Annotated in this window: 52 protein-coding genes (1 of these 52 running past the window's edge); 21 read left to right on the top strand and 31 right to left on the bottom strand. The window is 75.9% G+C overall.

The features are described 5' to 3' along the window. A protein-coding gene (glnA, locus tag WJX68_RS00275; RefSeq protein WP_340285376.1) for a type I glutamate--ammonia ligase crosses the window boundary here: on the top strand, positions 1 to 1,145 show its 3' portion. It extends 277 nt beyond the left edge of the window; the window shows 1,145 of its 1,422 coding nt (coding positions 278-1,422); the start codon falls outside the window, past its left edge; the stop codon is at positions 1,143 to 1,145. A gap of 74 nt (positions 1,146 to 1,219) precedes the next feature. On the opposite strand, the gene WJX68_RS00270 is transcribed toward glnA (WJX68_RS00275), so the two are convergent. Continuing rightward, positions 1,220 to 2,488, bottom strand: a complete 1,269-nt coding sequence (locus tag WJX68_RS00270) for an oligosaccharide MFS transporter (protein ID WP_340285374.1) — start codon at positions 2,486 to 2,488, stop codon at positions 1,220 to 1,222. Between the two features lie 134 nt (positions 2,489 to 2,622). Here WJX68_RS00270 and WJX68_RS00265 point away from each other — a divergent pair, with 134 nt between their 5' ends. Together WJX68_RS00265 and WJX68_RS00260 are read left to right on the top strand one after the other, a co-directional pair. Next, the gene (locus WJX68_RS00265) at positions 2,623 to 4,056 is read left to right on the top strand and encodes a glycoside hydrolase family 32 protein (protein ID WP_340285372.1); all 1,434 of its coding nucleotides are present in this window, start codon (positions 2,623 to 2,625) and stop codon (positions 4,054 to 4,056) included. A 28-nt stretch (positions 4,057 to 4,084) separates the two neighbouring features. Beyond that, complete coding sequence (locus WJX68_RS00260; protein WP_340285370.1) at positions 4,085 to 5,119, top strand: LacI family DNA-binding transcriptional regulator; 1,035 nt, start codon at positions 4,085 to 4,087, stop codon at positions 5,117 to 5,119. Between the two features lie 9 nt (positions 5,120 to 5,128). Here WJX68_RS00260 and WJX68_RS25190 read toward each other — a convergent pair whose 3' ends face one another. The 7 genes from WJX68_RS25190 to WJX68_RS00210 form a co-directional block, all read right to left on the bottom strand. Then, a complete protein-coding gene (locus WJX68_RS25190; RefSeq protein WP_422785632.1) occupies positions 5,129 to 6,067 on the bottom strand; it encodes a cold-shock protein in 939 nt (312 codons plus the stop codon). A gap of 182 nt (positions 6,068 to 6,249) precedes the next feature. After that, positions 6,250 to 6,531: a GlsB/YeaQ/YmgE family stress response membrane protein gene (locus WJX68_RS00235; RefSeq protein ID WP_340285368.1), complete on the bottom strand. Its 282-nt coding sequence runs from the start codon at positions 6,529 to 6,531 to the stop codon at positions 6,250 to 6,252. A gap of 191 nt (positions 6,532 to 6,722) precedes the next feature. Continuing rightward, complete coding sequence (locus WJX68_RS00230; protein ID WP_340285367.1) at positions 6,723 to 6,989, bottom strand: GlsB/YeaQ/YmgE family stress response membrane protein; 267 nt, start codon at positions 6,987 to 6,989, stop codon at positions 6,723 to 6,725. Between the two features lie 520 nt (positions 6,990 to 7,509). After that, the gene (locus tag WJX68_RS00225) at positions 7,510 to 7,944 is read right to left on the bottom strand and encodes a GlcG/HbpS family heme-binding protein (protein ID WP_340285366.1); all 435 of its coding nucleotides are present in this window, start codon (positions 7,942 to 7,944) and stop codon (positions 7,510 to 7,512) included. A gap of 58 nt (positions 7,945 to 8,002) precedes the next feature. Next, positions 8,003 to 8,425 carry a nitroreductase/quinone reductase family protein gene (locus WJX68_RS00220; protein ID WP_340285365.1) on the bottom strand — a complete coding sequence of 141 codons (423 nt, stop codon included), beginning with the start codon at positions 8,423 to 8,425 and terminating at the stop codon, positions 8,003 to 8,005. A 12-nt stretch (positions 8,426 to 8,437) separates the two neighbouring features. Beyond that, positions 8,438 to 9,148, bottom strand: a complete 711-nt coding sequence (locus WJX68_RS00215) for a M50 family metallopeptidase (protein ID WP_340285363.1) — start codon at positions 9,146 to 9,148, stop codon at positions 8,438 to 8,440. Positions 9,149 to 9,174: 26 nt separating this feature from the next. Next, entirely contained in the window at positions 9,175 to 10,068 is an 894-nt protein-coding gene (locus tag WJX68_RS00210) for a TIGR03619 family F420-dependent LLM class oxidoreductase (RefSeq protein WP_340285361.1), read from the bottom strand. Positions 10,069 to 10,106: 38 nt separating this feature from the next. On the opposite strand from WJX68_RS00210, the gene WJX68_RS00205 reads away from it, so the two are divergent. Further along, complete coding sequence (locus WJX68_RS00205; protein WP_340285358.1) at positions 10,107 to 11,069, top strand: MerR family transcriptional regulator; 963 nt, start codon at positions 10,107 to 10,109, stop codon at positions 11,067 to 11,069. Here WJX68_RS00205 and WJX68_RS00200 read toward each other — a convergent pair. Both WJX68_RS00200 and WJX68_RS00195 read right to left on the bottom strand, forming a co-directional pair. Continuing rightward, positions 11,045 to 14,083: a bifunctional [glutamine synthetase] adenylyltransferase/[glutamine synthetase]-adenylyl-L-tyrosine phosphorylase gene (locus tag WJX68_RS00200; protein ID WP_340285355.1), complete on the bottom strand. Its 3,039-nt coding sequence runs from the start codon at positions 14,081 to 14,083 to the stop codon at positions 11,045 to 11,047. The genes WJX68_RS00205 and WJX68_RS00200 overlap by 25 nt on opposite strands. Positions 14,084 to 14,139: 56 nt before the next feature. After that, a complete protein-coding gene (locus WJX68_RS00195; protein WP_340285353.1) occupies positions 14,140 to 14,568 on the bottom strand; it encodes a Rid family hydrolase in 429 nt (142 codons plus the stop codon). A 44-nt stretch (positions 14,569 to 14,612) separates the two neighbouring features. On the opposite strand from WJX68_RS00195, the gene WJX68_RS00190 reads away from it, so the two are divergent. Both WJX68_RS00190 and WJX68_RS00185 read left to right on the top strand, forming a co-directional pair. Beyond that, entirely contained in the window at positions 14,613 to 15,101 is a 489-nt protein-coding gene (locus WJX68_RS00190; protein WP_340285351.1) for a MarR family winged helix-turn-helix transcriptional regulator, read from the top strand. A 34-nt stretch (positions 15,102 to 15,135) separates the two neighbouring features. Then, entirely contained in the window at positions 15,136 to 16,350 is a 1,215-nt protein-coding gene (locus tag WJX68_RS00185) for an FAD-dependent monooxygenase (RefSeq protein ID WP_340285349.1), read from the top strand. On the opposite strand, the gene WJX68_RS00180 is transcribed toward WJX68_RS00185, so the two are convergent. The 3 genes from WJX68_RS00180 to WJX68_RS00170 all read right to left on the bottom strand — a co-directional run bounded on the left by WJX68_RS00180 (position 16,347) and on the right by WJX68_RS00170 (position 19,858). After that, entirely contained in the window at positions 16,347 to 16,835 is a 489-nt protein-coding gene (locus WJX68_RS00180; protein WP_340285347.1) for a cupin domain-containing protein, read from the bottom strand. The genes WJX68_RS00185 and WJX68_RS00180 overlap by 4 nt on opposite strands. After that, the gene (gene glnA, locus WJX68_RS00175; protein ID WP_340285344.1) at positions 16,832 to 18,175 is read right to left on the bottom strand and encodes a type I glutamate--ammonia ligase; all 1,344 of its coding nucleotides are present in this window, start codon (positions 18,173 to 18,175) and stop codon (positions 16,832 to 16,834) included. Before glnA (WJX68_RS00175) ends, WJX68_RS00180 begins: the two co-directional genes overlap by 4 nt. Before the next feature lie 93 nt (positions 18,176 to 18,268). After that, on the bottom strand, positions 18,269 to 19,858 hold the full coding sequence (locus WJX68_RS00170) for an alpha/beta hydrolase (RefSeq protein ID WP_340285341.1): 1,590 nt from the start codon (positions 19,856 to 19,858) through the stop codon (positions 18,269 to 18,271). 178 nt (positions 19,859 to 20,036) lie between these two features. Here WJX68_RS00170 and panB point away from each other — a divergent pair, with 178 nt between their 5' ends. Then, positions 20,037 to 20,888, top strand: coding sequence for a 3-methyl-2-oxobutanoate hydroxymethyltransferase (panB, locus tag WJX68_RS00165; protein ID WP_340285339.1), 852 nt, complete (start codon positions 20,037 to 20,039; stop codon positions 20,886 to 20,888). Positions 20,889 to 20,956: 68 nt separating this feature from the next. Here the strand turns inward: panB and WJX68_RS00160 are convergent, their stop codons facing one another. After that, the gene (locus WJX68_RS00160; RefSeq protein ID WP_340285336.1) at positions 20,957 to 22,099 is read right to left on the bottom strand and encodes a glutamate-cysteine ligase family protein; all 1,143 of its coding nucleotides are present in this window, start codon (positions 22,097 to 22,099) and stop codon (positions 20,957 to 20,959) included. A gap of 209 nt (positions 22,100 to 22,308) precedes the next feature. Here WJX68_RS00160 and WJX68_RS00155 point away from each other — a divergent pair, with 209 nt between their 5' ends. Both WJX68_RS00155 and WJX68_RS00150 read left to right on the top strand, forming a co-directional pair. Next, positions 22,309 to 22,476 (top strand): hypothetical protein, encoded by a 168-nt coding sequence (locus tag WJX68_RS00155; RefSeq protein WP_340285334.1) that lies wholly within the window; start codon positions 22,309 to 22,311, stop codon positions 22,474 to 22,476. 4 nt (positions 22,477 to 22,480) lie between these two features. Then, the gene (locus WJX68_RS00150) at positions 22,481 to 23,251 is read left to right on the top strand and encodes a hypothetical protein (RefSeq protein WP_340285332.1); all 771 of its coding nucleotides are present in this window, start codon (positions 22,481 to 22,483) and stop codon (positions 23,249 to 23,251) included. On the opposite strand, the gene WJX68_RS00145 is transcribed toward WJX68_RS00150, so the two are convergent. The 3 genes from WJX68_RS00145 to WJX68_RS00135 form a co-directional block, all read right to left on the bottom strand. Continuing rightward, positions 23,234 to 24,013 carry a maleylpyruvate isomerase family mycothiol-dependent enzyme gene (locus tag WJX68_RS00145; protein WP_340285330.1) on the bottom strand — a complete coding sequence of 260 codons (780 nt, stop codon included), beginning with the start codon at positions 24,011 to 24,013 and terminating at the stop codon, positions 23,234 to 23,236. The two genes, WJX68_RS00150 and WJX68_RS00145, sit on opposite strands and share 18 nt — an antisense overlap. Next, positions 24,010 to 24,849, bottom strand: a complete 840-nt coding sequence (locus WJX68_RS00140; RefSeq protein ID WP_340285329.1) for a fumarylacetoacetate hydrolase family protein — start codon at positions 24,847 to 24,849, stop codon at positions 24,010 to 24,012. The genes WJX68_RS00145 and WJX68_RS00140 overlap by 4 nt, the downstream gene beginning before the upstream one ends. Positions 24,850 to 25,131: 282 nt before the next feature. Next, positions 25,132 to 27,492, bottom strand: coding sequence for a xanthine dehydrogenase family protein molybdopterin-binding subunit (locus tag WJX68_RS00135; protein ID WP_340285328.1), 2,361 nt, complete (start codon positions 27,490 to 27,492; stop codon positions 25,132 to 25,134). Between the two features lie 112 nt (positions 27,493 to 27,604). On the opposite strand from WJX68_RS00135, the gene WJX68_RS00130 reads away from it, so the two are divergent. After that, on the top strand, positions 27,605 to 29,254 hold the full coding sequence (locus WJX68_RS00130) for a fumarate hydratase (RefSeq protein ID WP_340285326.1): 1,650 nt from the start codon (positions 27,605 to 27,607) through the stop codon (positions 29,252 to 29,254). A gap of 64 nt (positions 29,255 to 29,318) precedes the next feature. On the opposite strand, the gene WJX68_RS00125 is transcribed toward WJX68_RS00130, so the two are convergent. From WJX68_RS00125 to WJX68_RS00115, 3 genes are read right to left on the bottom strand one after another with little or no spacing between them, the layout of a single operon-like run. Further along, positions 29,319 to 32,240, bottom strand: coding sequence for a bifunctional acetate--CoA ligase family protein/GNAT family N-acetyltransferase (locus WJX68_RS00125; RefSeq protein WP_340285325.1), 2,922 nt, complete (start codon positions 32,238 to 32,240; stop codon positions 29,319 to 29,321). An 8-nt stretch (positions 32,241 to 32,248) separates the two neighbouring features. Further along, positions 32,249 to 33,421 carry an acetoin utilization protein AcuC gene (locus WJX68_RS00120; protein WP_340285324.1) on the bottom strand — a complete coding sequence of 391 codons (1,173 nt, stop codon included), beginning with the start codon at positions 33,419 to 33,421 and terminating at the stop codon, positions 32,249 to 32,251. Between the two features lie 34 nt (positions 33,422 to 33,455). Beyond that, entirely contained in the window at positions 33,456 to 34,394 is a 939-nt protein-coding gene (locus WJX68_RS00115; protein ID WP_422785625.1) for a sulfurtransferase, read from the bottom strand. Positions 34,395 to 34,466: 72 nt separating this feature from the next. Here WJX68_RS00115 and WJX68_RS00110 point away from each other — a divergent pair, with 72 nt between their 5' ends. Together WJX68_RS00110 and galE are read left to right on the top strand one after the other, a co-directional pair. Further along, positions 34,467 to 35,186 carry an iron-dependent transcriptional repressor DtxR gene (locus WJX68_RS00110; RefSeq protein ID WP_340285323.1) on the top strand — a complete coding sequence of 240 codons (720 nt, stop codon included), beginning with the start codon at positions 34,467 to 34,469 and terminating at the stop codon, positions 35,184 to 35,186. 108 nt (positions 35,187 to 35,294) lie between these two features. Further along, positions 35,295 to 36,263, top strand: a complete 969-nt coding sequence (galE, locus tag WJX68_RS00105) for a UDP-glucose 4-epimerase GalE (protein WP_340285322.1) — start codon at positions 35,295 to 35,297, stop codon at positions 36,261 to 36,263. Positions 36,264 to 36,280: 17 nt separating this feature from the next. Here galE and WJX68_RS00100 read toward each other — a convergent pair whose 3' ends face one another. Together WJX68_RS00100 and WJX68_RS00095 are read right to left on the bottom strand one after the other, a co-directional pair. Next, entirely contained in the window at positions 36,281 to 37,438 is a 1,158-nt protein-coding gene (locus WJX68_RS00100) for a DUF4192 domain-containing protein (RefSeq protein ID WP_340285321.1), read from the bottom strand. Between the two features lie 138 nt (positions 37,439 to 37,576). After that, positions 37,577 to 38,797: an FAD-binding domain-containing protein gene (locus tag WJX68_RS00095; protein WP_340285319.1), complete on the bottom strand. Its 1,221-nt coding sequence runs from the start codon at positions 38,795 to 38,797 to the stop codon at positions 37,577 to 37,579. 105 nt (positions 38,798 to 38,902) lie between these two features. Between WJX68_RS00095 and WJX68_RS00090 the strand changes: the two genes are divergently transcribed. Further along, positions 38,903 to 40,393 (top strand): FGGY-family carbohydrate kinase, encoded by a 1,491-nt coding sequence (locus tag WJX68_RS00090; protein WP_340285318.1) that lies wholly within the window; start codon positions 38,903 to 38,905, stop codon positions 40,391 to 40,393. A gap of 57 nt (positions 40,394 to 40,450) precedes the next feature. After that, a complete protein-coding gene (gene sthA, locus WJX68_RS00085) occupies positions 40,451 to 41,884 on the top strand; it encodes a Si-specific NAD(P)(+) transhydrogenase (protein ID WP_340285316.1) in 1,434 nt (477 codons plus the stop codon). On the opposite strand, the gene WJX68_RS00080 is transcribed toward sthA, so the two are convergent. Then, on the bottom strand, positions 41,875 to 42,729 hold the full coding sequence (locus WJX68_RS00080) for a M23 family metallopeptidase (protein ID WP_340285315.1): 855 nt from the start codon (positions 42,727 to 42,729) through the stop codon (positions 41,875 to 41,877). The genes sthA and WJX68_RS00080 overlap by 10 nt on opposite strands. A gap of 621 nt (positions 42,730 to 43,350) precedes the next feature. Here WJX68_RS00080 and WJX68_RS00075 point away from each other — a divergent pair. From WJX68_RS00075 to WJX68_RS00065, 3 genes are all read left to right on the top strand, one after another. Continuing rightward, entirely contained in the window at positions 43,351 to 44,160 is an 810-nt protein-coding gene (locus WJX68_RS00075; protein ID WP_340285313.1) for an SGNH/GDSL hydrolase family protein, read from the top strand. A 146-nt stretch (positions 44,161 to 44,306) separates the two neighbouring features. Next, entirely contained in the window at positions 44,307 to 45,140 is an 834-nt protein-coding gene (locus WJX68_RS00070) for a glycerophosphodiester phosphodiesterase (protein WP_340285312.1), read from the top strand. Between the two features lie 94 nt (positions 45,141 to 45,234). Next, entirely contained in the window at positions 45,235 to 45,705 is a 471-nt protein-coding gene (locus tag WJX68_RS00065) for a hypothetical protein (RefSeq protein WP_340285311.1), read from the top strand. On the opposite strand, the gene WJX68_RS00060 is transcribed toward WJX68_RS00065, so the two are convergent. Further along, complete coding sequence (locus tag WJX68_RS00060) at positions 45,681 to 46,076, bottom strand: YkvA family protein (RefSeq protein WP_340285310.1); 396 nt, start codon at positions 46,074 to 46,076, stop codon at positions 45,681 to 45,683. The two genes, WJX68_RS00065 and WJX68_RS00060, sit on opposite strands and share 25 nt — an antisense overlap. Before the next feature lie 112 nt (positions 46,077 to 46,188). Further along, positions 46,189 to 46,632: a CBS domain-containing protein gene (locus WJX68_RS00055; protein WP_340285309.1), complete on the bottom strand. Its 444-nt coding sequence runs from the start codon at positions 46,630 to 46,632 to the stop codon at positions 46,189 to 46,191. 121 nt (positions 46,633 to 46,753) lie between these two features. On the opposite strand from WJX68_RS00055, the gene WJX68_RS00050 reads away from it, so the two are divergent. Together WJX68_RS00050 and WJX68_RS00045 are read left to right on the top strand one after the other, a co-directional pair. Beyond that, positions 46,754 to 47,233: a MarR family winged helix-turn-helix transcriptional regulator gene (locus WJX68_RS00050; RefSeq protein ID WP_340285307.1), complete on the top strand. Its 480-nt coding sequence runs from the start codon at positions 46,754 to 46,756 to the stop codon at positions 47,231 to 47,233. A 13-nt stretch (positions 47,234 to 47,246) separates the two neighbouring features. Beyond that, a complete protein-coding gene (locus WJX68_RS00045; RefSeq protein WP_340285305.1) occupies positions 47,247 to 47,792 on the top strand; it encodes an NADAR family protein in 546 nt (181 codons plus the stop codon). Here WJX68_RS00045 and WJX68_RS00040 read toward each other — a convergent pair. Then, positions 47,770 to 48,120, bottom strand: coding sequence for a hypothetical protein (locus WJX68_RS00040; RefSeq protein ID WP_340285302.1), 351 nt, complete (start codon positions 48,118 to 48,120; stop codon positions 47,770 to 47,772). The genes WJX68_RS00045 and WJX68_RS00040 overlap by 23 nt on opposite strands. Before the next feature lie 300 nt (positions 48,121 to 48,420). On the opposite strand from WJX68_RS00040, the gene WJX68_RS00035 reads away from it, so the two are divergent. After that, complete coding sequence (locus WJX68_RS00035; RefSeq protein WP_340285301.1) at positions 48,421 to 49,098, top strand: PadR family transcriptional regulator; 678 nt, start codon at positions 48,421 to 48,423, stop codon at positions 49,096 to 49,098. Positions 49,099 to 49,147: 49 nt separating this feature from the next. Here WJX68_RS00035 and WJX68_RS00030 read toward each other — a convergent pair whose 3' ends face one another. Next, positions 49,148 to 50,449 (bottom strand): MFS transporter, encoded by a 1,302-nt coding sequence (locus tag WJX68_RS00030; RefSeq protein WP_340285300.1) that lies wholly within the window; start codon positions 50,447 to 50,449, stop codon positions 49,148 to 49,150. Positions 50,450 to 50,610: 161 nt separating this feature from the next. Here WJX68_RS00030 and WJX68_RS00025 point away from each other — a divergent pair, with 161 nt between their 5' ends. Continuing rightward, on the top strand, positions 50,611 to 51,591 hold the full coding sequence (locus WJX68_RS00025; protein WP_340285299.1) for a proteasome assembly chaperone family protein: 981 nt from the start codon (positions 50,611 to 50,613) through the stop codon (positions 51,589 to 51,591). A 10-nt stretch (positions 51,592 to 51,601) separates the two neighbouring features. Here WJX68_RS00025 and WJX68_RS00020 read toward each other — a convergent pair whose 3' ends face one another. From WJX68_RS00020 to WJX68_RS00005, 4 genes are all read right to left on the bottom strand, one after another. After that, positions 51,602 to 52,573, bottom strand: a complete 972-nt coding sequence (locus WJX68_RS00020; protein ID WP_340285298.1) for a hypothetical protein — start codon at positions 52,571 to 52,573, stop codon at positions 51,602 to 51,604. Continuing rightward, entirely contained in the window at positions 52,570 to 53,934 is a 1,365-nt protein-coding gene (locus tag WJX68_RS00015) for a YcaO-like family protein (protein WP_340285296.1), read from the bottom strand. The genes WJX68_RS00020 and WJX68_RS00015 overlap by 4 nt, the downstream gene beginning before the upstream one ends. Next, positions 53,931 to 55,355, bottom strand: a complete 1,425-nt coding sequence (locus WJX68_RS00010) for a CocE/NonD family hydrolase (RefSeq protein ID WP_340285294.1) — start codon at positions 55,353 to 55,355, stop codon at positions 53,931 to 53,933. The genes WJX68_RS00015 and WJX68_RS00010 overlap by 4 nt, the downstream gene beginning before the upstream one ends. Continuing rightward, a partial coding sequence (locus tag WJX68_RS00005) for a hypothetical protein (protein WP_340285293.1) occupies positions 55,352 to 56,159 on the bottom strand: 808 nt, incomplete at its 5' end. The genes WJX68_RS00005 and WJX68_RS00010, both read right to left, overlap by 4 nt.

The raw sequence follows: 56,159 nt of genomic DNA, 5'->3' as shown, positions 1-56,159 counted from the left end.
TCCACGACCCGATCACCGGTGAGCCCTACTCCCGTGACCCGCGGAACGTGGCCCGCAAGGCGCAGGAGTACCTGAGCGCCTCCGGCATCGCCGACACCGCCTTCATGGCGCCCGAGGCCGAGTTCTACGTCTTCGACTCGATCCGGTTCGGCACCGACCCGCACCAGGCCTACCACCACATCGACTCCGCGGAGGGCTGGTGGAACACCGGCCGCGAGGAGGCCGGCGGCAACCTGGGCTACAAGGTCAACTACAAGGGCGGCTACTTCCCCGTCCCGCCGGTCGACCACTACGCCGACCTGCGTGCCGACATCGTCAGCACCATGCAGGCGTCGGGCTTCGAGGTGGAGCGCGAGCACCACGAGGTCGGCACCGCCGGTCAGGCCGAGATCAACTACAAGTTCGACACGCTGCTGCGTGCGGCCGACGATGTCATGCTCTTCAAGTACCTCGTGAAGAACGTGGCGTGGCAGAACGGCAAGACCGCGACCTTCATGCCGAAGCCGCTGTTCGGCGACAACGGCTCGGGCATGCACGTGCACCAGTCGCTGTGGAAGGACGGCCAGCCGCTGTTCCACGACGAGTCCGGCTACGGCGGCCTGTCCGACACCGCCCGCTACTACATCGGCGGCCTGCTGCACCACGCGCCGTCGCTGCTGGCCTTCACCAACCCGACGGTGAACTCGTTCCACCGCCTGGTGCCGGGCTTCGAGGCGCCGGTCAACCTGGTCTACTCGGCCCGCAACCGCTCGGCCTGCATCCGTATCCCGCTCTCCGGCGACAGCCCGAAGGCCAAGCGCATCGAGTTCCGCTGCCCCGACTCGTCCGGCAACCCGTACCTCGCCTTCTCGGCGATGCTGATGGCCGGCCTCGACGGGATCAAGAACAAGATCGAGCCGCCGGCGCCGATCGACAAGGACCTCTACGAGCTCCCGCCCGAGGAGGCCAAGGACATCGCGCAGGTCCCGTCCTCGCTGGGCGCGGTCATCGACAAGCTCGAGGAGGACCACGACTACCTGCTCGAGGGCGGCGTGTTCACCCCGGACCTGATCGAGACCTGGATCGCCTACAAGCGCGAGAACGAGATCGACCCGCTCCGGCTGCGCCCGCACCCGTACGAGTTCGCGCTCTACTACGACGTGTGATCCGCGCCTGACGCGACACCCACCGAGGCCCGGTACCCCCTGCGGGGTGCCGGGCCTCGGCGCGTGCGCGGGACTCAGACCCGCAGCGGTACCGCCACCCGGTCGGCCCCGTCGCGGCGCAGGGTGAGCACGGAGACGGCGGTGAACACCGCGACGACGGTGCCCATGAGCAGATAGGTGTGGGCGAAGCCGAGCCGGTCGTAGCCCACCCCGGCCAGCGGCGAGATGATCGCGGACCCGAACTGCGTCACCAGCTGGTAGCCGACCAGGTACACCGTGGCCGAGTAGCGCGCCTCGAAGTGCCGGTTCACGTACTTGAACACCGCGATGAGCATGATCGGCAGCTCGACGGCGTGCAGCAGCTTCACCGCCGAGATCGCGAGCGGGTCGACCACGACGCCCGACAGCAGGATGCGCAGCGCCATCACGGCGCCGGCGAGCAGCAGCGCCCGGCGCGGCCCGACCCGGTTGACCAGGAACGGCGCGAGCGCCATCCCGCCCGCCTCGAGGAACACCTGCACCGCGTTGAGCGTCGCGTAGGTCTGCGTCCCCTCGGCGGCGGTGGGGAACAGCGAGGCGAAGTAGGAGGGGAACATCGAGTCGTACACGCCGTAGGTCGCGGTCACCGCGACGACGTAGAGCACCAGCCCGGCGGAGGCGGGGTTGCGCAGCAGGCCGAGCGCCTCGCGCGGGGAGACGGTGGAGGCCGCCGCGTCGACGGCACCGGCCCGGCCGCCGCCGGGGACCCGGATCGCGAGCAGGACCAGCACGAACAGCACCGCGGTCGCCGAGGCCGCCCAGAACGCGATCCGCGGGTCGATGGTGAACAGCCGCCCCGCGACCCAGGTCGCGGCCGCCCAGCCGAGCGAGCCCCACATGCGCACTGGGCCGAACTCGAAGCCCTGCAGGCGGCCGAGCCGCTCGACGTAGCACTCCAGGGTGGCGACGGCGACGGCGAACGCGCTCGCGAGGTAGAGCGCCCCGACCACCAGCCCGGCCAGGAACGCGTGCTGCAGCAGCGGCCCGTAGACGTGGATGTAGAACGGCCCGGCCAGCACCATGAGGCCGCCGACGACCAGCAGCAGGTTGCGCCGCAGCCCGAGCCGGTCCTGCAGGAACCCGTAGACCGGCATGACCAGCAGGCAGCCCACCGAGTTCGCGCCCACCACCAGGGCGCTGCGGCCCGGTGACAGGCCGATCTCGCCGGTCAGCCAGATCGCGAACAGCGACCAGCTCAGCGACCAGGTCATGAAGAACAGCGCCAGCGCCGACGCGGCGAGCACCGCGTTGCGCCGGCGCAGCGGCGCCGGCCCGGCGCCCGTACCGCCCGGTCCGACCGTCACGGATCGAGTGTCCGTCATCGCGCGCTCCCTTGCGCCGAGCCACCGCCGTCGGTGGCTAACTCGTGTTAGGCATCGGAGACTTTGACGTGTTAGCTTCCGTTGCGCAAGCCCCCACGACGCCGTAGGAGCGCCCGATGAGCGACCGGAACCGTCCCCGTCACCACGTCCGACCGGCCGCCGGCGGCTGGTGCAACGACCCCAACGGGCCGCTGTGGCACGCCGGGCGCTACCACCTGTTCCAGCAGCACAACCCCGGGTCGACCGAGTGGGGCGACATCCACTGGTCGCACGCGTCCAGCCCGGACCTGCTGACCTGGACCGACCACGGGATCGCGCTCGCACCCACGCCCGGCGGGCGCGACGCGCTCGGGGCCTGGTCGGGGTGCGCGGTGGTCGAGGACGGCGTCCCGACCGCGGTGTACACCGGCATGGACCGCACCGACGGCATCGGCTCGGTCATGCTCGCGCGGGCCACCGACGACGCCGTCTCGTCGTTCAAGGCCGAGCCCGAGCCGGTCGTCGACGGGCCGCCGCCGGGAACCGACCTCCTCGCCTTCCGCGACCCGTTCCTGCTCGAGGCGGGCGGGGTCCGCTGGGGGATCGTCGGCGCCGGCCACCGCGGCGGGGGCCGGCCCGACGTGCTGGTCCACCGGATCGGCGACGACCTGGGCGACTGGCGTCCGGCCGGGTCGCTGCTCGACCCGGGCGACCCGGTCGCGGCCCGCATCGCCCGCCCCGCCGACGCCTGGGAGTGCCCCGCCCTCGTCCCCGCCGGCGACGGCCGCTGGGTGCTCGTCCTGTCGCTGTGGATCGCCGACGTCACCTACTCCACCGTCGCGCTGACCGGCACACTCGACGCCGGCGGGCACGGGCTGCGCTTCCGGCCCGACGGCGGCGGCCCCCTCGACCACGGCCGCGACCACTACGCGGCGACCGCACTGGCCGAGCCCGGCCGCACGCTGCTGTGGGGCTGGAGCTGGGAGTCCCGCTCCCCCGCGGACTCGGCCACCGCGGGCTGGGCCGGGTGCGCCACCTTCCCCCGCGAGATCGGGGTGCACGACGACGGCGGCCTGCGGGTCGAGCCCGCCCGCGAGCTGACCGGCCTGCGCGGCACCCCGCTGGTGCCCGGCGCGGACCTGCCCGCCGGCTACGAACTGGAGCTGGACGCCGGGATCTCCGTGCCCGGCACCGAGGTCGAGCTCCACCTCGGCGACGCGGTGGTCGTGCGGGCCGCGCCGTCGCACGGCCTGGTCACCGTCGACCGCGGGAGCGTTCCCGCCGCCACCGCGCACCCGCTGCCCCGGCCCGGCGCCGTCACGGCCGCGGTGCCGCCCGGCACGCGGACCCACCTGCGCGTCCTCGTCGACGGCCCGGTCGTCGAGGTCTACGCCGACGGCCGCGCCGTGGTGACCGAGAAGGTGTACCCGGCGCCGTCCGGCCCCGCCCGGGTCGTGGTGCCGCGCGGCACGGCCGAGACCACCCTGCGCGGGTGGGCCCTCGACCCGGCCCTGGCGGGGACCGGCACCCTCGGCCCGGACGCCGGACCGGGCGCCGCCCCCGCTCAGTAGGGTGGGGGCGTCGGGCACGGTCGGCACGGTGGGGAGGGTGGTCGTGGCGGGGAGCCGGCCGACGTCCAAGGACGTCGCCAAGCGGGCCGGGGTCTCGCACACCGCGGTGAGCTTCGTGTTCAACGGGCGCGCCGAGGGCAACCTGTCCCCCGCCACCCAGGAGCGGATCCGCGCCGCCGCCGCCGAGCTCGGCTACCGCCCCGACGCCGTCGCCCGCGGGCTGCGGCGCCGCCGCACCGCGGTGATCGGGCTGGTCACCGACCACATCGCGTCGTCGCCCTTCGCCGGGGAGCTGCTCACCGGCGCGATGGAGACCGCCTGGGCCGCGGAGCACCTCGTGCTCACCGTCGACTCCGGCGGCGACCCGGTGAAGGAGGCCGCGGCCGTCGACGCGCTGCTCGACCGGCGGGTCGACGGCATCCTCTACGCCGCGATGTCGCCGTACCGGGTCGCGCTGCCCGACGGGCTCGGAGACACCCCCACCGTCCTGGCGAACTGCCTGCCGGCCGGCGACGACCGTGCCGCCGTGCTGCCCGACGACCGCGCCGGCGGCGCCACCGCGACCCGGGCGCTGCTCGACGCCGGGCACCGCCGGATCGCCGTCGTCGGCGGGATCGACGACATCGCCACCGCGGAGCGCCTCGCCGGGCACCGCGACGCCCTCGCCGCGGCCGGCGTCGCCGAGGGCCCGGTGCGCCACGCCGGCGGCGACCTGTCCGACGGCTACGCCGCGGCGCTGCACCTGCTGTCCGGCCCGGACCGGCCGACCGGGGTGACCTGCTACAACGACCGCGTCGCCACGGGTGTGCTGCAGGCCGCGGCACGCCTGGGGCTGTCGGTGCCCGGCGACCTGTCGGTCGTCGGGTTCGACGACCAGCGGATGCTCTCCGAGCACACCGCGCCGCCGCTGACGACCGTGGCGCTGCCGCACCGCGCGATGGGCGAGGCCGCGGTCGGGCTGCTGCTCGCCGCCGTCACCGGGTCGACGGCGCCGCCGCCGGTGGTCCGGCGGCTGGAGTGCCCGCTGGTCGTGCGGGGCTCGGTCGGCCCGGCCCCGCGCTGAGCGACCGCGTCAGAGGCGTTCGACGCGGTCGGCCTGCGGGCCCCGGTCGCTCTGGCGCACCGCGAAGCGGACCCGGTCGCCCTCCGCCAGCGGCTCCGCCCCCGCGATCACCGAGACGTGCACGAACAGGTCGTCGCCGCCGGAGTCCGGGGTGATGAACCCGAAGCCGCGCTCCTCGTCGTAGCGCGCGACGACGCCCTCGCCGCCCCGGGCGGGCACGTCCCGCGACGCCTGCCGCGCCGCGGGCGCCTGCCGCTTCGGCGCCGCCGGGGGCAGCCCGCCCCGGACGAGGTGGACGTCGCGGGCCTGCGGACCCCGGTCGGCCTCGGTCACCTCGAAGTCGACGCGGTCGCCCTCCGCGAGCCAGGTCAGCCCCTCGGCCAGGGCCCGGGCGTGGACGAAGACGTCCTCGCCGCCGGAGTCGGGGGTGATGAAGCCGAAGCCCTTGTCCTCGTCGTACCAGGCGACCGTGCCGTCCGCGTCGTCGGCGGTGTCGTCCGCCGCGGGCGCTCCGGCAGCCGCGCCCAGCGGGATCACGTGCCCGGCCTGCGGGCCGCGCTCGCCCTCGACGACCAGGAAGGCCACCCGCTGCCCCTCGGTGACCACGCCCCCGGTCACGATGGCGGAGCTGTGCACGAAGATGTCGGCGCCGCCGCCGTCGGGCGTCGCGAAGCCGTACCCCTTGCCCGGCTCGTACCAGCTGACGGTGCCGAGCAGGCCCAGGGCGCTGTCGGCCGCCTCGGCGGTGACGCGCACCCGCAGCGCCTGGGGGCCGCGGTCGTTCTCGCCGACCTCGAACTCGACGACCTGGCCCTCGCGGAGCACCGCCGCCCCGTCGCCCCCGACGATCTCGGAGGCGTGCACGAACACGTCCGGCGAGCCGTCCTCGGGGGCGAGGAAGCCGAACCCCCGGTCGGCGTCGAACCAGCGGACGGTTCCGTGCGGCATCGAGAGCTCCAGATCGGGAGGGCGGGTACTCACCCCAGTCTCCCCGACGGCCCCCGCGGCCCGGAGGGCCGGGGCCACCCACCCGCGGTGCGGGGGGGGTCGGGGGGTGGGCGCACACGACGACGCCGCCCCGTCCGGAGGGACGGAGCGGCGTCGTGGACCTGCGGAGGACTACCGCTGCGTCAGCGGCCGACCTTCTTGCGCCCGGTGATCGCGTTGTAGATGACCAGCACGATGATCGCACCGATCACCGAACCGATGATCCCGCCGACGGAGAAGCTCATGAACTGGCCGCTTCCGCCACCGGAGATCAGCGACCACAGCAGGCCACCGACGAGCGAGCCGACGATGCCGAGCACGATCGTCGGCAGGATGCCCATGCTGTCGTTGCCGGGGACGATGGCACGGGCCAGGAAGCCGGCGATGAGACCGACGACGATGGCGATGAGAATGGTCCAGAGCATGACGTGTCTCCTCTGAGCGGCGAACAGATGCAGCGGAGGCCCGGCATGCCGGACCAAGCTGACACCGAGTGACCCGTGCGCATCATCACCAAACGTTCCGAATGGTCACCGTTCGGACCCGATCGGGCCGACGACGCGAGACGGCGCCGCCCGGAAGCTCCGGGCGGCGCCGTCGGTGGCCGGTCGGCAGGTCAGCGGCCGACCTGCTTGCGACCGGTCACCTTGTTGTAGATGACCAGCACGATGATCGCGCCGATGATGGAGCCGATCCAGCTGGCGGGCTGGAAGCTGCTGAAGCCGGTGAACAGGCTCGCGACGAGTCCACCGACGAACGAGCCGACGATGCCGAGCACGATGGTGCGGACGATGCCGATGTCGTCCTTGCCCGGCACGACCGCACGGGCGATGAAGCCCGCGATGAGGCCGAACACGATCCATCCGATGATCGTCCCGATCATGAGTCCTCCCTGGACGGGTCCGCCCCGTGGGCGGGGGCCGCGGTGGCCGGTTCCGACCGTAGTGCCGCACGGCCGCCGGAACATCGCTGACGCGCCCCGGGACCCGATCCGGCGGCCCCGACCACCGGGATCGGGGACGTCCCTGATGCGCTGCGTGCGGGGTGCGGGATGCGACCCCCTCCCACGGCCAGGTCCGGGTGCAGCAACGCGAACGCGGAATCGGTCCAGAGATCATCTCGCCAACCGCGTCCGCGGATCCGTTGACACGGACAGGACGCGACTGCTTGACTCGACATCACCGTGTTCCAGGTCACACGGGGTGACGGCGCCACCTGCCGTGCCCCGGTCGGTGACACCACCGGGTCGTCGGACCGTCGGCGCCCGGCCCACGCGAGACCCTCCGCGCTGCGGCGCGTGACCACGCACGTGCACGGTCCTACCTCGGCGGCAGGACCGTGTCCCCTCCGCGCCCCCGGGCTGACCTCGTCGCCCGGGGGTGCGGCTCGTCCGGGGCCGGGAGCTACTCGGCGCCGGTGACCGCGACGAGACCGGCGGCCTCGATGCCCGCGACGGCGGCGGCCTCGTCGTTGAGCGAGGCGTCGCCGGTGACGCCGACGGCGCCGAGCACGGCCCCGCTCGCGTCCTTCACGAAGACCCCGCCCGGCACCGAGAACATCTTCCCGCCGGCCAGGTTCGCCACCGAGGTGAAGAACTCCGGGGAGTCCGCGGCGCGCGCGGCGATCGCGCGGTTGGTCATGCCCAGCGCCAGCACGCCGTTGGCCTTGCCGACGGCCAGGTCCGGGCGCAGGTAGCCCGAGCCGTCCTGGCGGGCCAGGGCCACGATCGCGCCGCCCGGGTCGAGCACCGCGACGGTGAGCGGGTTGAAGCCCTGCTCGGTGCCGTGGGCCAGCGCCGCGGCGGTGATGGTCTGGGCCTGCTCGAGGGAGATCGTCATGCCGCAGACCCTGCCATCACCGCGGCGCCGACGCCCGCCCCGGGCCCGCCGGGGCGTCTCAGCGCGCGGTGAACGCCACCAGCGGGATCCTCCGGTCGGTCTTGCGCTCGTAGTCGGCGAAACCGCCGTTGGTGTCCTTGATCCAGGTCCAGATGCGCTCGCGCTCGTCGTCGGGCAGCTCGCTCGCGTGCACCCGGCGGGTCTCGACCGCGCCCTCGCCGTCGGAGATCTCGACGGTGACGTCCGGGTTCGCCATCAGGTTGTGGAACCAGGCGGGGTGGCGCGGCGCGCCCGCCGCGGAGGCCACGACGACCCAGCGGTCGCCGTCGGGGAACCAGCGCAGCGGGGCGATGCGCTCGGCGCCGCTCTTCGCGCCGACGTGGTGCACGAGGATCATCGGCAGGCCGGTGAACGGCTCGCCGACCCGGCCGTCGTTCTCCCGGAACTCGCGGATCACCCTGGTGTTGAAGTCCTCAGCCATGCCCCCATGCTGTCAGGCGGGCGCGCCGCCGGGGGCGAACACGACCCAGCCGGCGGCGAGCGTCGCGGCGGCCGCGACGAGGACGAACAGTGCCGCCCACGCCCCGCCGCCGAGCGGGGTGAGCTCGGCGAGCCGGTCGGCGTCGGAGTGGCGCAGCCGCCCGCCGCGCCGCCCGCGGCGCAGCTCCAGGGCCGCCTTCAGCCCGCCGAACAGCAGGAACCAGGTCAGCGCCGCGGCGAACCCGGTGCGCAGGTCCTCCCCCGCCCGCAGCGCGACCGCGACCAGCACCGCCCCGGTCACCACGACGGCGAGCCCGCCGTAGAGGTTGCGGATCTGCAGCAGCGTCGCGGCGAGCAGGACGACCGCGATCCAGAGCATCGCCCCGGACCGGTCGGCCGCGACGAGCACCGCCCCGCCCAGCCCGAGCAGCGGCGGGAAGACGTAGCCGGCGAGGAACATGACCACCACGCCGGGGCCGCGGCCCGCGCCGGTGGAGTAGGTGACGCCGGAGGAGTCCGCGTGCAGCCGGATGCCGGTCAGCCCGCGCCCCACCAGCACCGCGACGAGAGCGTGCCCGCCCTCGTGGGCGATCGTCACCGCGGTGCGGGTCAGCCGCCAGGTCGGGCGCCAGGCGACGACGGCGAGCGCGAGCAGCGCGGCCAGCAGCGAGGCCGGGCGCGCGGCGACCAGCTCGTAGCCGCGGGTGATCACGTCGAGGTCCACCGCCCCAGTGAACCAGCGGGCCGGGGTCACACCGCGGCGAGGACCTCCTCGACCGCCGCCAGCGCGCCGCCGGTGTCGCGGGCCAGGTGCATGAGGTCGACGAAGGCGTGCTCGACGTCGGTGTCCGCCGCGGCCCGGCGCAGCACGGCGGCGGCGTCCGCGGCGCTCTGGCCCGGCCGGGGGTTGACCCGCAGGACCGCGCCGACCGCGTCGGGCGCCCGGCCGGCGGCGACGGCGGCCGCGCGCAGCTGCGCCCACGGCCGGGGCACCGCCGCGTCGAGGTCGGTGGTGTCGGTGGTGGCGACGGGCAGGAAGCCGTCGGCACGCTCGGCGATGCGCCGCCGTGCCCGCGGGGCGAACCCCGCCAGGTAGACCGGCACGCGGCGGGGCTTGGCGTGCACGTGCGACGGGACGACGGTGGCGAACCGGCCGTCGAAGGCGACGGGGTCGGTGTGCCACCAGGCGTCGAACAGGTCGAGGGCCTCGTCCAGGCGGGCGCCGCGCTCGCCCATCGGGACGCCGACGGCGGCGTACTCCTCGGGCGCCCAGCCGGTGCCGAGCCCGAGCAGCAGGCGCCCGCCGGACAGCGCGTCGAGCGTCGCGGCCTGGCGGGCGAGCAGCGCCGCCGGGTACCACGGCGCGTTCAGGGTGCTCGTGCCCAGCTCGACCCGGGTGGTCACGGCGGCCGCGGCGGCGAGCAGGGCGAGCGGGTCGTGCGCGGTCTCGAACTCGGCCGGGACGCTGCCCGGGCCGCCGGGCCCGCCGCCGTAGCCGACGGCCGGGTCGACCGCCACGAGCAGCCGGTCGCCGGTCCAGAGACTGGCCGCCCCGCGCTCCTCGGCCCCGGCCGCGAACTCCGCGGTCCGGTCGACCTCCGCGGCCGCCGCGCCGAACTGCGGCAACGAGAACCCGATACGCACTTGACCTCCAGCCGCTGGAACCCCCGACGCTGTACCCCGTGACCGCACCGCGCCCTGATGATCACCCTGTCACGCTGACGATCGGGCAGCTCGCCCGGCGCAGCGGCGTCGCCGTGCGCACCGTCCGCTTCTGGTCCGACTCCGGGCTCGTGCCCGCGGACCGGGACGCGACGGGACGCCGGGTCTACGGACCGGCCGCGGTCGCGCGGCTCGACCTCGTGCACACCCTGCGCGAGCTCGGGCTGGGCCTGGACGACGTGCGCGCCGTGCTGTCCCGCCGACGGGGGGTCGGCGAGATCGCGGCGGCACACGTCCGGGCCCTGGACGACCGGATCCGGGAGCTGCGGGCGCAGCGCGCGGTGTGCGCGCTGCTCGCCCGCACCCCCGGTGACACCCCACCCGACGAACGGAGCGTGACCCTGATGAACGACCTGGCCCGGCTGTCCGCGGCCCAGCGGCAGCACCTGATCGACGACTTCGTGACCGAGACCTTCGCCGGCGTCGAGGACGACCCGACCGGCGGCCGGCTCGCCGCGGGTATGCGCACGCTGCCCACCGAGCTGCCCGACGAGCCGTCCCCGGAGCAGGTCGGGGCCTGGGTCGAGCTGGCCGAGCTGGTCCGCGACCCCGGTTTCCGCGCCCGCTGCCGGGAGATGGCCGTGGCCGGTGCGACGGCCGACGAGCACCGGCAGCGTCAGGCCGACCCGGCCGCGGTGGCCGAGCACGCCGGCGGCGCGCTCGCGGCGGGCGTCGACCCGGCGAGCCCGCAGGCCGCCGCGGCGCTGGAGCGCATCCCCGGCGTCGCCGGGCTCACCGCCTCCGAGCGCGCGGAGTGGGCGGCGACGGTGGAGCTGTTCACCGACCGCCGCGTCGAGCGCTACTGGGCGCTGCTCGGCGTCCTCAACGGCTGGCCGGCCCGCGAGCCGGTGCTGCCGGCCTTCGAGTGGTTCGCCGCCGCGCTGCGCGGTGCACCGGTTCAGGCGGACTCGGCCCAGCCGTAGAACACCCGCTCGACGACGGCGCGGGCCCGCCGGGTGACGCGCCGGTAGTCGTCGGCGAACTCGCCCGGGTCACCCCCGAGCGGGTACCCGAGTGCGACGGCGACGGCCGCCAGCTCCCGCCCCGAGCGCGGGAGCTGGTCGGCGGGCTTGCCGCGGACCAGCATGATCGCGTTGCGGGCCGCGGTCGCGGTGCGCCAGCCCTCACCCAGCTCACCGGCGTCCTCGGCGCTGATCAGGCCGGCCTCGGCGGCCTCCCGCAGCCCCTCCAGGGTGGAGGTGGTGCGCAGCTCGGGGACGTCGCCCGCGTGCTGCAGCTGCAGCAGCTGCACCGTCCACTCGACGTCGGCGAGCCCGCCCAGGCCCAGCTTGGTGTGGGTGGAGCGGTCGGCGCCGCGGGGCAGCCGCTCGGCGTCGACCCGGGCCTTGATCCGCCGGATCTCGGCCACCGCGGACGACGACAGCCCGTCCGCGGGGTAGCGGATCGGGTCGATCAGCGCGGTGAACTCCCGGCCCAGACCGCGGTCGCCGGCGATCGGGCGGGCGCGCAGCAGCGCCTGGGCCTCCCACACCTCCCCCCAGCGGGCGTAGTACTCGCGGTAGGAGGCCAGGGTGCGCACCATCGGCCCGGAGCGGCCCTCGGGGCGCAGGTCGGCGTCGACCGGCAGCGCCGGGTCGGGGCTGGGCGAGCCGAGCAGCCGCCGTACCCGCTCGACGACCTTCGTCGCCCACCGGACGGCGGTGTGGTCGTCGACGCCCTCGGCCGGGGCGCAGACGAACATGACGTCGGCGTCGCTGCCGTAGCTGGACTCGCCGCCGCCGAGGCGGCCCATCCCGATCACCGCCAGCGTCGCGGCCCGCTCGGGCTCGGCGCGCAGCACCGCGTCCAGGGTCGCGGCGAGCACCGCCTCGTTCACCGAGTTCAGCGCCGCGCACACCGCGTCGACCGGCAGCAGCCCGAGCAGGTCGGCGCAGGCGATGCGCAGCATCTCGTGGCGCCGGTAGGACCGGGCGGAGGCGACCGCGGCCTCCGGGGTGCCCTGGCGCGCCACCGTGGTGCGCAGCGCCATCGACACCTCGGCCGGGTCGCGGGTCAGCTCCGGGCTCTGCACCCCCGACGAGGTCGCCAGCATCCGCAGCACCTCCGGCGCGCGCGCCAGCAGGTCCGGCACCAGCGCGGACGTGCCGAGCAGCGTCATCAGGCGCTGGGCGACCGCGCCCTCGTCGCGCAGCAGCCGCAGGTACCAGGGCGTGTCGGCCAGCGCCTCGGAGACGCGCCGGTAGGCGAGCAGGCCGCGGTCGGGGTCCGGGCTCTGCGACAGCGAGTCCAGCAGGACCGGCAGCAGCGCCCGCTGGATCGACGCGGCCCGCGACACCCCGCCGGTCAGCGCCCGCAGGTGCCCCAGCGCCCCCTCCGGCGACGCCCAGCCCAGCGCCTTCATCCGCGCCGTGGCCGCCGCCGGGGACAGGACGGCGTCGGCCCCGTCGGCGGACAGCCGCGACACCGCTCCGAGCAGCGGGCGGTAGAAGAGCTTCTCGTGCAGCCGGGTCACCCGCCGCGCGTTGCGCTGCCACTCGTCGACGAGCACCCCGACGACGTCGCGGCGCCCGTCCGGGCGGACCCGCGCCGCGCGCGCCAGCCAGCGCAGGCCGTCGGTGTCGTCGGCGGCCGGGAGCAGGTGGGTGCGGCGCAGCTTCTGCAGCTGCAGACGGTGCTCGAGCAGGCGCAGGAAGCGGTAGGACGCGGCGAGGTTCGCGCCGTCGTCGCGGCCGACGTAGCCGCCGTCGGACAGCGCCGCCAGCGCGACGAGGGTGTTGCCGCTGTGCAGGGTGTCGTCGTTGCGGCCGTGGACCAGCTGCAGCAGCTGGACGGCGAACTCGACGTCGCGCAGCCCGCCGCGGCCGAGCTTGAGCTCGCGTTCGCGCTGCTCGGAGGGGATGTTCTCGATGACGCGGGTCCGCATCGCCTGCACGTCGGCGACGAAGTCGTCGCGGGTGCAGGCCTGCCAGACCATCGGGTTGAGCGCGTCGATGTAGAACCGGCCGAGCACCGGGTCCCCGGCGATCGGGCGGGCCTTGAGCAGCGCCTGGAACTCCCAGGTCTTGGCCCACCGCTTGTAGTAGGAGACGTGCCCGTCCAGGGTCCGCACCAGCGCGCCCTGGCGCCCCTCGGGGCGCAGGTTCGCGTCGACCTCGAAGCACGCCTCCCCCGCGATGCGCATGACCCGCGACGCGAGCTTCGTGGCGGGCTGGGTCAGCTCGCCGCCGGGCTCGGCGACGAACACGACGTCGACGTCGGAGACGTAGTTCAGCTCGCGCCCGCCGCACTTGCCGAGCCCGATGACCGCCAGGCGCAGCTCGTCGGGCGGGTCCAGCTCGGCCGCGGCGACCGCCAGCGACGCCGACAGCGCGGCCTCGGCGAGGTCGGCGAGCTGGGCGGCGACGTCGTCGACCTCCATGACCGGCAGCGACGGGTCCCCGACGGCGGCCAGGTCGGCCGAGGCCAGGCCGAGCAGCTCGTCGCGGTAGGCGATGCGCAGCGCGCCGACGGCCTCGGCGCCGGTCAGCGTCGCGCGGGCCCCGCCGACCGTGCCCGGCGGTGGCGCGGACGGGTCGGCGCCGACCGCGCGGAGCAGGTTCGTGGTGCGCCGGGCCAGGTCCGGCGGCGGGTTCTGCCGGTCGGCGGTGTCGGCGAGCAGCGGCCACCGGTCCGGGTGCGCGACGAGGTGGTCCCCCAGCGCCGTCGAGGACCCGAGCGTGGCGAACAGCCGACCGCGCAGGCCGCGGTCGGTGCGCAGCGCCGCGTCGATGTCGGGCCAGGGCGGGGTCTGGGCCAGCCGCTCCACCGTCCGCAGCGCGAGCGCCTGGTCGGGGCTGCGCGCCAGCGCCCACATGATCTCCTCGCAGCCGGCGGTCGGGCCGTCGCCGGCCCACCAGCCCAGCTCGCGCAGGATCGCGTCCGCGCCCTCGCCGGTGAGTCCGAGCCGGGCCAGCGAGGTTCCCGTACGCCGATCCATGACCGGTGATCCTGCCCCATCACGACCCGGTCACGCCGGTCACCGCCGCCACGGGTTCAGGCGACCAGCGCGGTCACCCGGATCTCGACGTGCATCGTCGCGAGCCCGAGCGCGGTCACGCCGGTCTGGGTCCACACCGGCGCCCGCCCGCCCGTGCGGGCGCGGAACTCGCGGGTCATCACGGCGTTGTGGTCCTCGCCGATCGCGGCCCGGCCCGGCTCGACCCGGTGGTAGGAGTTCACGTGCACGACGTCGGCCCAGCTCGCGCCGGCCTCGGCGAGCGTGCGGCCGACGTTGTCGAAGGCCTGCACGATCTCGGCCTCCAGGTCCTCGGGGACGACCAGGTCGTCGTCCCAGCCGCCCTGGCCGGAGGTCTCCACACGGTTGCCGATGCGGACGGCCTGGCTGTAGCCGAGCAGGTCGCGGGCGGTCTCGCCGTAGCCGGGGGTCAGGTGGAAGGTCGCGGTCCCGTTCACTTCACGCATGAATTCAAGCTACAAGTCATCGGGCCGGTTGTACAGTCCCCTCGATGACCGACCGACCCGACGGGCACGCCGAGGACCCGCGGTGGCTCGACGCCGCCGACAAGGCCGCGTGGACCGGCGTCGTCGCGATGGTCATGCTGCTGCCCGGACGCCTGGAGGCCCCGCTGCAGCGCGAGCACGGGCTCACCCTGTTCGAGTACCTGACGCTGAGCCACATGTCCGAGGCGCCGCAGCGCCGGCTGCGGATGAGCGAGCTCGCCTTCCTCGCGAACGGCTCGCTGTCGCGGCTGTCGAACGTGGTCAAGCGCCTGGAGGGACGCGGCTGGGTGCGCCGCTCCCCCGACCCCGCCGACGGCCGCTACACCGTCGCCGCACTGACCGACGACGGGTTCGCCGTCGTGCGGGCGGCCGCGCCCACGCACCTGCGCGCCGTCCGGGAGCTGGTCCTGGACCGGCTCGACGACACCGACCGCGAGGTGCTCGGCCGCATCGCCGGGACCCTCGCGCTGAGCATCCCGCCCACCGGCCGGTGACCGCGGGACGGAGCGACGACCCAGGGGGACCGCGATGGACGTGCTGATCGCCGGCGGCGGCATCGGAGGGCTGACCGCGGCGCTGGCGCTGCACCGGGCCGGGATCGGCGCGACCGTGTACGAGCAGGGCTCCGGCGCGGGTGAGCTCGGGGTCGGGTTCAACCTGCTGCCGCACGCCGTACGGGTGCTCGACGGCCTCGGGCTGGGCGGGCCGCTGGCCGCGACCGGGATCGCGACCACCGACCTGACCTACGCCCACCGGCTCGGGCAGCCGATCCTGCGACGGCCGTGCGGGCTCGCCGCCGGGTTCGCGTTCCCGCAGGTCGCCGGGCACCGCGGGCGGATCCACCGGATGCTCGCCGACGCCGTGCGCGAGCGGCTCGGGCCCGCCGCGATCCGCACCCGGCACCGGGTCGCCGCCGTCGACGCCGCCGGCGACGGGGTGCGGGTCGCCTTCGACGGCGACGGCCTGCCCGACGCGACCGGCGACGTGCTCGTCGCCGCCGACGGCATCCACTCCGCGGTGCGGGCAGGGCTGTTCCCCGCCGAGGGCCCGCCCCGCTGGAACGGGGTGTCGATGTGGCGCGGCGCGACGGACTGGCCGGCCTTCCGCGGGGGCCGCTCGATGGTCGTCGCGGGCGGGAACGCGGCGAAGCTCGTCGTCTACCCGGTCGGTGCCGGGTCCGCACCCGGCACGGTGCTCACCAACTGGGCGGTCTGCATCGCCACCGGTGCGGACGGCGACCCGGCCCCGCAGCGCCAGGACTGGTCGCGGCCCGCGGACCGCGAGGAGACCCTCGCCCACGCCCGCCGCTTCCACCTCGACGACGTCGACCACCTGGCGCTGATCGCGGCCACGCCCGACATCTTCGAGTTCCCGATGTGCGACCGCGACCCGCTGCCGCACTGGTCGCGCGGGCGGGTCACGCTGCTCGGCGACGCCGCGCACCCGATGGTCCCGATGGGCTCCAACGGCGCGGGCCAGGCGATCCTCGACGCCGACGCACTCGCCCGGCACCTGTCGGCCGGACAGGGCCCCGAGGCCGCGCTGGCCGCCTACGAGGCCGAACGGCTCCCGATGACCGCCGACGTGGTGCTGCGCAACCGCGCGGGCGGCCCGGAGCGGGTCATCGACGAGGTCGAGGCGCGCGCCCCCGACGGGTTCGACGACCTGGACGCGGTGATCACCGGCGAGGAGCTCGAGGAGATCTTCGCCGGCTACCACCGCGCCTCGGGCAACACCCGCTAGTCGGCGCCCTCGACGCTGCCCGGCGGGAGGAAGTCGACGTCGTGCAGCGCCGACTGCCGCACGACCTCGGCCGGGTCGGTCAGGTCGTGCAGCCGGTCGAACAGCGACGCGAGCCGCCCGGCCGGGCTCACCCAGAACAGCGCGCGGGCGTCGCCGTCGCCCCTGTTGTAGTACGCGTGCGGGAGCCCCTTGGGCATGAGCACGGTGTCGCCCGGCCCGGCCTTCTCCCACTGCCCGTCGAGGTAGAGGGTGAAGACCCCGTCGAGGACGTGGATGTGCTCGTCCTGGGTGGTGTGCACGTGCGGCGGCACACCGGTGCCCGGCGGGTCGAGGGTCTCGAAGGCGAAGCTGGTCTCGCTGACCGCCTTCGCCCAGTAGGTGTGGCCCAGCACGTTCCACACCCGCTTGTACTGGCCCTCGCCCGCCCGCGTGATGCCCTTCGGCAGCGGGCCGAGGATGATCTCTTCTGCGTCGAAGCCGCTCACAGGACGGGAAGGTACGTGGCGAGCTCGTGCGGTGTCACGTTCCGCCGGTAGGCGTCCCACTCGGCCCGCTTGTTGCGCAGGAAGAAGTCGAACACGTGCTCGCCGAGGTACTCGGCGACGAGCTCGGAGCGCTCCATGACGTCGAGCGCCTCGGTGAGGTTCTGCGGGAGCAGCTCGTAGCCCAGCGCCTTGCGCTCGGTGTCGGTCAGCGCCCACACGTCGTCCTCGGTGGGCGGTGGCAGCTCGTAGCCCTTCTGGATGCCGGTGAGCCCGGCACCCAGGATCACGGCGTAGGCCAGGTAGGGGTTGCAGGCGGAGTCCAGCGTGCGCACCTCGACGCGGCGCGAGGACGACTTGCCCGGGGAGTACATCGGCACCCGCACCAGCGCGGAGCGGTTCGCGTGCCCCCACGACACCGCGGTGGGGGCCTCCCCGCCGGTGATCAGCCGCTTGTAGGAGTTGACCCACTGGTTGGTGACCGCGGTGATCTCCCGGGCGTGCTTGAGCACGCCCGCGACGAACGCCTTGCCGGTCGCGGACAGCTCGTAGGGGTCGTCCGGGTCGTGGAAGGCGTTGTGGTCGCCCTCGAACAGCGAGAAGTGGGTGTGCATCGCCGAGCCGGGGTGCTCGGAGAACGGCTTGGGCATGAACGACGCGCGCACGCCCTGGGTCAGCGCGACCTCCTTCACGACGTAGCGGAACGTCATGAGGTTGTCGGCCATCGTCAGCGCGTCGGCGTAGCGCAGGTCGATCTCCTGCTGGCCCGGGCCGCCCTCGTGGTGGGAGAACTCCACCGAGATGCCCATCGACTCCAGCGTCTCGATGGTGTTGCGCCGGAAGTGCGGGGCGACGTCGTGGCTGGCCTGGTCGAAGTAGCCGCCGGAGTCGGCGGGGATCGGCCGGGTGCCGTCGTCGGGCAGGTTCTTCAGCAGGTAGAACTCGATCTCGGGGTGCACGTAGCAGGTGAACCCGGCCTCGCCGGCCTTGTTCAGCGCCCGGGTCAGGACGTGGCGCGGGTCCGCCCAGGACGGCGAGCCGTCGGGCATCGCGATGTCGCAGAACATCCGCGCCGAGTAGTGCTCGCCCGACGCCGTCTCCCAGGGCAGCACCTGGAACGTCGACGGGTCGGGCTTGGCCACCATGTCCGACTCGTAGACGCGGGCGAAGCCCTCGATCGCCGAGCCGTCGAAGCCGATGCCCTCGGCGAACGCGCCCTCCAGCTCGGCCGGCGCGACCGCCACCGACTTGAGGTACCCGAGCACGTCCGTGAACCAGAGACGGACGAAACGGATGTCGCGTTCCTCGAGCGTGCGGAGCACGAACTCCTGCTGGCGGTCCATGACGGCGGAGCCTAGGAACCCCGTGTTACGCGGATGTTTCCGGGGTGTGCGGGCGACCCGGTCGTGGCCGCCCGCACACCCGCGCGCCGGTGGTCAGCTCGGCGAGAGCGTGCACTCCGCGCCCTGCGGCGGGAGCGTCAGGTTCACCAGGTAGTCCACCGCGAGCTTGTCGGTGCACGGGTCACCCTGCAGCGACGCCGTGTGCTGGTTGCCGTTGACCTTGATCAGGCTGCCCCCGAGCTGCGAGGCCAGGTCCACCCCGGCCTGGTACGGCGTCGCCGGGTCACCGGTGACCGACACCACGACGACCGGCGGGAGCCCGTCGACCTCCGGCGTGTGCGGCTCGGTGGTGGGCGGGACCGGCCAGAACGCGCACGCGTCGCGGGCGCCGACCGGGCCGCGGCCGGTGGAGCGGAACGGGGCGGCCTCGTCGGCCCGCGTCGCGAGCTCCAGCGCCTCGGCCGGGTCCTTGAGCGCCGGCTGGTTGACGCAGCTGATCGACTGGAACGCCTGGATCATGTTCGAGTAGCGGCCCTGCTGGTCGCGCTCGTGGTACAGGTCGGCGAGCAGCATGAGCACGCGGCCCTGGCCCGAGGCGACCTCGGAGATGCCGCGCTCCAGCGCGGGCCACAGCTGGGACACGTAGAGGGCCTGGCTGACGCCGGTCTGCGCGTCGTTGAAGCTGAGGACGCGGCCGTCGCCGACCGGGACGGGCTTGTCGATCAGCGGCTGCATGATCTTCTGGAACGCCGCCGTGGCCTGCTGCGGGTCGGTGCCCAGCGGGCAGTTCGGCCGGTTCGTGCAGTCCTTGGCGAAGTTGTCGAACGCGAGCTGGAACCCGGCGTTCTGCTTGACGGTGGAGTCGATCGTCGACTGGGTCGGGTCGATCGCGCCGTCGAGCAGCAGGGCGCGCACGTTCTGCGGGAACGCCTCGGCGTAGGCGGTGCCGAGCTCGGTGCCGTAGGAGAACCCGGCGTAGGTCATCTTCTCGTCGCCGACCGCGGCCCGCATGACGTCCATGTCCTTGGCGACGTCGCGGGTGCCGACGTTGGCGAGCACGTCGGCACCGGTGCGCTGCGTGCAGCGCTCGGCGAACAGACGGCTGTCGGCCTCGGCGGCGGCGATCCCGGCCGGCGAGGGGTCGGCGAAGACCTTGGTGCGCTCCTCGTCGTTCTCCGCGTCGGTGAGGCAGCTGATCCGCGGCCGGCTGGCGCCGGTGCCGCGCGGGTCGAAGCCGATGAGGTCGAAGCGGTCGCCCAGGCCGTTGGTGGCCCAGTCCGCTGCCTTCCGCGAGACGAACGAGGTGCCCGACGCGCCGGGCCCGCCCGGGTCGGCGAACAGCGAGCCGATCTTCTGGCCGGTGGCCTTCTTGCGCAGCAGCGCGATCTGCATCGTCTTCCCGTCACCGGGCTGCGCGTAGTCCTGCGGGACGTTCACCCGGGTGCAGTCGAACTGCGCGTCGGCGAAGGTCTGCTGGTCGTCGGCGGTCGGGGCGTAGTCGTTGCACGGGCCCCACTGCAGCTGCTGGTCGTAGAACTGCGCGAGCTCGGGCGGGTTCTGCATCGCCTGGGCCGAGGTCCCGCTGCCGGCGTCGGCGCACGCACCGACGAGCACCAGGGCGGCGGCCCCGATGGCGGCCAGCGCTGGTCGGGGGACACGGGGTCGCGACAGCCGAGGGAGCATGACCGTGAGCATGCCACCGACCCCCGACGGTGACCGGGCGCGGGTCGCCCGACGGGTGAGGGTGCCCACACCACGGGGCGGGCGGGGCGGTCGCGCTGCCACCCTGGCGTGCGCCATCGACGGCGAACCCGGGGACCCGCGGCGAGCGCGGGCCTCGAGGCACGGAAGGAGCTCACCGATGAGCACGCAGCACAGCGGCGAGGTCGAGTCGCCGTACCGGGCGGCCCCCGCACCGAAGCGCACCCGCGTCCACCACCTGCTGCAGTGGAAGCAGGAGGGTCGGCGCTGGCCCATGCTGACCGCCTACGACGTCTACTCCGCCGAGATCTTCGACGACGCCGGGATCCCGGTGCTGCTCGTCGGCGACTCGGCGGGCAACAACGTGTTCGGCCACGACAACACCATCCCGGTCACGGTCGACGACCTGCTCCCGCTGACCCGCGCCGTGGTGCGCGGCGCGCGGCACGCGCTCGTCGTCGCCGACCTGCCGTTCGGCAGCTACCAGGTCTCCCCCGCGCAGGCGCAGGAGACGGCGTTCCGGTTCATGAAGGAGGCGGGCGCGCACGCGGTCAAGCTCGAGGGCGGCGCCCGGTTCGCGCCGCAGGTCGAGGCGCTGACGGCGTCCGGGGTGCCGGTCATGGGCCACCTCGGGTTCACCCCGCAGTCCGAGCACGCCCTGGGCGGGTTCCGCATCCAGGGCCGCGGCGACGCCGCCGACCGGCTCGTCGAGGACGCGCTGGCGGTCCAGGAGGCGGGCGCGTTCGCCGTGGTGCTGGAGATGGTGCCCGCCGACGTCGCCAAGCGGGTCACCGGCGAGCTGCGGATCCCGACCGTCGGGATCGGCGCCGGCCCGGACTGCGACGCCCAGGTGCTGGTCTGGTCGGACATGGCCGGGATGAACCGCGGCCGGGTGCCGCGCTTCGTGAAGAAGTACGCCGAGGTCGGCGCGGTGCTGCACGACGCGGCCGCCGCGTTCGCCGCCGACGTCCGCGGCGGCGAGTACCCGGCCGAGGAGCACAGCTACCGCTGAGCGCGGCGCCCGGGCGGCCCCGGCCGCGCGCGGGTACGGCCTCCCCGGCCCGCCGGGGAGGCCGGTGCTCAGCGCGCCGGCGCCAGGCCGGGGATCCCGCCGCCCGCGTGGTGGCGGGCGAGCATCCGCGCCGCCGGGGTGTCGCGCCGGGCCAGGCGCCCGGCGAGGACCTCGAGGCGGGCCCGGTGCCCCGGCTCGCCGGCGAGCGCGGCGGCCGCGGCGTCCAGCACCGCCTGCGACCCCGCCCGGACCGCCGGGTCGGCCCAGCCGCGCAGCGCGCAGCGCCGGTGCGCCGCGGCGTCCGGGGTGCGCCGGCGCCCGGTCAGGGTGTCGTCGCGCAGCAGCCCGGTCAGCAGGCTCAGCAGCGCCCCGAACAGGTCGGTGCCGACGCCGTCGGCGGGCTCCTCCCCGGTGCGGACGGGCACGGCGTCGAACGCCGCGAACTCGATGCGGCCGACCTCGCCGGGGATGCCCGCGTGGCGCACCAGGCTGGGGTCGCCCGCGGGCAGCGGCACGCCGGGCGCCACGTAGGCCAGCGCGGCCGGGCGGGCGCCGGTGCGGCGGGCGGTGCGCGCGGACAGGCCGCCCCACGGCCGCCCGGCCCGGAACGGCGAGGAGAACGACCACGGCACCAGGTAGGGGCTGTAGTAGGTCAGCTTCGCCGCCGCGTCGGCCAGGACCGCCGGGTCGGTGCCCGACTCCGGGAACGACAGGTTGAGGTCGGGCCCCCAGGTCACCATGTGCAGGTGCGAGGTGCGCTCCTCGGGCGAGTCCGCCATCAGGGCGCGCTCGTGGGCGTTGGGCGGCGGGTCGAGCCGGTAGGAGGTCAGCTCGGGGTGGTGCCCCATCGCGACCGGGCGCAGGCCGTGCCGGGCGCACACCGCGGCGAGGGTGGCGGCGTCGTCGGCCAGTGCGGTGACGGCGGCCTCGACCGAGTCGTGCACGCGGGTCCGGATCTCGATGCCCTTCGGGTCGAACCGGACCAGCGCGCCCTGCTCGTCGAGGCGCTCGTAGCCCTCGGCGTACCAGCGCTTGCGGCGGATCCCGGCGTCGCCGATGCGCAGGTCGGACTGCCCGGCGGGCAGCTCGGGCAGCTCGTCGACGACGGCGGCGACCTCGGCGTGGCCCAGCGAGCGGTGGTCGGCCACCGTCCCGTCCGCGCGCAGCAGCGCGAGCTCGTGCTCGATCCCGTACCGCGCGTCGCCGCGCATCGACCACCCCCGGTTCCCGATGTGACTCCCGATGTGACTCCCGATGCGACACAGCACGTTACCCACCGCGACCGTCGCCCCCGTGTGATCCGTGCCGGGCCCGGACTCACCCGTTCCGCCCTGGACAACCTCGCGACGAGCGGTCAGCCTGGTGACGGCGGCCACGTCGGAGTCCACGTGGCCCGGGAACCCGGAGCACGGGAGGCGTCATGAGGCTGGGCCGCAAGATCTCCGAGGGATTCGCCGTCGACCACGAGGCCGACCAGGTCGCCGCCGCCCAGGAACGGCCGCGCGCGCCGCACGCCGGTGAGCCGGAGTTCGCCGAGTGGGGCCCGGCCGTCGAGCAGCCGGCGCACTCGGGGTCCCGCGAGGACTGACCGGGTGAACGGGCTGTTCCGGCGGACCCCGCAGGAGTACCCGGCCGGCCCCCTGGAGGGGCACAAGCTGGCCTTCCCGATGCTGTCCGCGGACGGCACGACGGCCGGCTTCAGCGGCGTGACGCTCGGACGGGCGCACGTGTACCGCACCGTCGACGACGCGGTGTGCGCGCACGGCTGCCGGCACGCGTGCCCGTCGCGCTGGTGCGACTGCGGCTTCTACTGCTTCCACACCTCCTCCGACGCGCGCGAGCTGGCGTGCGCCCCCGAGCACCAGGGCGCCGTGCTGCTCGAGGTCGCGGCCTCGGGGCGGTTCCGCCGCTACGAGCTGGGCCTGCGCTACGCCCGGCAGCGGGTGCGGACGATCCGGATGCGGCCGTGCCGGTGCGGGGCCCCGGTGTCGGTGATGGCCGACACCGGCTCGGGCCAGCACGGCTGGCGCCGGCTCGAACCGGTGTGCACGCGCTGTGCGGGCGCCCGGCCGGTGCTGGCGCCGTCGCGGTTTGCCGGCCTGGCCGGGGTCGTGCTGCTGCCCGACGACGTGGCCACCGGCCCGCTGACCACCGCCGCGGCGACCGCGTTCGCCGCGCCGCCGGACCCGTCCGGGGACGACGGCGGCGCCGTCGCGACCGCGGGCGCGGTCGCGGTCCTCACCGCCGAGATGGCGCTGTTGCAGGCCCGCCTCGACGAGATGGCCCGCCAGCTCGGGCGCGCCACCGCCCGTCTCGACGAGCTCGAGGGCCGGGGGCGCCCGGCGTCAGAGCCAGACCGGTAGCGGCGCGGGGAGCTTCCCGGCGGCGTCGCGCAGGCCCTTGTCGAACGGGCGGCCCAGCAGCCAGGCGATGATGTCGTGCGCCTTGCCGCGGACCGTGCCGAGGTCGCCGGGCTCGGCGCCGTCCGGGCCCGCGGGGCCCGGCCCGAACTCGAGGGTCTCCCCGGTGCGGATCTCCTCCAGGCGCACGTGCGGGCAGCCCGGCTTGCGCTCCAGCACCGCGACGACGTCGGCGACCAGCACCTCGCGCATCGGGATCGGCAGGTCCTTGAACGACGCGCCGACGTCGAGGTCGACGGCGTGGATCCATACCTCGCGTGCCCGCGACCACGGGACGGCGGTCGCCGGCATCTCGACGCCGCGGGGGGTGCGGACGGTCGCCGACCAGGCCTTCTCCGGCATCGCCCGGACCGCGTCGGCGAGCCGGTCGGAGGACGCGACGACGTCGGCCCGGATCTCCTCCGGGCTGCGCCCCGCACCGGCCTCGATGTCGGCGTCGCGGGTGGCGCGGTCGGCGTAGGCCGGGGTCTCGGTGCCGGTGCGCGCCCAGGTCAGTAGGTTCACCATGGCGTCGGCGTTGCGGGCCAGGTGGGTGAGCACGTGCGCCCGCGACCACCCGGGCAGTGCCGACGGGGCACGGAACGCCTCGTCGCCCATCCGCGTCATCAGCCCGCGCAGGTGCGCCTGTCCGTCGCCGGCCCAGGCCAGCGCGTCGGCCGTCGGGGGCGGGACGGTGACGGCACGGCCGGCATGCCCGCCGTTCACCGCGCCGTCCGGCAGACGTTGCGGCACTCGCCGATCCCCTCCACCGCGGTCACGATCTCGCAGCCGTCGGTGAGGTAGCGCGCGGGCGTGCGGGCGTCGCCGACACCGCCGGGGGTGCCGGTCGCGATGACGTCGCCGGGGTTGAGGGTCAGGATCTCCGACAGGTAGACGACCAGGTCGAGCACGCCGAACACGAGCTGGTCGGTCGTGGAGTCCTGCATGGTCTCCCCCGACAACTCGGAGAAGATCCGCAGCGCGCCGCCGTCGGCCGGGTCGGCGGACAGCTCGTCGGGGGTGACGAGCTCCGGGCCGAGCGGGGTCGAGTGCTCCCAGGTCTTGCCCTGCAGGAACTGCTTGGTGCGGCGCTGGTAGTCGCGCATCGACACGTCGTTGAGCACGGTGTACCCGGCGATCGCGGCCCGCGCGGCCTCGGCGTCGGCGTGCCGGACCGACCGGCCGATGACGACGGCGAGCTCGGCCTCGTAGTCGACCCGGTCGGACTGCGGGGGCAGCTCGATCTCGTCGCGGGCGCCGACCAGGGCGGGCGCGAACTTGCCGAAGATCGTCGGGTACTCGGGCAGCTCGTTGCCCATCTCCAGCACGTGGTCGCGGTAGTTCAGCCCGACGCAGATGATCTTCTCGGGCGAGGGGACGAGCGGCGCGTGGTCGAGGTCGGCCGCGTCGTGCACGGGGCCGTCGGCGGCCGCGGCGTGCTCGGCCCAGTCGGGGCGCTCCAGCAGCGCACGCACGTCGGCCTCACCCGTCTCGACGGCGCTGTCGCCGTCGACGCGCACCGCCCGGTGCCCGGTCGCGGTCCGGATCGTCGCGAGCCTCATCGTGCGGGTGCCTCCCGGGTCGAGTCGTGGGTCCGGCGCAGAGTCTGCGGCACGGGCGGCCCGGGGAACAGTCAGGGGGTCGGTCGGCGCGCGTAGCGGCCGGTCACCGGGCCGACCTCACCCGATCGGGGTACGACGGTCGACGGGCGGCGACGCCCGCTGCGCCGCCGCGGGGACGCCGCCGTCCCGGACCGGGGACGGCCGGGCGGCGGCTCCACACGGTCCGTCGCGCGGGGGCGCGGGTCCCGGCCCGGCGCTCGCGGGTCCGGGACGGCCACCCGGTCAGATCGCGGCGTCGTCGTCGGCGCCGCCGCCGCGCACCGGCAGGTCGTCGAACACCGCGGGCGGCTCGGTCCAGGCGGGACGCGGCGCCCCGGCCCGGGCCGCCGCGACCGCCCGCCACACCCGCTCGGGGGTGCACGGCAGGTCGACGTGGGTGACGCCCAGGTCCGACAATGCGTCGACCACCGCGTTCTGCACCGCCGGCGTCGAGCCGATCGTCGCGGACTCGCCGATCCCCTTGGCGCCCAGCGAGTTCATCGGGGTGGGGGTCTCGGTGGTGGCCGTCTCGAAGGAGAACAGGTCCGCCGCGGTCGGGATGGTGTAGGCGGCGAGGCTGGAGGTCAGCGGCTGGCCCTCGTCGTCGAACAGGACCTCCTCGTGCAGGGCCTGCGCGACGCCCTGGGCCAGCCCGCCGTGCTGCTGGCCCTCGACGAGCAGCGGGTTGAGGATCCGCCCGCAGTCGTCGACGGCGACGTGGCGGCGCGGCCTGACCCGGCCGGTGTCGGTGTCGACCTCGACGACCGACAGGTGGGCCCCGAACGGGAACGTCGGCCCGGCCTGCTCGGAGTCCAGCCCGACGTGCAGCTCCTCCCCCGTCGCGGCGGCCTGGGCGTGGACCTGCGACCAGGTCGCGGTCGGGCCGCCGGGCACACCGGCGACGCCGAAGGTGCCGTCGTCGGTGATCTCGACGTCCTCGGCGGCGGCCTCCAGCAGGTGCGCGGCGAGCTTGCGGGCCCGCTCGTACAGCTCGTGCGCGGCCTCGGAGACCGCGGTCCCGCCGAGCTGCAGCGACCGCGACCCGCCGGTCCCGGCGCCGCGCGGGACGAGCGCGGTGTCGGACTGGACGTAGGTGATCCGGTCCATCGGGATGCCGAGCCGGTCGGAGACGAGCATCGCGAACGACGTCGCGTGCCCCTGCCCGTGCGCCGACGTCCCGGCCGAGACGGTCGCCGAGCCGTCGGGGTGCACGGTGACCGAGCCGTACTCGCCGCCCCCGCCGCCGGCGGTGACCTCGACGTAGACCGCGATCCCGATGCCGAGCCGCACCGGGTCGCCCGCCGCGCGGCGCCGGGCCTGCTCGGCGCGCAGCTCGTCGTAGCCTGCGATGCGCAGCGCCTCGCGCAGCGGCAGGTCGTAGTCGCCGACGTCGTAGGTGGCGCCGGTGGGCGTGGTGTGCGGGAACGCGTCGGGGGCGAGCAGGTTGCGCCGGCGCAGCTCGACCGGGTCCATCCCGAGCTCCGCGGCCGCGATGTCGACCAGGCGCTCCAGGTGCGCGGCGGCCTCGGGGCGGCCGGCGCCGCGGAAGGCGCCCATCGGGGTGGTGTTGGTGAGCGCGGAGACGGCGTCGTAGCGCAGGTTCGCGATGTCGTAGACGCCGGTCGCCATCAGGTAGGTGGTGCGCAGCGGCAGCGCGCCGCCGAACCCGGCGTAGGCGCCGGCGTCGCCGATCACGCGGGTGCGCAGCCCGGTCATGCGCCCGTCGCGGGTGAGGCCGAGCTCGTAGTAGCCGACCTGGCCGCGCCCGTGCGGCATCGAGACGAGGTTCTCCGAGCGGGTCTCCACCCAGGCCAGCGGGAGCCCGAGCACCCGGGCCGCGACGGCGGTCGCGGTGTGCTCGGCGAGCACACCGGCCTTCGCCCCGAAGCCGCCCCCGACGTGCGGGGCGATCACCCGCACCTGCTCGGTGTCCAGGCCGAGCAGGCCCGCGAGCTGGGCGCGGAAGCCGTGCGGCATCTGGGTGGAGACGTGCACGGTGAGCGGGAAGTCGCCGGTCGTCGGGTCGACGACGATCGCGTTGCCCTCCATCGGGACGGCCGCGACGCGCTGGTTGACCATCCGCGCGCGGACCACGACCTCGGCGCCGTCGAGCGGGTCGCCGGTCCCCCGCTCCCCCGCGGCGCGGTTGGTGCCCTGCTCGGGGAACTGGAGCTCGGCCCCGTCGGCCAGCGCGGCCTCGGGGTCGGTGACGGCGGGCAGCGGGTCGTAGTCGACCTCGACGAGCTCGGTCGCGTCGACGGCGTCCGCCCGGCTCCGTGCGACGACCATCGCGACCGCCTCGCCGACGAAGCGGACGCGGTCGGTCGCCAGCGGCGGCCGCGGCAGGTCGGGGTTGAGGACCATCAGGCCGTGGTGGGCGGGCAGGTCGAGGTCCGCGGCGGTGTATACGGCGAGCACCCCGGGCGCGGCCGCGGCCGCGTTGGTGTCGACGCCGGTGAGCCGCGCGTGCGCGAGCGGCGAACGGACGAACGCGACGTGCGCGAGACCGTCCACGCGCAGGTTGCCGACGTAGGTGCTCGCACCGGTGACGAGGTCGGCGTCCTCGACGCGGCGGACGGAGGTTCCCAGGATCGAGCCAGGCATGCGCTCCACGCTACCGCACAACCGGAGGACCGTCCGGTTAGTTCGCGGGTCACACGTCGCGTGCGTCTCCACCTGCGGTAGGTGCCCGGCGACGCCCGGTAGCGTCCCGGTCATGCCCGAGTTCCACCACACCGACGTGCTCCCGCTCGGCCCGGACGACACCGAGTACCGCGAGCTCGACCTGCCCGCGGGAACCGTGACCGAGGCTGCCGGCCGCACCTTCCTCGAGGTCCCGCCGGAGACGATCACCGGACTGGTCCGCGCCGCCGTCACCGACATCCAGCACCTGCTGCGCCCGTCGCACCTGCAGCAGCTGCGCGCCATCATCGACGACCCGGAGGCCTCCGGGAACGACCGGTTCGTCGCCACCGACCTGCTGCGCAACGCCTGCGTCTCGGCGGGCGGGGTGCTGCCGATGTGCCAGGACACCGGCACCGCGATCGTCGTCGGCAAGAAGACCGAGACCGTGCTGACCGGCGGCGACGACGAGGCCGCCGTGTCGCGCGGCGTCTTCGAGGCCTACCAGGAGCTGAACCTGCGCTACAGCCAGATGGCGCCGATCACCTTCTGGGACGAGAAGAACACCGGCACCAACCTGCCCGCGCAGGTCGAGCTGTACGCCAAGCCGGGGCGGGACCCGTACTACGAGTTCCTGGTCATGGCCAAGGGCGGCGGCTCGGCGAACAAGACCTTCCTCTACCAGGAGACGAAGGCGCTGCTGAACCCGAAGCGCCTCGCCGCGTTCCTCGACGAGAAGCTGCGCAGCCTGGGGACGGCGGCGTGCCCGCCCTACCACCTGGCGATCGTCGTCGGCGGCATGTCCGCGGAGTTCAACCTCAAGGTCGCCAAGCTCGCCTCGGCCCGCTACCTGGACAACCTGCCCACCGAGGGCTCGGCGCTGGGGCACGCGATCCGCGACACCGACCTGGAGCAGCAGGTCCTGGAGCTGACCCGCAACTTCGGCATCGGCGCCCAGTTCGGCGGCAAGTACTTCTGCCACGACGTCCGCGTCATCCGGCTGCCCCGCCACGGCGCCTCGCTGCCCGTGGGCGTCGCGGTGTCCTGCTCGGCGGACCGCCAGGCCAAGGCCAAGATCACGCCGTCGGGCGTGTACCTCGAGCAGCTCGAGCGCGACCCGGCGCAGTACCTGCCCGAGACCACCTCCTCGGACCTGTCCGACGAGGTCGTGCGCGTCGACCTGAACCGGCCGATGGACGAGATCCGCGCCCAGCTCTCGCAGCTGCCGGTGAAGACGCGGCTCTCGCTGTCCGGGCCGCTGGTCGTGGCCCGCGACATCGCGCACGCGAAGATCGCCGAGCGGCTCGACGCCGGCGAGCCGATGCCGCAGTACCTGCGCGACCACGCCGTCTACTACGCCGGTCCGGCCAAGACCCCGCAGGGCTACGCGTCGGGCTCGTTCGGCCCGACCACGGCCGGGCGGATGGACTCCTACGTGCAGCAGTTCCAGGAGGCCGGCGGGTCGCTGGTGATGCTCGCCAAGGGCAACCGGTCGAAGCAGGTCGTGGACTCCTGCGCCGCGAACGGCGGGTTCTACCTGGGCTCCATCGGCGGGCCGGCGGCCCGGCTGGCGCAGGACTGCATCCGCAAGGTCGACGTGCTCGAGTACCCCGAGCTGGGCATGGAGGCGGTCTGGAAGATCGAGGTCGAGGACTTCCCGGCGTTCGTCGTGATGGACGACAAGGGCAACGACTTCTTCGCCGACACCTCCGCGCCGACGCTGCAGGTGACGTTCCGGACCTGAGCGGTCCCCGGCGCGCCGCACACCCGTCACGGCGGGTGTGCGGCGCGGCGGCCGGCGAGCGGGGTCAGCGCAGGCGGCGCGGGCCGGCGTCGCGGCGGTCGGGCACCGGCCCGACGGTGACCCGCGCACCGGTGACGAACGCGCCCTCCGGGGAGGCCAGCACCGGGTCCAGCGACAGCGAGCGGATCTGCGGCAGGTCCTCGGTCAGCCGGCCCACCCGCAGCACGACGTCCTCCAGCGCGGCGGTGTCCACCGGCTCCGAGCCGCGGTAGCCGGTGAGCAGCGGGGCCGCCCGCGGCGCCCGGACCAGCCGCGCGGCGTCCGCGGTGGAGACCGGCAGCACGCGGTAGGCGCGGTCGTCGAGGAGCTCGGTGGCCATCCCGGACAGGCCGAACGCGATCAGCGAGCCGAACGACGGGTCGTCGACGACCTCGACCTTGCAGGACGTGCCCTTCGGGGCCATCCGCTGGACGTAGACGTCCTCGGAGCCGGTGATGCGGGCGAGCTCGGCGTGCGCGACGCGCACCGCCTCCGGCGAGCCGAGGTCGAGCCGGACACCGACGAAGTCGCCCCGGTGGCGCCACTGGTCGTCGGTCGCCTTGAGCACGACCGGGTAGCCGACCTCGTCGGCGGCGGCGAGGGTGTCGGCGACGCCTTTGGCCAGCCGGAACGTGACGACGGGCAGCCCGTAGCAGGCCAGCAGCTCGACGGCCTCGTCGTCGGTGAGGGCGTGCAGGCGGTCGGGCCCGAACGACGCGATCAGGCACCGGGCCCGCTCGGTGTCGATCCCGTCGGGGACGACGAACTCCCCCACCGGCGTGTTGCGCCATTCGGCGTAGCGGCTGACCCGGCCCAGTGCCGACGTCGCCCGCTCCGGGCTCGCGAAGCTGGGGACCGACCCGCGGCCCGGCGTGCCGTCGGCGGTGCGCACCGACAGCTCGGCCGGGATGCCCTCGGCCGCGAGGAACACGGCGATCACGGGGATGCCGGCGCCCTCGGCGGCGTCGCGCAGGGCGTGTGCGTGGGCGTGCCCGGCGACGGCGACCGGGGGGACGAAGACCGCGATCAGCGCGTCCGGGCCGGGGTCGGGCCGGGCGTCGCCGGCCGGGGCGTCACCGGGCGGGGCCTCGCCGGGCGGGGCGTCGCCGGTCGGTGGGGCGTCCGGTGCGACGGACTCGGCCGGGGCCGTGCCGGGGTCGACCGTGGCCGCGCCCGGCCCGGGCGGTGCGGCACCGGCCGGGCCGGACGGAGCGACCGGCCCGGTCGGCAGCGGAGCCCGGTCGCGCGCACCCGCCAGCGTCGAGCGGACGGCCGCGGCGAACGCCTCGGGCGAGGCCTGGGTGCCGACGTCGACCGGGTCGCCCGCCAGCTCCAGCCCCTCGTCGAGCAGGCCGTCGAGCACCAGCAGGTTGACCGCGGTGGAGTTGCCGACCACCGCGACCCGGCGTCCCCGGGGCAGCGGCTGGTGGGCGATGAGCAGGGCCGTGTCGAACATCTGCGGCAGCGTCTGCACCCGGATGACGCCGGACTGCTCGAACAGCGCCTGCACGCTCGACTCGTCGATCGAGGCCGCCACCGAGGCCAGCGACGGCAGCGGCCCGGTGTGGCGGCCGGACTTCACCGCGATCACGGGCTTGGTGCGGGCGAGGCGCCGCGCGACCCGCGCGAACTTGCGCGGGTTGCCGAAGGTCTCCAGGTAGAGCAGGACCTGGTCGGTGTTCGGGTCGGTCTGCCAGTACTGCATGAGGTCGTTGCCCGAGACGTCGGCGCGGTTGCCCGCCGACACGAACGACGACAGCCCCAGCCCGCGGCTGCGGGCGTTGGCGAGGATGGCGCTGCCCAGCGCGCCGGACTGGCAGAAGAAGCCGGTCCGCCCGGACCCGGGCAGCTGCGGGGCCAGCGTCGCGTTGAGCCGCACCGCCGGGTCGGGGTTGGCCACCCCGAGCGCGTTCGGCCCGACGACGCGCATCCCGTGCGCCCGCGCCTCGGCGACCAGGCGGCGCTCGGCGACGGTGCCGCCGTCGTCGCCGGCGTCGGCGAAGCCGGAGCTGATCACGACCAGCACCTTGACGCCCTTGGCCAGGCAGGAGTCCATGACCTCGTCGATGTTCGCCGCCGGCACCGCGACGACCGCCAGGTCGACCTCGTCCGGGATGTCGATCACCGACGGGTAGGCGCGCACGCCGCGGACCGACCGGGCGTCGGGGTTGACCGGGTAGACCGGGCCGGTGAACCCGGCGCGCAGCAGGTTGAGCAGGACCGCGTGGCCGATCTTCGTCTCGTCCGCGGACGCCCCGATCACCGCGACCGAGGACGGGTGCAGCAGGTTCGCGACGCTGCGCGCCTCGGCGGCCTGCTCGCGGGCGTAGCGCACCGCGATCGACTTCTCGGTGGGGTCGATGTCGAACTCGAGGTGCAGCACGCCCTCGGCGAAGGCGCGTTTGACCTGGTAGCCGGCCTCGCGGAAGACCCGCACCATCGCGTGGTTCTCGACGAGCACCTCGGCCTCGAACCGGGACAGACCGTTCTCCCGGGCGGCCGCGGCGAGGTGCTCGAGCAGGATCGAGCCGAGCCCGCGGGACTGGTGGTCGTCGCGGACCACGAACGCGACCTCGGCGGAGGTGACGGGCTTGTCGGTGCCCGCGCCGTCCTGGGCCGCGGCTCCGCCGCCCGCGGTCAGGCCCTCGTACCGCCCGACGGCGACGATCTCGTCGCCGAGCAGGGCGAGGAACGCGACCCGGGTGCGGTGGTCCACGACGGTGAACCGCTCCAGGTCGCGCGGCGAGATCCGCGGGTAGGGGCCGAAGTAGCGCAGGTACCGCGTGCGGTCGGACAGCTTGGAGTGGAACGCGAGCAGCGCCTCGGCGTCGCCGGGCAGGATCGGGCGCAGGTGCACGATCCCGCCGTCGGAGGCGACGACGTCGGCCTCCCAGTGCCTCGGGTAGGGGTGCTCGGTCTTCTGCGTGTCGGGCGTGGTCTCGGGCATCGTGTCGGTCAGTCCCGCGGGTCGTCGGGGTCGAGACCGTGCAGCGGGAACACCGCACGGCGGGTCTCCAGGACGGCGGAGTCCACCCGCTCCCCGAACGAGCCGCCCCACTTCTCGAACGACGGGTCGGCGCCGTCGGACATCGACACGGGCAGCGGGGCGCGGGTGTGGGTGGCGGCCAGCGCCGTCCAGTCCGCCGGGATGCTGGTGTCCGGGGCGAGGTCGCGGTCCAGCGCGACCGCGAGCAGGTGTGTCCACGAGCGCGGGACCACGCGGTACAGGGCGTACCCGCCGCCGCCGAGCACGAGCCACTTGCCGCCCGCGGTGGTCTCGGCCATCTCGCGCAGCGCGTGGTAGATCGCCCGGTGCCCGTCGACCGAGAGCTCCAGGTTGGCCAGCGGGTCCTCGGAATGGGTGTCGGCGCCGCACTCGGTGACCAGGATCTGCGGCCGGAACGACTCCAGCAGGGACGGCACGACCCCGTGGAAGGCCCGCAGCCAGCCCGCGTCCCCGGTGCCGGGCGGCAGGGAGATGTTGACCGCGTAGCCCTCGCCGTCGCCGCGCCCGACCTCGCCGGCCCAGCCGGTGCCCGGCCACAGCGTCAGCGGGTGCTGGTGCAGCGAGACCGTCAGGACCCGGGGGTCGTCGTAGAAGCAGTCCTGGACGCCGTCGCCGTGGTGGACGTCGACGTCGACGTAGGCGATGCGCTCGTAGCCCTGCTCCAGCAGCCAGGCGATGGCCACCGAGCAGTCGTTGTAGACGCAGAACCCGGCCGCGCGGTCGCGCATCGCGTGGTGCAGGCCGCCCGCCATGTTCACCGCGCGGTCGGCACGGCCCTCGGCGATCTCGCGGGCGGCGGCGATCGAGCCGCCCGCGATCAGCGACGCCGCCTCGTGCATGCCGAAGAAGATCGGGTTGTCCGCGGTGCCCAGGCCGTGCCCCACCCCGAACGGCGCCTCGGGCGCGGACTTCACGGCCGTCTGGTAGCCGGGCGTGTGCACCCGGGTCAGGTCGGTCTCGCCGGCCGGCTCCGGGACGACCGGGTCGACGCCGTCGAGCACCCCCAGCCCGCGGGAGAGCTCCATCATGAGCTCCAGGCGCACGGGGTTGAGCGGGTGGTCGTCGGACAGCTGGTAGGTCAGGAACTCCGGTGTCCACACCACCGACGTGCGAGGGCTCATGGTGCGGAACCGTATGCCAGCGTCGCGCCCACGGTCACTCCCGAGCGGCCCACGGCCGGTCCCCGGTCGCGGCCGGGCGGGCCGGGTCCGCGCTCCACTCCGACCACGAGCCGGGATAGAGCGCGGCCGGCGCCTCCGGCGTGGTGAGCCCGGCCTGCTCCAGCGCGAGGACGAGCGCGCAGGCGTTCACCCCGGACCCGCAGTAGGCCCCGGTCGCGACGCCCGGGCCCGCCCCGGCGGCCCGGAAGCGCTCCGCGAGCTCGGCCGCGGAGTACCAGCGCCCGTCGGGGCCCGCGTTCGCCGCGGCCGGGGTGTTGCGCGCCCCGGGGACGTGCCCCGCACGCGGGTCGACCGGCTCGGTCTCGCCCCGGTAGCGGGCCGCGGCGCGGGCGTCGAGCAGCACGCCGTCACGGGCCAGGGCGGCGGCGCCGTCGGCGTCGAGCACCGGCATCGCGCCGGGACGCACGACGACGTCGCCCGGCGGTGCGGGCAACGGCTCGGGTGCGCCGGCGCCGGGCCCGGACCCGGCCAGTGGCAGCCGCGCCGCCCGCCAGGCGGCGAAGCCCCCGTCGAGCACCCGGACCCGTGCGGGGTCGAGCCCGGCCCAGCGCAGCAGCCACCAGGCGCGGGCGGCGACGGAGCCGTCGCCGTCGTCGTAGGCGACGACCAGACCGGCCGGGTCGTCGTCGCGGATGCCCGCACGGCGCAGGACCTCCTGCAGCGCAGCGGGTCGCGGCAGCGGGTGGCGCCCGCCCGGACCGGGTGCGGCCGGGCCCGCGGACAGCTCGGTGTCCAGGTCGACGAACACCGCCCCGGGGACCCGCCGGGCCTCGTGGTCCTCGCGGCCGGGGGGCCCGGCGAGCCGCCAGCGGACGTCGAGCACCACCGGGCGGGCGGCGGAGCCGTCGGCCGCGGCACCCACCGCGCCCGCGAGCTCCTCGGGGGAGATCATGGAACCGGACACGCGGCCCATCCTGCCCCGGACGGGCGCGCCGTGCCGGGCACTCGGACTGGGTAGACTGGCCGACGAACGAAGGGGCCCCACGTGAACGACCTCATCGACACCACGGAGATGTACCTCCGCACCATCTACGAACTCGAGGAGGAAGGCGTCGTCCCGCTGCGCGCGCGGATCGCCGAACGCCTCGGACAGAGCGGCCCGACCGTCAGCCAGACGGTCGCCCGGATGGAACGCGACGGCCTCGTCGTCGTGGCCGGGGACCGCCACCTCGAGCTGACCGACGCCGGCCGCGGGCGCGCGGTCGCGGTCATGCGCAAGCACCGCCTCGCCGAGCGGCTGCTCATCGACGTGATCGGGCTCGAGTGGGAGCTCGTGCACGCCGAGGCCTGCCGGTGGGAGCACGTCATGAGCGAGGACGTGGAGCGCAAGCTCGTCCGCCTGCTCGACAAGCCCACCGTCTCGCCCTACGGCAATCCCATCCCGGGTCTGGAGGAGCTGGAGCGCGGCGACGACTCGACCTCGGCGTCGTCGTCGGTGCCGCCGTCGCTCGAGGTCGGCCTGCAGCGGCTCGACGAGCTGGCCCGCCGCGGCGGGGGCGCGGTGGAGGTCCGCCGCATCGCCGAGCACGTGCAGCTCGACTCCGACCTGATGGGCGAGCTGAAGCTCGCGGGCATCGTCCCCGGCAACACCGTCGAGGTCGGCCCGATCTCGCGCTTCGGCGACCCGGTCCCGGTCACCGCCGAGGGTGAGCAGGCGACCGTGGCGCCGCTGGTGGCGCACGCGGTGCTCGTCCGCGCCGTCTGACGGCGCGGGTCCGGCGCCCCGGCCGCCGCCGTCCGGGGGAACGCAGGAGCCCCGGCCCGCCCGTGAGAGGGTCGGGCCGGCAAGGCTCATCGGCGGGAGGAACCGGAAGTGAAGCTGCTCGTCACCGGCGGTGCGGGATACGTCGGCAGCGTGTGTGCCGCGCACCTGCTCGGTGCCGGACACGAGGTCGTCGTGCTCGACGACCTGTCCACCGGGCACCGCGACGCCGTCCCGGCCGGGGCGGAGTTCGTGGAGGGCGAGCTCGGTGCGCGTTCCGGTGAGGTCCTCGCCCGCGGCGGCTTCGACGGCGTGCTGCACTTCGCGGCCCGCTCGCTGGTCGGGGAGTCGGTCGAGAAGCCCGAGAAGTACTGGGACGGCAACGTCGTCGCCTCGTTCCGGCTGCTCGAGGCCGTCCGCGAGCACGGCGTCGGACGGCTGGTGTTCTCCTCCACCGCCGCCACCTACGGCGAGCCCGACGAGGTCCCGATCCCGGAGACCGCGCCGACGCGCCCGACCAACCCCTACGGCGCCAGCAAGCTCGCCATCGACCACATGATCACCTCGTACGCGGCGGCGCACGGCCTGGCCGCGACGAGCCTGCGCTACTTCAACGTCGCCGGGGCGCACCTGACCGCCGACGCGCGGCTCGGCGAGCGGCACGCCGTCGAGACCCACCTGATCCCGCTGGTGCTGCAGGTCGCGGCCGGCACCCGCGAGTCGATCTCGGTCTACGGCGACGACTGGCCCACCCCCGACGGGTCGTGCGTGCGCGACTACATCCACGTCGACGACCTCGCCGAGGCCCACCTGCTCGCGCTGACCCACGCCGCCGGGGGCCGCCACGACGTCTACAACCTCGGCAGCGGGCAGGGCTTCTCCGTGCTGGAGGTCGTGCAGGCCTGCCGCACGGTGACCGGTCACCCGATCCCGGCCGTCGTCGCGCCGCGCCGCGCCGGTGACCCCGCGGTGCTGGTCGCCTCGAGCGAGCAGGCCGCCCGCAGGCTCGGCTGGAAGCCCTCGCGCACCGAGATCGAGACCATCGTCACCGACGCGTGGGAGTTCGCCCGGTCCCGCTGACACGCGGGCCGTCGCGCTCAGCACGGTGCCCACCCCGCCCCGGGACCGGAGCCGGGGGCAGGCTCCGGGTCGAGCATCGCGGTGAGCAGCCGCCGCAGGCCCGCCGGGCCCGCCCACTCCCCCGCCGGCGAGCCCGGCGCCAGCGTGCCGTGCAGGCAGGTCGCGACGACCGAGGCGAGGACGTGGTCCGGCCGCTCGCGCAGGGCCCGCTCCACCGCACCGGTCGCGAGCGCGCCGTCGCCGCGCAGCAGCGCGCACACCGCGAGCAGGGCCAGCGGGTGCGCACGCTCCGGCGACGGCAGCGCCCGCACCAGGACCGCCCACAGCTGCTCGGCGTGCGGGGCGTCGGACCCGAGGCAGCGGCGCAGCGCCTCGTCGCGCACCCCACCGACCGCGAGGGCCCGGCACAGGGCCAGCGCGAGCCGGTCGCCGACGTGCAGGCGCCCCTCGGCGGCCGCGTCGAGACAGGCGTCGACGAGCTCCACACCGGCGGCCGGCGGGACCCGGGCGGGCCCGGACCCGGCGGCGAGCAGCCGGGCGCGGCGCAGCTGGTCCGCGACGTCCGCGGCGCCCGGGTCGAGCTGGGCCAGCACCGCGGCACGGTCGGGCAGCACCGCCCGTCCGCCGTGCACCGCGGCGGCCACGCCGAGCGGAGCGGACGCGGGGTCGCTCAGGACCCCGGCCCGCTCGCCGGGCCCCTCACCGCGCGGCCCGGGCGGGTCCAGGTGCTCCCAGCGGTCCCCGGCCCGGGTGCCGGTCGCCCACAGGACCGCGACCGGCTCGATCCCGGCCGCGCGCAGCGCGGTACGGGTGGCGCGGGCGACGTCGCGCCGCACCGTGGCCCGCACGACGACGGCGTACGCGCGGGCGGGGCGCGCACCGGCCAGGACCGCCACCGCGTCCGCGCAGGTGGCGCGTACCGACGCCGCCGACCGAGGCAGGTCCACCCGCACGGTCAGCCCGACCCGGCTCGGCCCCGGTCCGCCGTGCAGCGCCACCAGCACCAACGAGTCGCGCGGGTGGAAGCCGACGAGCACCGGGACCGCGGCGACGAGGTCGCCGGGGCGGTCCAGGTGCAGGCGCGGCAAGCCCGGTGCGGACGGCGGCCACGGTGCGGACGGGGCCGGGTCGGCGGCCGGTTCGGCGGTCGGTTCGGGGCGGGGGCGGGCGGTCATGGCCCCACCGTCGCCGGGCGGGCCGTCGTCCGGGACCCCCTCACCCGCACGGCTGTGGACACCGGGTGCCCGAACCCCTTGGTGAGGGGCTGTCGTGGATGGTTCCGGCGGTGCGGTCGGGGCTGTCGGTGCCGCGTGCTAGGTGCGCCGCCCGAGCCGCTTGCGCCACGCGGTGAACGAGGTGACCGGCCCGGCGTGCGGGCGGTGCAGCCACGGCCACGGGTGCACCCGCACCGGCCGGACCGCCGCGGAGCGGGTGGCGAAGCCGGGCACCGGGGCGTGGGTGACCGCGACGTCGGTCCCGTCGAGCTCGTCGGGGACCCGGCCGCGGTGGACCCGCACGGCCCGGCGTTCGCCCAGGTCGGCGAGGGTCTCGGCGAGGAACACCAGCCGCTTGCCCGACAGCCGGAGCCGGCGCAGCAGCGGCTCGTCGAACACGAAGACCGCGGGCAGGTCGGGGTGCGCGTCCAGGGCCGGGTCGGCGTCGCCGAGGGACTCCGCGGTCAGCCAGACCGCCTCCGGGTCGCCGTCGCCGACCGGTGCGGACGGGCCGCCGGTCGCCTCCGGGTCGGGGTCCGAGCGCAGCCGGGGGTCCCGCTCGGGGGCCGGCCGCGACGGCGGGTCGTCGGGCCACTGCTCGATCGGGCAGGCGTCGGACAGCGCGCAGTCGCGGCACAGCTGCGGGGCCCGCTTGCGGACCTGCCACCGGGAGAACCCGTACGGCTTGCCGGTCCCGGCGCCGACGGTCCACTGCCAGCCCAGCCGGTTGGCGGCGCGGGAGCCGTCGAGCAGGTGGGCGAAGAACTCGCTCTCCCCGCCGGCCCACTCGTGCCCGGCGCGCACCGTCCACTGCGAGGACATCCACATCCGGGTCTGGTTCACCAGCCAGCCGTCGGTGTGCAGCTCGGTCAGGCAGGCGTCGACGCAGGCCATCTCCGCGGGCCACGGCTCGTCCCAGCCCGCCCGTGCGCGGGCCGGGGCCGCCCGCAGCGCCGAGCGGGTGCGCGTGCCGAGCCGGGCGTAGAGGTGGCGGGCGTACTCCTGCCAGCACAGCTCGTCGCGGAACTTCGTGCGGTCGCGCGCGGGGGCGTCCGCGGCCGCGTCCCAGGCGGTGGGCAGGTCGATCAGGCCGTGCCGGATCCACGGCGACAGCCGGGTCGCCCCGCGGCGTGACACCGGGAGCACCTCGTTGCGCCGGCGGGCGTAGCCGGTGAGGTCGAGCGCGGCGAGAGCGGCGTCGGCGGCGGTCTGGCCACCGCGGAACGCACCCGACGCGACCGGCTCGTCGCGGCAGAGGTCGCCGAGGTGCTCGCGGACCCAGCCGGTCGCGGCGTCCGGGGTCGGGGTGGGCAGGTGCACCGCAGCAGTCTGCGACGCCCCGGGGCCGCCCGCGCGCCGAGCCTGCACGAATGTTCTCGGGCCCGCAGGTGTGCACCGCGGTGCCCGGACGGTAGGAAAGCACCCATGCGCGTGTATCTGGGCGTCGACATCGGCACGTCGGGCTCGAAGGGCGTCCTCGTCGACGCCGACGGCCGGGTGCTGGCCCGTGCCGACCGCGCGCACGACACGGCGCAGCCGCAGCCCGGCCACGTCGAGCACGACGCCGAGACGATCTGGTGGGGCGACTTCACCGCGGTCGTGCGCGAGCTCCTGCCCGCGGTGGAGGGCGCCGAGCTCGCCGGGCTCGGCGTCTCGGGCATCGGCCCGACGCTGCTGCCCGCCGACGGCGACGGCCGCCCGCTGCGCCCCGCCATCCTCTACGGCGTCGACACCCGCGCCGGCACCGAGATCGAGGAGCTGAACGCCGAGCTCGGCGAGGACGCGATCCTGGCCCGCGCCGGGACCCCGCTGTCCTCGCAGGCGGTCGGCCCGAAGTGGCGCTGGCTCGCCCGGCACGAGCCGGAGGTGTTCGCGCGCACCGAGATGTTCCTGATGTGCTCGTCCTACCTGGTGCACCGGCTCACCGGCGAGTACGTGCTCGACCACCACTCGGCCAGCCAGTGCGACCCCATGTACGACCTGACCGCGGCCGCCTGGGCGCCGGACTGGGCCGAGCGCACCGCCCCCGGCCTCACGCTGCCGCGGCTGCTGTGGCCGACCGAGGTCGCCGGGCGGGTCACCGCCGCGGCCGCCGCGGCGACCGGCCTGCCCGAGGGGCTGCCGGTCACCGCGGGCACCGTCGACGCCTGGGCCGAGGCCACCAGCGCGGGCGTCACCGGCGCCGGCGAGGTCATGGTCATGTACGGGACCACGATGTTCCTCATCGAGGTCATCGACCGGCCCCGCCCGCACCCGGCGATGTGGACGACCCGCGGCGTCGTCCCCGGCACGTTCACCCTCGCCGCGGGCATGGCGACGTCCGGGGCGATCACCAGCTGGCTGCGCGACCTCACCGGCGAGGGGTTCGCCGGGCTCGTCGCCGAGGCCGCCGAGGTGCCGCCGGGCAGCGGCGGGCTGCTCCTGCTGCCCTACTTCGCCGGGGAGCGCACACCGCTGTTCGACCCGGACGCACGCGGCGTGCTCGCCGGGCTCACCACCGGGCACACCCGCGGGGAGGTCTACCGCGCCGCGCTGGAGGGCATCGCGCACGGCGTGCGCCACAACCTGGAGGTCATGCGGTCCGCGGGCGGCGGGACGAAGCGCCTGGTCGCCGTCGGCGGCGGGGTGCAGGGCGGGCTGTGGACCCGGATCGTCACCGACGTGACCGGCGTTCCGCAGGACGTCCCGGAGCAGACCGTCGGCGCCGCGCTCGGCGACGCGTGGTTCGCCGCCGTCGCCACCGGGGCCGAGCCGCGGCTGCGGGACTGGAACCCGGTGGCCCGCACGATCGAGCCCGACCCGGCCGCCCGCGAGGTCTACGACCGCTTCCATCCGCACTACCGCTCGCTCTACACCGCGACGCGCGAGACCGCGCACTTCCTGGCCGACGAGCGGAGGCGCTCGCACCGGGCGTGACACGCTGTTCACGCGGGAGCGGTTGCCCGCGTCCCGCCGCGCCACCACGCTGTCCCGGTGAGCGCCGACGAGTCCCACGACTACGACCTGATGGTGATCGGCTCCGGTCCCGGCGGGCAGAAGGCCGCGATCGCCGCGGCCAAGCTCGGCAAGCGGGTCGCGATCGCCGACCGCGGCCACATGATGGGCGGGGTCTGCGTCAACACCGGCACCATCCCGTCGAAGACGCTGCGCGAGGCCGTGCTGTACCTGTCGGGGTTCAGCCAGCGCGAGATGTACGGCGCCAGCTACCGGGTCAAGTCCGAGATCACCATCGACGACCTGCTCGCCCGCACCCACCACGTCATCGGCCGCGAGACCGAGATCGTGCGCAACCAGCTGCTGCGCAACCACGTCGACATCCTCACCGGCACGGCACGGTTCACCGACCCGCACACGGTGCTCGTCGAGGGGGCCGGGCGCGGTGACCACAACCGGGTCACCGCGGCGCACGTCGTGATCGCGACCGGCACCCGCCCGGCGCGGCCGGACACCGTCGCCTTCGACGGCGAGCGGGTCGTCGACTCCGACCAGGTGCTGCAGCTCGGACGGGTGCCCGGCTCGATGGTCGTCGTCGGCGCCGGCGTGATCGGCATCGAGTACGCGTCGATGTTCGCCGCGCTCGGCACGCGCGTCACGGTCGTGGAGAAGCGCGAGGGCATGCTCGGGTTCTGCGACCCCGAGGTCGTGGAGTCACTGAAGTTCCACCTGCGCGACTCGGCGGTGACCTTCCGCTTCGGCGAGGAGGTCTCCTCGGTCGAGGTGAACGGCCGCGGCACGGTGACCAGCCTGGCCAGCGGCAAGAAGATCCCCGCCGACATGGTCATGTACTCCGCGGGGCGGCAGGGCATGACCGAGGAGCTGGGTCTGGACGCGGCGGGCGTCGTCGCCGACGACCGGGGCCGGATCCAGGTCGACAAGCAGTTCCGGACCTCGGTGGAGCACATCGCGGCGGTCGGGGACGTCATCGGCTTCCCCGCGCTGGCCTCGACCAGCATGGACCAGGGACGGCTCGCCGCGTACCACCTGTTCGGCGAGCCGGTGCGCGAGCTGCACGAGCTGCAGCCCATCGGCATCTACACGATCCCGGAGATCTCGTTCTGCGGGCGGACCGAGGCCGAGCTGACCGCGGCGGCGGTCCCGTACGAGACGGGCCTGGCCCGCTACCGCGAGCTCGCCCGCGGCGCGATCGTCGGCGACTCCTACGGCATGCTCAAGCTGCTGGTCTCCCCCGACGACCACACCCTGCTCGGCGTGCACGTGTTCGGCACCAACGCCACCGACCTCGTCCACATCGGGCAGGCCATCATGGGGTGCGGCGGCAGCGTGGACTACCTGGTCGACACGGTCCTGAACTACCCGACGCTGTCGGAGGCCTACAAGGTGGCCGCGCTCGACGCCACGAACAAGATCCGCGCCCTGGAGGCCGTCGAGCGGGGCGATCAGGTGTAGGAGAAGCCGTTCGCGTCGAGCCAGGGCTTCGGGTTGATCTTGGTGCCGCTGGGGTCGACGACCTCGATGTGCAGGTGCGGGCCGGTGGACTGGCCGCGGTTGCCGACCTCGGCGATCTGCTGGCCCGCGGCGACGGTCTGCCCCACCGACACCAGCGAGCGGTTGATGTGGCCGTAGACGGTGATCGTGCCGTCGGCGTGGCGCACCCGGACCCACATGCCGAAACCGCTGGCCGGGCCGGAGCTGATCACCGTGCCGGCGAGCGGCACGTGGATCGGCGTCCCGATCGGCGCGGCGATGTCCAGGCCCATGTGCCGGGTGCCCCAGCGCGACCCGAACCCGGAGGTGACGCGGCCGGTCACGATCGAGACGGCGCCGCCCGCGGACGCGGACTGCAGGCTGCCCGTCGCGCCGGCGGCGCGGGCGGCCTCGACGGCGCGGGCCCGCTCGGCGGCGGCCTTCTGCACCTGCTCGACCGAGCTGGACGCGGCGTCGACGGCCTTCGTGGCACTGCCGCGCACGGTGTCGGCGGTGGCCGCGGCGCGGGCGACGGCCGACGGTCCGGTGGCCGCCGGGGTGGCCAGCGAGGCGATCGTGTCGGCGTCGGCGATCGGGGCGCCCGGGGCGTCGTCGGCCGCGGCGCGCGGCGCGGGGATCGCGGCCGCGTCCGCGGCGGAGGCGGCGGACGTGGTGCCGAACCAGGAGGTCACGGTCGCGTGCAGGTCGCCGGAGCCGACGCCGGCCTGCGCGGTGGCCGCGATCCCGCCGACCGCGACGACGGCCGCGGCGATCCGGGTCGGGACCGAGAAGCGCGAGCCGTCCTCGTCGCCGCGCGTGTGCCGCACGTGGGGGCCTGCCGGGAACGAGCCGACCGGGGTCCCGAGCCCGGCGACCGCGAACTGCGGCGCCAGGAGCGCGAGACTCGCATGCCGGCTCCGGGGGGAGCGATGCCGTGCCACGATCCATCCTTCCGGACCGGGAACGGCGGACAACCCGTGGGGAGCGGGCGGCCCGGGGGCGGGGCCGCGTCCGGTTCGTGACCGTTCCGTGATCCGGCGACGACGCTAGCCGGGCCCGCCGGACGAACCCACACGATCGGGTGATCACGAGACCGATGGGACGTTGCGGGCGGTGAGCGGACACCGGCGACCGCCCGGCCCCGTCATCTGCCGTTCACCGTGGCTCCGAGCGGTCCGATCCATCTCGGACAGCCCCGTGACCTGCGACGATCCGACCCCGGCCGGCCCTGTCGAGTGGTCGTGGCGCCGGTCACGCCCGACGCCGTGCGCCGCGCCCCTCACCCGGTGTGACGGCGACGCCCACCGGAGCCGCAGCAGGTCCCGGCCACGCCCCGCCACGCCCGGGCCCGCCCGACCCGTTCGGCGCACACGGTCGTCGACACCGCGTTCCCCCGCTCACCCGGTGACCGGATTGCCGCCCGGGGGTCGCGCGGGTTGTCTGGACGGGTGCGCCGCCTCCTGGTCCCCCTGCTGACGTGCGCGTTGCTGCTCGTCCTGGCCCCGGCGGCCCTCGCCGCGGACACCCGGGACGCGCGTGCCGAGCGCTACGTCGCGCTCGGCGACTCCTACGCCGCCGGCGTCGGCGCCGCACCCGATCCCGCGACCGGGGACTGCCGTCGCAGCGCGGCGTCCTACCCGGCGCTGTGGGCGGCCCGGCGCGACCCGGCGTCGTTCGTGAGCGTCGCGTGCAGCGGGGCGACGACCGGTGAGGTCGTGGCCCGGCAGGTCCGCACCGTCGCGGCGGACACCACGCTGGTCACGATCACCGCGGGCGGCAACGACACCGGCTTCGGTCCCGTCCTGGCCGCGTGCAGCACCGCCCGCGACGACGAGACCTGCCTGCGCGCGGTGCGCGGCGGGGAGCGCGCGGCCCGCTGGGTCGCCCCCGGCGGGCTGATCTCGGCGATCGTCGGGGTCCGCCTGCAGGCCCCCGGCGCCACCATCCTCGTGCTGGGCTACCCGCGGCTGTTCGAGCCGGGTGACCGGTGCGCCGTGCCGGGCGTCCCGAACGCGACCCGGCGGGCGGCGCTCAACCGCGCCGCCGACACGCTCGACGCCGCGCTCGCCGACGCCGCCCAGCGCTTCCGCGGCCGGTTCGTCGACGTCCGCGCCGCGTTCGCCGGGCACGGGATCTGCTCGGCCGACCCGTGGATCACCCCGCCGCCGGCCGCGGCGCCCGCCGTCTACCACCCGACGGCGCAGGGCTACCGCGACGGCTACCTGCCCGCGCTCGAGGCGGCGCTCGCACGGCCCTGACACCGGGCGCCGCCGGCGGTCCCACCTGCGGCGGGACACGGGGTCGTCGACCGGGTGTCGGCCGGTGATCACCCGATCGATACCGTCCCGTCGATCCTGCCGTCGATGGTCGGGGAGATCCGATCCCCGACGCGAGGACACCCATCGTGCGACGCCTGCTCGGCTCCCTGCTCGTCCCGGCCGCGCTCCTGACCCCGGCCCCCGCCGCGCCCGCCGAGGCCGACCGCGACCGCCCCGGTCGCGGACCGGCGGTCGTCGCGCACCGGGGCGCCTCGGCCGACGCCCCGGAGAACACCCTCGCCGCGGCCGACGCGGCGCTGGCCCAGCGCGCCGACGAGGTCGAGGTCGACGTCCAGCGCACCGCGGACGGTCACCTCGTGCTCGTCCACGACGCCACGCTGGCCCGCACCACCGACGTCGAGCGGGTCTTCCCGGCCCGCGCGCTCGCCCCCGTCGGCAGCTTCACCCTCGACGAGCTGCGCCGCCTCGACGCCGGGTCGTGGTTCTCCCCCGCCTTCGCCGGTGAGCGGATCCCGACCCTGGCCGAGTTCGCCGGGCGCCTGGACGGGCGCGCGGGGCTGCTGCTGGAGCTGAAGGACCCGGCCCTGCACCCCGGCATCGAGGAGGCGGTCGCCGGCGAGCCGGCGCTCGCCCGCGCGCAGGCGGTCGTGCAGTCCTTCGACCACGACGCCGTCGCGCGCTACGCCGGGGCCGCACCCGGTGCGCCCACGGGACGGCTGTTCGGGACGCGGCCGACCGCCGCGCAGCTCGACGACGCCGCCGCGGCCGGGATCGACCAGATCAACCCCTCGGTCGACGACGTCGACGCCGCGCTGGTCGCCCAGGTCGCGGCCCGCCGGATGCGGACCGGGGTCTACACGGTGAACGAGCCGGCCGACATGCGCCGCCTGGCCGACGCGGGGGTGGACCGGATCATCACCGACCGGCCGGCGGTGCTGCGCGAGGTGCTCGGCCGCTGAGCGACCGGCCCGCCGACAGTGACCTCACACCCGCCGACCTAGACTTCCTCCCGCGGCGGGTGCACACGCCCCGCCGATGAGCGGAGGGTCCCCGATGACGGCTGTACGGCGGGGCGGGCTGGTCGTTGCGGCGGTGCTCACCCTGCTCCTGCTGGCCGGTTGCGGCAGCTCGCTCGCGACCCGGCCCAGCTCGTCGCGGGTGGTCACCCCGACGACCACGGCGCAGGCGAGCACCCCGTTCTGCGAGGCGGTCGAGGCGAGCCGGGCCGCGACCCAGCCGTTCAGCGGCGTGGGCATCGGCCGTTCGGTGTCCGACGTCGGCCGGCTCGCCGCCGACGTGCGCCGCACCAACCAGCAGGTCACCGCGCTGGCGCCGCAGGAGCTGCGCCAGGATTTCGACCGGGTCGACCAGCTCGTCGAGCGTCAGCTGTCGCTGCTGGAGGCCAACGGCGGAGACACCCTCGCCGTCGCCCGCGACCCGGGCATCGCCTCGACCCGCGCGGACCCGCAGTACCAGCAGGCCTCGCAGCGCATCAACGACTACGTCCGGTCGACCTGCACCTGACCCTCGACCAGCGGGCCGCCGGTGCGCCGCCACCCGAGGTAGCGGTCCGCCTCGACGAGCAGGGCGCCGCCCAGCCACATCGCGACGACGGCGTCGTCGCCGAGGCCGAACACGCTCAGCAGCGCCTCGGGGACCAGGTCGACCGGCGACACGAGGTAGGCCGCCGCGAGCAGGAACATCGCGACCCGGCCGCGGCCGAGGTGCGGGTAGGAGCCGCGCCAGGCGTCGCCGGCCATGGCCGGGAGCGCGCGGACCCGCTCGACGGCGCCGGGCTCGCCCGGGCGGCCACGGCGGGTGAGGGCGCTCAGGAGCGTCGCGAACGCGGCCGTGCGGCCGGCACGGCGGCCTGCGGTGGCGGAGGCAGCACTCATGTCCGGTCCAACGCGCACGCCGCCCCGGTCGTTCCCGGCGAAACGGTCAGGTCACACCGGGAGGGACCGGGGCGGCGGCGGGCGCGCCCGGGGGCGGGGTCGGAGCGAGGCGTCAGTGCGAGGCGAGGTAGATGTCGCGCAGCACCCCGGCCTCGGTGCTCATCTCGGCCAGCCGCTGCTTCACGACGTCGCCGATGCTGATCATCCCGACCAGCCGTCCGTCCGCGACGACCGGCAGGTGACGGTGCCGCCAGCGGTTCATCAGGGCCATCGCCTCGGCCAGCGAGTCCTCGGGGGTGCAGGTGACGACATGGCGGGTCATGACGTCGGCGACGGTGAGGCCGAGCAGCGCGGCCCCGTCGGTGGACAGGCGCCGCACGATGTCGCGCTCGGAGACGATGCCGTCGACGCGCTCGCGCTGCCCGTCGTCGGAGACGACGAGGGCTCCGATCGCCGGCGGGCCCGCCAGCCGGGTCGCGGCCTCGGCGACCGTGTTCCACGACAACACGGTGTGCACCGTCTCGCCCTTGATCCGCAGGATGTCCGACACCTTCATGGAACTCTCCCTTCGACGCCCTCTATTCTTGCTCTTGCGCAGTAGTTGCGCAATGGCAAAGGTTGATCGACGCAACGGTCAGCCGCGGGTAAAGATCGCAGGCAGGAGGGGGTGGCCGGGCATGGCGGAGACGGGCATCCGAGATCGGCATCACCCGGACGCGGCGGTCGACGCGGCGGGCGTCGACGCGGGACTCGCGCTCACCCGGGCGTTCACCGGCATCAGCGTGCGGGCGGTCTCGGCGACCGGGAACACCGTCACGCTGCCGCAGCTGCGCGTGCTGGCGCTGGTCGGCGAGGCCGGGCACACCAACGTCGCGGCCGTCGGGCGCGAGCTGGACGTGCACCCGTCGAACGCGACCCGGGTCGTCGAACGGCTGGGGCGCGCCGGGCTGCTGGCCCGCCGTCCCGACCCCGACGACCGGCGGCACCTGCTGATCGAGCTCACGGCGGCCGGGCGGGCCGTGCTGGCCGAGATCGACGGGTACCGGCGCTCCGCGGTGGCCGCGCTGCTGGCACGGGTCGACCCGGGCCGGCGGGCGGACGCCGCCGCGCTGCTCGCCGCGCTCGCCGACGCCGCGGACCAGGACCCGCCGACCTAGGATCGGCGGTGTGATGGACCTCGCGTCCCTGCGCTCGGCGGTCGCCGGTGGTGCCCGGCCGGAGTTCGTGCCGTTCTGGGGCACCGACCCCGAGCCCGGCGACGTCCACGTGTTCAGCCAGTGGTTCCCGGCGCCGTTCCGGGTCGGCGGGGTCCGCTACGCCACCGCCGAGCACTGGATGATGGCGGCGAAGGCCCGCACCTTCGGCGACACCGGCGCCCTGGCCCGCGTCCTGGCCGACGACGACCCGGCCGCGGCCAAGCAGGCGGGCCGCGAGGTGCGCGGCTTCGACTCCGCGACGTGGGACCGGGAGCGCTACGCCGTCGTGGTCGACGGCAACCGCGCCAAGTTCGGCGCGGGAGACCGGCTCACCGACGCCCTGCTCGGCACCGGCGACGCCGTCCTGGTCGAGGCCTCCCCGGTGGACCGGATCTGGGGCATCGGCCTCGCCGCCGGGGACCCGGCGCTGGCCGACCCCGCCCGCTGGCCGGGTCGCAACCTGCTGGGGTTCGCCCTGATGGCCGTGCGCGCCGAGCTCAGGCGCCGGCCACCCGCGTGAGGTAGCGGCGCTCCCGGCGGCGACGGCGGGCGCCGCGCGTCAGCAGCACGGCGCCGAGCCCGGTGGCCGCCGCGCCACCCACCCACGGCACCGCGGCCCGGGCGATCTCCCCCGCCCGGCCGAGCACCGCCGCGCGGCGTGCGGCCAGCCCGTCGGCGAGCCGGTCCAGGCTGGCGCGCAGGTCGTGCGCGGCCGCGACGACCCGGTCGTCGCGCCCGTCGGAGCGCGCCGCGAGCCGGTCCCGCAGCTGCGCCGAGGAGACCTCGCTGAGGTCGACCTCCTCGGCCGTGTCCTGGTCGGGGTCCGTTCCCCCGTCGTGACGTGCCACGCCCGTCTCCCCTCCTCCGGCCCCGGCGGGCGCCGGTGCCGTCGCGCCAGTGAACCCCGCCCGGCCACCCCGCGCCGGTTCTCAGCCGACTCTCAGACATGTCTCGTTGCAACGATGACAGTTCGCGATATATCGTGATTGCACACGAGCCGATCGACGAGGAGGCTCACGACGGAAGGATCACGCGTCATGACCACGCGAGACAGGTTCCGGAGCCCGTTCGGGCCCCGCGCCCACCGACACCACCACCCCCGGGCCCACCGCGGCGCCGGGTTCCCCTACGGCCCGGAGGAGGCAGCCGTGCACGACCACGACGAGACCCGTGACGACGAGGGGCGCGGCCACCCCCACCACCACCGCGGCCGGGGCCGCGGCCGCGGCTTCGGGCCGGGACGGGGCTTCGGCCCCGGCGGCCCGTTCGGCCCCGGTGGTCCCTTCGGACCCGGCGGGTTCGGCCCGGGCGGGTTCGGTCCCGGCTTCGGCCCGGGCGGCTTCGGGCCGGGTGCCCGGCGCGGGCGGGGCGGCCGCCGTGCCCGCGGCGACGTGCGCACCGCGGTGCTCGCGGTCGTCGCCGACGGCCCGCGGCACGGCTACGAGATCATCCAGGAGATCACCGCGCGCTCCGGCGGCCAGTGGAAGCCGAGCCCGGGCTCGGTCTACCCGATGCTGTCGCAGCTGGAGGACGAGGGACTGGTCCGGTCCGAGCAGAGCGAGGGCCGCCGCGTCGTCCACCTCGCCGAGGAGGGCACCCGCCACGTCGAGGAGCACCGCGCCGACCTCGACGCGGTGTGGTCGCCCTTCGACGCCGACGCCGACGCCGCCGAGGCGGACCCGGCGTCGGGTCTGGCCGCGGAGCTGGGCCGCCTCGCCGCGGCCGCGCGGCAGGTCGCCGAGGCGGGCACCGAGGAGCAGGTCGCGTCGGCGACGGAGTCGCTGACCGAGGCGCGCAAGGCGCTCTACCGGCTGCTCGCCGAGTGACCCACCGCGCAGGCGGGGCGGGGCCGTACGGTCCCGCCCCGCCGTCGTCTCAGCTCAGGTCGCGACGCCGTCGCCGGTTGCGCCGCAGCGCCTCGCGCAGCGGCGGGACGACGGTCCCCTCGGCCGCCATCACCCGGCGGGCCTTGCGGCGGGCGAGGACGACGAGCACGGTCGTGAGCGCCCAGATCGGGAACTGCACGAGCCAGGCCAGGCGGAACGCCTCGGGGGTGTAGCCGCCGGAGACGCCGAGCACGAGCCCGACGAGCAGGGTCGTCGTCAGCGACGCGGTGAACCCGCCGACGTTGACGATCCCGACGGCGGTGCCGCGCCGGTGCGCGGGGTTGAACGTGCGGGCGTAGTCGAAGCCGACGGCCGAGCACGGCCCGTTGGCGGCGAGCACGACGACGAGCAGGACGAGCAGCCACAGCGGCGCGGGCGGCGGGACCAGCAGGACGACGGCCCAGACCAGCGCGGTCGCGCCGATGACGGCGAGCACGAGCCAGGAGCGGCGCAGGGGGTGCCGCGCGGTGAACTCACCGAACACCGGCCCGACCACGGCACCGGCCAGCACCAGCACGGTCAGCATCACCGAGGCGCCGGTCGGGCTCATCCCCTGGCCCGCGACGAGGTAGGGCACGCCCCAGAGCAGCGCGAACACCAGGCCGGAGAACTGGGTCCCGGCGTGCGACCAGAGACCGAGCCGGGTGCCGGGGTGCGCCCACGCGCCCTTGAGGCCGTCGACCACCTCGCGCGGGGTGGAGGCCGGTTCGGGCGCCGGGCTGCCCGCGGGGCGGTCGCGGAACACCGCGAGCACCGCGACCGCGGCCACGACGCCGACCCCGGCCGCGGACAGGAACGCGGCCGTCCAGCCGTAGGCGTGCAGGACGGTGGCCAGCGGGATCGCGGAGAGGACCTGCCCGAGCTGGCCGAGCAGCGCGGTCAGCTGGGTCATCAGCGGCACCCGGCGGGGGGCGAACCAGGTGGAGAGCACCGAGAGGACCGAGATGAAGGTCAGGGCGTCACCGACGCCGACCAGCACGCGCGCCGCGATCGCCAGCGGCAGCGACGTCGCCAGCGCGACGAGCACCTGGGCCGCGGTCATCGTCACGGCGCCGGCGAGCACCATCGTGCGGGCGCCGAACCGGTCGAGCAGCAGCCCGACGGGCACCTGCAGCGCCGCGTAGACGAGCAGCTGCAGGACGAGGAACCCGGCGAGGACCGTCGGGGACGCCCCGAAGCGGTCGGCCGCCTCGAGACCGGAGACGCCGAACGAGCTGCGTTGCAGCACCGCCACGACGTAGGCGAGGAGACCGGCGGACCAGACGAGGTAGGCGCGACGAGACGTGTGCATGACGAACGACCATTCTGGTCCATCCGGGGCCGCGACGGTCGTCCGGAACGCCCGCGTCACACGGGCGTCACATCACACCCGGGGTGTGCGCACGGCGAGCGGGCAGCCCTGCGGGGCGTGCGGATAGGGTCGCGGGGCACGCCACGACACGGAGGACGCCGGTGCTGGATCCCGCTCAGCTCTACCAGGTCGACCCGGCCGTACCGGCCCTCGACGAGCCGGTCCTGATCGTGGTGCTGGACGGGTTCGTCGACGCGGGCAGCGCGGGCGCCCTGGCCGTCGGCGCCCTCACCGACGAGCGCGAGGCGGTCCGGGTCGCGCGCTTCGACGTCGACCAGCTCGTCGACTACCGCTCCCGCCGCCCGCCGCTGCGGTTCGAGTCCGACCACTGGGCCGACTACGACCCGCCGGAGCTCGACGTCGTCGTGCTCACCGACACCGGGGACACGCAGTACCTGCTGCTCGCGGGCCCCGAGCCGGACACCCAGTGGGAGCGGTTCGTCGCCGCGATCGGGCTGCTCGTGGAGCAGCTCGGGGTCCGCCTGGTGATCACGCTGCAGGGCATCCCGATGGCGGTCCCGCACACCCGCCCGATCGGCGTCACGGCGCACGGCACCCGGCCCGAGCTGGTCGAGGGCCACACCCCGTGGTTCGCGACGGCCGACGTGCCGGGCAGCGCGGCCGCCCTGCTGGAGTACCGCCTCGGGCAGGCCGGGCAGGACGTCGTCGGCTACGCGGTGCACGTCCCGCACTACCTGGCCCGCTCGGCCTACCCGCAGGCCGCGCGGGTGCTGCTCGACCACGCCGGGCTCTCGGCCGGGCTGTACCTGCCGACCGAGACGCTGACCCGCGCCGCCGAGCAGGCCGACGCCGAGATCGCCGAGCAGATGGCGGAGTCCGACGAGGTCGTGCAGGTGGTGAAGGCGCTGGAGGAGCAGTACGACCAGGTCTCCGCGGCCCGCGAGTCCGGGGACCTGCGCGACGGGCTGGAGGGCGGCGAGCTGCCCAGCGGCGACGAGCTCGCCGCGGAGTTCGAGCGGTTCCTCGCCGAGGGCGGCGACGACAAGCCCGGCGGCAAGTCCGGCCGCGACGGCGACGACCCGCCGCACGAGCCGCCCGCTCCCCCGGCCCCGACGGCCTGAGCGGGCCCGGTCAGGGCGGCGCCCCGAGCGCGAGCGCGTGCTGCACGCGCCCCCGCCCGCCGGGACCGCGCAGCACCGCCTCCACCCAGCAGCCGACCGGCCGGGCGCCGGCACCGGCGGCGGTGGCGGCGAGCCAGGCGTCGTGGACGCCGAGTCCGGCCCGCACGTGCTGGGCGACCGTGTCCGGGCCCGGGTCGGCGTCGCCGGTGACGACGAGCAGCCCGGCGACGGCGGTGAGGTCGGGGTGCCCGCACGCCCGCCCGGTCAGCGCCGGGAGCAGCGGGTGCCCGGCCGGCAGCACGGCGGCGTGCTGCCCGGGGCCGAGCCGGGCCGCCGCCGCGGCGGGCACGGACGGCGGGATCTCCCCGGAGCCCGGGCCGAGCAGCCCGAACGGGGTCGAGCGGCGGGCGTGCAGCACGGCGGCCGGGTGCGCGGGCCCGGGGTCCCCGAGGGGCACCGACCCCGCCGGCGCGGACCCCGCGGTGAGCTCGACCCGCGTGGTCTCCCCCGCCGGGACCAGGTGCGCGCGCAGCGCGGTGCCCAGGGTGGCCGCGGCGGCGAGGACGGCGGCGGCCGCGTGGCCGAGGTCGAGCAGCAGCACGGGCAGCGACCGGGGCCCGTAGCGCCAGCGCGTCCGCTGCGGGGCCAGGGTCAGCACCACCGGCTGCGCGGGCGGGCCCGGGCCGTCGTCGAGCGCGTGCGCGAGCGGGTCGTAGACGCGCCCACCCACCCGGGCGTCGACCGGGTAGCGGCCCCCCGCCGACGGCACCCGGCGCAGCGCCACCCCGCCCACCGTGCGGTCCGGGTCGGCGGCCAGCGACAGCGCGAGCAGCGCCCCGGGCCCGGAGCCCTCGCGCGGCAGCGGCACCGGCCGGGCGGCGGTGAGCGCCGCCGGGGGGCGCGCGGTGTGGTCGGTGGGGCCGGGGTCGGCGCCCGACCAGGCCAGGCGGAACGCCGCGGCGAGCGGGGCCCGGCCGGTCACAGGAAGGGCGGCGGGCAGTGCACGAGCCCGTCCGGCCCGGCGGCCGGGTCGAGGTCGAGCCCGTGCGCGCGGGCGGTGTCGCGCCAGCGCGGCAGCCCCCAGTAGCGGAACGCCGCCGGCGCGTTGGGCACCAGGCCGGTGGCGCAGGTGCGGACCACCCGCCACGGCGTCTCGGCGACGTCGGGGGTCGTCAGGTCGACCCGGGCGATGCGGTGCCCGTCGGCGGTGAGGGCCGCGGTGAGGGTGGCGAGGTCGCCGCGGGTGCCGGTGCGCAGCGGTCCGCGGGTGGCGGGCGCGGTGAAGCGGGGCAGGTGCTCGTCGCGCACCCGCGGGTCGAGCCAGACCTGCACCTGGGCGCCGAGGTCGCGCACGGACTCGTAGCGGGGGCCCGCGTCGTCGCGGTAGCGGCGGTCGGCGCGGTGGTCGAGGTAGAGCCCGCGGGCGAGCACCCCGGCCTCGACGGAGGCGTACACCCAGCCGTCGGGGTCGAGCAGGCCGCGGGTGAACACCCACGTGTGCACGGCCTCCAGGACGGCCTTGGTGGCGGCCTCGGCCGCGTCGAAGCGGGCGGCGCCACCGCCGGCGACGATGCCGGTCGCCGGGTCGACGACGACGGCGCCGACCACGGCCGCCGGGTACTCGGTGGGGAGCTCGACGAGGTGGACGTCGAACGCGGCACCGGACAGGGCCGCGTCGAGCCCGGGCACCGAGCCGGTGTCGAGGCCGTGCGAGGGCAGCCCGAGGTGCCACCAGCGCTCCAGCGCGTCGCGCTCGACGAGCTCGAGCAGGCCGCGGCGGTGGGCGTCCTCGGCGCCGGCGCCGGTGGCGATGCCGGCGTAGTTGAGGTGGTGGAAGCGGGGCTCGCCGCGGCGGGCCCCGCTGTGGTGGTTGAGCAGCACCCAGGACGCGGGCAGCCAGGTGGGCGCGCCGTCGTCCTCGACGCCGCGGATCCAGCGGATCTCGAGGTCGTCGGTGAACCGCTGGTAGGGACGGCCGTCCTGCCAGTCGGCGAGCAGGCCCAGCTCGGCGGGTCCCCAGCAGCGCTCCCCGGCCGCGCGCAGCGCCGCGGCCGTGGTGCGCGGCAGGCCGGGCGGGACGCGGTTGCCGCAGTAGCGCTCGACGGCCTCGCCGAGCGCGGCGGTGCGGGCGCCGTCGCGGTCGCCGAAGGTGGTGCCCAGGCTGACCCGGTCCGCGGGCCAGGCGCCGAGGCGGCGGGCGTCGGACACCTCGGCGGTGACGGCGGTGTAGGCCGGCGGCAGCCCCGGCACCGCGGCGACGTCGACGAGGCGGCGGACGACACCGCACAGCGGGTCGACGAGCGCCTCGACCGGCAGGGCGGGGGCGGGCGGTGCGGTGCTCACGGGCAGATCTCCTCGGGGACGGCGGCCGCGGCGACCTCGTCGCGGCCCGGCGGGACGTGCGGCAGCTCCAGGCGCACCGCGTGCACGGTGCGGCGGTCGGGCCGCAGGTCGGTGGCGTGCGCCGGGTCGGCGCCGGTGTGCGGGTTGCGGGCGTGCGCGGGCCAGTGGTGCCCGGCGATCTCGACGTCGAGACGGTCTCCGTCGTGCAGCTCCGCGCCGACCGGGGCGGTGGTGACGACGACCTCGCCCCGCCCGGCGCGGCGCTCCCGCCGCACGGCGGTGACGAGGTCGTGCCCGCGCAGCCCGATCCGGACCACCCAGTCGGCGTCCGGCGCGGCGGTGGACACGTCGAGCCGGGCGCGCAGCGGGCCGGCGAGGGTCCCGGCGGGCAGCGGCGGGGTGCGCGCGACGACCCGGTCGGGCGGGGTCGCCGGCGCGGGTGCGGGACGAGGGGCGTGCGGTGCGCGGGAGCACACCGGCTGCTGCGGGTCGGCGAGGAACGCCCCGCCCGGTCCGGCGTCGACGACGACCGCCCGGACACCGGGCCGCACCCAGCGCCCGCTCGTGCCCGCCGCGACGAGCGCCCCGCTCCCGCGCGCCCGTCCCTGCGCCGCGGCCCGGGCCCAGGCCGCGTACACGGCACCGATCCGTCGCCCGCCCAGCACCGCGCCGGGGTCGCGGGCGTCGAGCTCGTGCCCCCACGGTCCCAGCAGCAGCCGCGACGGCCCGCCCCAGCACCGGGCCAGCTGCGCGGTGCGGGCGGCGAACGGGTCGGCCGTACCCCCGACGGCGAGCAGCGGCGCCGTGGCGCGCGCGACCCCCGCCCACAGCTGCGGGGTGTCGGCGGGGGCGTCCCACAGCTGCGGCCAGCCGGGCGGGGACGTGCCGAGCGCGGCGGTCACCGGCAGGGCCGCGAGCGCGGACGGCGGCGCCGGCCGGGCGCCCTCCCCGTGCTCGCCCCACCAGCCGATCCGACAGGCCAGCCGGGCGGCCCCACCGGGCTCGCGGGCGGTCTCGCCGGGGCCGAGTGCGGGGACCGCGACGAGCACGCCGGACACGTCCGGCGCGGCGATCGCGGTGACGACGGCGCAGTGCGCGCCGTAGGACGCCCCGGCGAGCACGACGCGGCCGTCGCAGCCGTCGACGGCGCGCAGCGCGGCCAGGGCGGCGAGGCCGTCGCCGGTCTCGTGGGCGTAGGGGACGACCGCCCCGGCGGACCCGCCGCGGCCCCGGACGTCGACGACGAGGCAGCCGAAGCCGTGCGCGGCCCAGCCGCGGGCCTCGGGCAGGAGGTGCTCGCGGCCGGAGGGGGTGCGGATCAGGACGGCGGGCCAGCGGCGCGCGGCGGGCCGGACGAGGGTCGCGGCGAGCGGGGTGCCGTCGCCCGCCCGGACCGTGACCGGGTCGCCGGGCGGGGTCACGGTGCGCTGGAGGGGACGGGCAGCAGCGGGTGGTCGGCGATCGCCGCCGTGTCGAGGTCGACCACGCGCAGCCGGCGGCGGGCGGGCAGCGCGACCGGGACGAGGTCGCCGGCGGCGGGGGCGCCGAGGTGGCCCGTGGCCCAGGCGCGGACGTCGGCGGCGAGCAGGGCGGCGGGCAGCGCCATGTCCGCGGCACCGGGCGCGGTGGCCGCGGCGGCGTCCCAGTAGGCGTGCAGGTGCGGGTGCCCGGACCCGGCGGCGGCCAGCCGGCGGGCGCGGACGTCGGCGTGCCCGGGGTCGCCGGGCGCGGCCGCGACCGGCTCGAGGATCGCGTGCCGGCCCTCGACGGCGAGCCGCAGCCACGCGGTGCCGTGACCGGGCAGCCCGTCCAGTCCGGTCCAGGCCGCGGGGGCGGGCCCGTCGGCGACGGCGCACACCGCGTCGGGCAGCGGGGTCCCGGCGTCGAGTGCGGCACGCAGCTCCGCGACGCCCGCGCGGCGGACCCGGGTCGACGGCCCGGCCAGCGCGGCGGCGACGGCGTCGGCCGCCACCCCGGTTCCGGCGACGGTCACGGTGACCGTGCGGGGCGGTTGCGGGACGTGCAGGTAGCCGGCGGCGGCGAACGCGCCGATCTCGTCGTCGAGGCCGGGCGGGGCCTGCGGGTCGGTGCCGTCGAGCCAGCGGGTCAGGGCGGCGACGGTGTCCTCGGGCAGGTCGACACCGCGCAGCCGTCCGGCGGGGTCGCGCAGGGCGGTGCCCCGGCCGGGTACTCCGAAGACGCTGACGCCGGGACGCAGTCGTCGC

Source organism: Pseudonocardia spirodelae (assembly GCF_037727765.1).
In the GTDB taxonomy this organism is placed as follows: Bacteria; Actinomycetota; Actinomycetes; order Mycobacteriales; family Pseudonocardiaceae; genus Pseudonocardia; species Pseudonocardia spirodelae.
This window is presented reverse-complemented; position numbering and strand designations above follow the sequence as displayed.

Excerpts from the sequence above, each read along its gene's own strand:
- WJX68_RS00235 (WP_340285368.1), bottom strand. The coding sequence starts at position 6,531 with ATGCTCTGGACCATTCTCATCGCCATCGTCGTCGGTCTCATCGCCGGC.
- WJX68_RS25190 (WP_422785632.1), bottom strand. The coding sequence starts at position 6,067 with ATGCCGCACGGAACCGTCCGCTGGTTCGACGCCGACCGGGGGTTCGGC.
- WJX68_RS00050 (WP_340285307.1), top strand. The coding sequence starts at position 46,754 with ATGGCGGAGACGGGCATCCGAGATCGGCATCACCCGGACGCGGCGGTC.
- WJX68_RS00225 (WP_340285366.1), bottom strand. The coding sequence starts at position 7,944 with ATGACGATCTCCCTCGAGCAGGCCCAGACCATCACCGCCGCGGCGCTG.
- WJX68_RS00090 (WP_340285318.1), top strand. The coding sequence starts at position 38,903 with ATGCGCGTGTATCTGGGCGTCGACATCGGCACGTCGGGCTCGAAGGGC.
- WJX68_RS00190 (WP_340285351.1), top strand. The coding sequence starts at position 14,613 with ATGACCGACCGACCCGACGGGCACGCCGAGGACCCGCGGTGGCTCGAC.
- WJX68_RS00200 (WP_340285355.1), bottom strand. The coding sequence starts at position 14,083 with ATGGATCGGCGTACGGGAACCTCGCTGGCCCGGCTCGGACTCACCGGC.
- WJX68_RS00065 (WP_340285311.1), top strand. The coding sequence starts at position 45,235 with ATGACGGCTGTACGGCGGGGCGGGCTGGTCGTTGCGGCGGTGCTCACC.
- glnA (WP_340285344.1), bottom strand. The coding sequence starts at position 18,175 with ATGGACCGCCAGCAGGAGTTCGTGCTCCGCACGCTCGAGGAACGCGAC.
- WJX68_RS00045 (WP_340285305.1), top strand. The coding sequence starts at position 47,247 with ATGGACCTCGCGTCCCTGCGCTCGGCGGTCGCCGGTGGTGCCCGGCCG.
- WJX68_RS00220 (WP_340285365.1), bottom strand. The coding sequence starts at position 8,425 with ATGGCTGAGGACTTCAACACCAGGGTGATCCGCGAGTTCCGGGAGAAC.
- WJX68_RS00125 (WP_340285325.1), bottom strand. The coding sequence starts at position 32,240 with ATGCCCGAGACCACGCCCGACACGCAGAAGACCGAGCACCCCTACCCG.
- WJX68_RS00185 (WP_340285349.1), top strand. The coding sequence starts at position 15,136 with ATGGACGTGCTGATCGCCGGCGGCGGCATCGGAGGGCTGACCGCGGCG.
- WJX68_RS00055 (WP_340285309.1), bottom strand. The coding sequence starts at position 46,632 with ATGAAGGTGTCGGACATCCTGCGGATCAAGGGCGAGACGGTGCACACC.
- WJX68_RS00230 (WP_340285367.1), bottom strand. The coding sequence starts at position 6,989 with ATGATCGGGACGATCATCGGATGGATCGTGTTCGGCCTCATCGCGGGC.
- WJX68_RS00170 (WP_340285341.1), bottom strand. The coding sequence starts at position 19,858 with ATGCTCCCTCGGCTGTCGCGACCCCGTGTCCCCCGACCAGCGCTGGCC.
- WJX68_RS00160 (WP_340285336.1), bottom strand. The coding sequence starts at position 22,099 with ATGCGCGGCGACGCGCGGTACGGGATCGAGCACGAGCTCGCGCTGCTG.
- WJX68_RS00130 (WP_340285326.1), top strand. The coding sequence starts at position 27,605 with ATGCCCGAGTTCCACCACACCGACGTGCTCCCGCTCGGCCCGGACGAC.
- WJX68_RS00155 (WP_340285334.1), top strand. The coding sequence starts at position 22,309 with ATGAGGCTGGGCCGCAAGATCTCCGAGGGATTCGCCGTCGACCACGAG.
- WJX68_RS00140 (WP_340285329.1), bottom strand. The coding sequence starts at position 24,849 with ATGAGGCTCGCGACGATCCGGACCGCGACCGGGCACCGGGCGGTGCGC.
- WJX68_RS00060 (WP_340285310.1), bottom strand. The coding sequence starts at position 46,076 with ATGAGTGCTGCCTCCGCCACCGCAGGCCGCCGTGCCGGCCGCACGGCC.
- WJX68_RS00195 (WP_340285353.1), bottom strand. The coding sequence starts at position 14,568 with ATGCGTGAAGTGAACGGGACCGCGACCTTCCACCTGACCCCCGGCTAC.
- WJX68_RS00265 (WP_340285372.1), top strand. The coding sequence starts at position 2,623 with ATGAGCGACCGGAACCGTCCCCGTCACCACGTCCGACCGGCCGCCGGC.
- panB (WP_340285339.1), top strand. The coding sequence starts at position 20,037 with ATGAGCACGCAGCACAGCGGCGAGGTCGAGTCGCCGTACCGGGCGGCC.
- WJX68_RS00135 (WP_340285328.1), bottom strand. The coding sequence starts at position 27,492 with ATGCCTGGCTCGATCCTGGGAACCTCCGTCCGCCGCGTCGAGGACGCC.
- WJX68_RS00030 (WP_340285300.1), bottom strand. The coding sequence starts at position 50,449 with ATGCACACGTCTCGTCGCGCCTACCTCGTCTGGTCCGCCGGTCTCCTC.
- WJX68_RS00120 (WP_340285324.1), bottom strand. The coding sequence starts at position 33,421 with ATGAGCCCTCGCACGTCGGTGGTGTGGACACCGGAGTTCCTGACCTAC.
- WJX68_RS00115 (WP_422785625.1), bottom strand. The coding sequence starts at position 34,394 with ATGGGCCGCGTGTCCGGTTCCATGATCTCCCCCGAGGAGCTCGCGGGC.
- WJX68_RS00100 (WP_340285321.1), bottom strand. The coding sequence starts at position 37,438 with ATGACCGCCCGCCCCCGCCCCGAACCGACCGCCGAACCGGCCGCCGAC.